Genomic DNA, 57,671 nt, shown 5'->3' with positions numbered 1-57,671 from the left:
GCATCGGAGTGCTCAAAAATATCTTATCAGGAAACTGCTCTTTCACAAGATCAATATAAACATTGTAACCAATCAAAACAGGGCAATGCTCCAATACTTTCTGTGCACACACTGTCATCTGCTCTTCTGCTCCCGGTCCGAGTCCTACTACATATACTGTACTCATCTGTTCTGTTCCTCTGCTTCCTGTCTTATCTCTGTGCTTTGTTCCTCTCCAGTTTGTCCTGAATCTTTCTTAGAACAGGAGGCCTGTCTGAATTCTGTTGTAAATGTCGGATCATAAAGTTTTGATCTCTCATAAGTCCCGTCAAGCACTTCTCCAACAACAATCAACGCTGTCTTTGTGACATCCGCCTCGCGTGCAGTCTGCTCCAGCGTTCCTACTGTGCAGCGAAGTACTTTCTGTTCCGGCCAGGTCGCTTTATAAACAATCGCTGCCGGTGTATCTTCGCTGTATCCGCCTTCGATCAATTCTGCTGAAAGTTCCTTTAACAGTCCTGTGCTCAAGAATAAAACCATCGTCGCCTGATGTGCCGCAAAGCTTCTGACTGACTCTTTCTCCGGCACTGGTGTCCTTCCCGCCATTCTCGTGATCACGACAGACTGAGAGATCCCCGGCAATGTATACTCTGCTTCCAGTGCTGCCGCAGCTCCGCAAAATGAACTGACACCCGGACAATCTTCATATGGTATCTCAAGTTTCTTCAGTTCATCCATCTGCTCTCGGATAGCACCATAAAGGCAAGGATCTCCTGTATGCAGACGTACGATTTCTTTTCCGTCCCCATAGCCCTTCACCATCACTTCTAACACTTCTTCCAATGTCATCTTTGCACTATTATATATCTCGCACTCTTCTTTACACAATTTAAGTAATCCCGGGTTCACAAGGGAACCCGCATAGATCACGATGTCTGCTTCTTTCAAAAGTCTTTGTCCGCGTACTGTGATCAGATCTTCTGCTCCCGGACCTGCTCCTACAAATGTAATCATAATTCTTCCTGCCTTTACTGTTTTTTCTTGTCTTTTACAATTAGAAGGGAATAGTACCCCATATCTTCTGAAACCTCTTCAACCGACCGGACAATACGTTCCCTGTCCATCCCACAGTTTTCTACAAGACAGATATCCTGACTGCTTTCCTGTAAAAACTCTTTTATCTGTCCCATCTTTTTCCCGGTCTTCATCAAAATCTTTGTTCCCGATAACTGCAGACCTTCTCCCGACTCATAAGAACCCGGTAAAATATGAATCTGCTCTTCTCGTTCTGCAAGTGGCTGATTCAGTCTTGCAGCCGCTGCACAAAAAGATGGGATTCCTGAAACTGTCTCAACCTGATAGCCATCCCGTTCAATCATCTGTTCCACATACATACAAGTAGAATAAACCGTTGGATCTCCTAACGTCAGGAATGCCAGATTCCATCCTTTCTCAAGAAACTGCTCTATCACTTCTGCTCCTCGTGCATGAATCTTTCTCAGCTTTTCCTTATCTTTGATCATTGGCATTGGGAGAAAGAGAATCTGCTTTTCCTTAAGTTCTGAAACTGTCTGCACTGCAATCTGGTAAGCTGTACAGCTTTCTAAATATCCTGCTGCTCTGTTTTCCATATCATTTTGTTCTAGCAGTAGCGGCTCTGTCAATTCTCTATTTGAAACCGGAAGTACTATTACATCACAGTCTTTGATTGTTCGAACTGCTTTTAATGTCATTAATTCAGGATCTCCCGGTCCCACTCCGATTCCATAAAATTTTCCTGCTTGTTTCATCTATTCTCCTGTATCTTCTTTAACAACTCATCCGCATTTTCTGACTTTCCAAGAATGCCATCCTCTGTTGAAAATAAAATCACACCGATTTCCAATTCTTCTCCTGCTCTGGTCTTTAAGAAGAATTCAATACGTTTCATCACACTTTCCATCACCGGCTCAATCAACTTCTCCCTGCGCAGTATTTCCATTGCTTCCGTTGTATTGATACAATCCATGATTTCCCGCACAACTGCTGCATCCGCGCCATTCATAGCCGCATGCACACCAAGTACTTCCATTCGGCAATCCGCCTGTCTGGAATGCGTATTCATCACTCCTGCGGCCAGCTTAATAAACTTTCCTATATGTCCGATCAACAAGATTCCTTTCATTCCAAGAAGCTTTGCATCCTCAATTGTCTCGCCGACATAATTACTGCATTTTACAGAAAGTGCTGTATCCACCTGCAGATTTTCCCGCAAAAAGTCCATCCCATAATTACCCGGAACAACATAACACCAATCTGTTCCATTTTCTTTGAGCATCTTCATTTCCAGATAAATCGTATCTGTCAGTGCCTTCTCACTCATTGGTTCCACGATACCTGTTGTTCCTAAGATTGAGATTCCTCCCTCGATTCCCAGTCTTGGATTAAATGTCTTCTTCGCAACCACTGCCCCTTCCGGCACGGATATAATCACTTTCAGATTTTCTGTATATTGATACTTTCCGCAAACCTCTTCTACTGCTTCGCAGATCATTCTCCGCGGTACTTTGTTGATTGCTGCCTGACCGATTTTTTGTTCCAGTCCAGGCTTCGTTACACGGCCGATTCCTATACCACCATCCAGATTGATTTTCTCGGAAAGATCCACACTATTCTCCGAATTTATTTTACTCTTCTTCTCTACCTTTTGAACTGTTGCATAAACAAGTATTCCATTCGTCACATCCGGATCGTCTCCACTGTATTTTCGCACTGCACATGAAACTTCTGACATCTTACGCATGATCTCTTCCAACTCAAGATACAGTTCAATGCCCTTCGGCGTCAGCAGTCTCACCTGGCGAATCTCTTCTCCCGACAATAACATCTCTGCTGCCGCTTTTGCCGCCGCTGCCGCACAGCTTCCGGTCGTATATCCCATCTGAAGTCCCGATCTTGTTCTTCCGATTTCCTTCATCAATATTCAATCCCTTTTCTCGCGTAGATTCCCTGATCAAACGGATGCTTCACTTTCTTGATTTCTGACACATAATCTGCAAGTTCAATAAGTTTTTCATCCGGATTTCGTCCAGTCAATACAATCTCCAGTTCTTTTGGTTTCTTCTCCAGGAACTCGATCGCTTCTTCCTTCGGGATGAGATCATACCTATAAGCCGCCATAAACTCATCGATCACAAGCACATCATATCTTCCGGTAAGAATCTCCAGTTCAATCGCTCTCCAAAGCTGCAAGTAAGTTTCCCTTACTTCCTGCTTTTTATCTTCGGAAAGATTTTTAAAAAAGCCATAAGACTTTTCAAGATGAAGTACTTTAATCTGAGAAATATCATCGAGAATCGCCAGTTCTCCGGAAGATTCATTTTTTAAAAACCGGGTAAATAAAACCTTAAGTCCACTTCCTGCAGCACGGACTGCAAGTCCGATTGCCGCTGATGTCTTTCCTTTTCCGTCTCCACAATAAATGTGTATCAATCCCTGTTCCATTTTCTCATCTCCTGTTCTGCTTCCTCTACCGACAAGCCTTCTTCTATCGGCCTTCCAATTACGAGAAGAACTGCACCTGCCTGCTCTGCTGCTTCAAGCTTTTCTGCAAATCCTCCATTCTTTCCGGATTCTTTTGTTACGAAATATTTTGCCTCTGTCTGATGAAGAAGTGCAAGATTCATTTCCCTGGAAAACGGGCCCTGCATTGCAATCAGATGCTTCCCTGAAAATCCGAGATCTATACTCTGCATCACTGAAGGGAGTACGGAAAGTACTCTTGCATAGCACCGCTCTTTATAATTTGTCAAACGAGTATATTTATCCAGTTCTTTACTGCCTGTTGTTATCAGTATATTTCCCTGCGTCTGCTCGAGATAGTCCACGGCCTCTTCCACGCTATTCACACAGACTACAGAACTGTCACTCTTAGTAATCGCATTTGTTCTTTCACAAGCAAACTTTTCTGACCTGACTGTCCTTTCTTCTGTCAAAAAATCTCTTAAACATCGTAAATACTCTATTCCGCTGTTTTTACATGCCCGCTGTATATTTTCCGTCACTATAACTGCAAACGGATGCGTCGCATCTATGACAAGCCCCACCTGCTCTTTTTCAAAGAATGCTTCCATCTCCTGCTGATCCATACGTCCTTGGATCACTCGAAGTTCTGATTTCTTATGCTTCTCTTTTTGCAACTGCAGATCATTTTCCAATAGTTCTTCCCCATATTCTGTCGCAGCACTTACGATACAGGGAATTCCTTTTTTAACGGCGTATTCTGCCAGCTGTCGTCCCTCTGTCGTACCGGCAAAAATAAGAATATTTTTCTTCATCAAATCACCCACATTTACATTTATTTAATAAACTTATCAATTGCCTCGTCAAGAGCACGGATTGTCTCCATATCATTCTGCTCAATAGCTTCCACAATACAATGATCCAGATGATTCTTCAAAATCACTTTTCCTGTATTATTGATTGCAGAACGAACTGCCGCAAGCTGGATCAGCACTTCACTGCAATCTTCATCGCGCTCCACCATTCGCTTCACTGCCTCAAGATGTCCGATTGCTCTGGATAAACGATTCATTACCTTCTTCTTTTCTTCTGCACTGTGTACATGACGGTGAACATGTCCTGTGCCGCCATGGTCGTGATGATGTACATGTGACTCTGCCACCCCATCTCCGTTATGATGCGCATGGATATATTCTGTTCCGTCCTCACGGAAATGCGTATGCTCTTTCATAATCATCCATCGAACCCTTTCTTTTTACTCTGTCACTGATTATAAAGCAAAAACACGTTTTCTTCAACTTGTTGGAACTTTCTTTCGTTTTAAAATTGAAGTGTTACTTCTGTCTCTGTCAATGCCACCGTCATCTGCTCTCTTATGCACTTGGGACACAGCAGTTCTCCGTCAGCATCTGCTGTCCGTGCAGCTCTCTCACACACATTGTCAACACCTGTCACCTGTTTCACAAACCGTGATGTGGCTGATACCTCTGTAATCTTCTCTAACTGTTCTGCCGGATAAGTTGCAAACGGTACTTTATATTTCTGCGCATAGGCCAAAATCGCAGGTTCTTCTTTCTTAAGATCAATCGATGCAAGCTGTTTTAACTGCGTAGGTTCAAGTCCATACCCTTCCAGAACATCGTTTAGCCCCTTTTCAAAAAGTTCTTTTGAAATCTGTTTTCTACAGCCTACTCCTGCCGTGATATTGATTGGATACAAAAGGAGAATGCATGGCTTACGCTCACATCCACATACGTTATTCCTGACATCTCCCCACAGAGAACCCGCTAGGGATTCCACGAACTGTCTCCCTTCTTCTGCGGTCTTTGTGATCACGATCACAGGATGTTCCTCTGCAAAGGAGTACAATTCTTCCTGTGAACCACATAGTATAAGTTCTTTTAAACAGCTTTTCTGAAAATCTTCCTGTTCAAATACCAGTCCTTCACCGATCCACAGACCGACCTGCTTTCCATCCAGCACTGCGGCTGATATCTGCTTCGCTGCTTCGCGCTCTGTAAGATACAGGTGATTCTTCTTTGCAAAAACATCTACTGCAAATTTCCCCTGAACATCAGTCGCTGTTGTCTGTACCGGAACTGCACCGGTCCATACTGCAAGCTGATTGGAAAGTTCCACCGCACCCCCGAGATGTCCTGACAGCAGTGGAATCACATATCCTGATTTTTCATCCATGACTACGACCGCTGAATCGGTGAATTTATCCTTTACATAAGGTGCAATATATCTCACTGCAATTCCAACTGCACCAATAAAAAGGAAGGATGTCTCTCCCCATCCTTCCCTGATCAGCTCTTTTGGATTGTCCGGAAACGGAAGAATGTCAGCGAAAGCATATCCGGCAGGTGCATAGTTCTGACACGTAATCCCTTCGTTCCGGAACTGACTTCCAATTCTCTCACCAAGTCTTGTTCCTGCCTGTGTAAAACTTAATATAACAACCTTCACGTTCCATTCTCCCTTAATTCCTTGAAACTATTCTTCTGTCTCTTCTTTCACAGACTCTTCTACTGCATCCACTGCTTCTTCTGCGGCCTCAGTAACCGCCTCAACTGTTGCTTCAGCAGCCTCTGCAACGATCTCTTCTGCTTCCTCTGCCTCTTCTCTTACTTCCTGAGCCAGATCATCCGCTTCAAAAATATCTTCTTCCTCTGCTACAGGTGATCCGCAGTATGGGCAGAAAGCCATATCTTTCGCAACCATCTTGCCACACCGTGTACACTCACACGCACCTTTGAGCCCTTCAATCTTATTCTCATACTCTTCTATGCTTTCCTTGCGGCTTGCAATTGCCTCGCACAGTCCCTTGGAAGCCTCATCCAGTTCTTCTCCATTCTCAAATCTGTCATAAATACTCTGACCAAGTTCCATCAGATCTTCTGCATTTCCTCTTGCAAGCTCTCTGATCTGCGCTTTTAATTTCTGTATCTCAATCGCATCTCCTGCCTTTGCTGTCACTGCCTCTGCTGTCTCGCTCAGACGTTTTCCTAAATCTTCAAAAAAATCTTTCATACTGAAATCTCCCTTCTTATCATTGCTGTATCATCTCAACCACCAGAAAGGTGATCTACAATTTCTCTTGGTCTTATTATATCGTATTCTTCCAGTTTTTGAAGTCATTTTCTATTATTTTTAGACTAATTTCATAAATAGAATCCTTCTTGCATATCCTTTCTACAACTCAACTCAGGAGTCATCTTATGAATGATCTTGAAACTTGCAGGGAACAGATACTCTCCGAAGATACACGCGACTTCATCAGTAATCCGCTGCGCACTCCACTGTTCAATGAACTTCTGAAAAAAGATCCATGTACCCAGGATGCCGGGCTTGGATATCAGTGCATTTACTTTTCCAAAGAACTTGTAGAGCCAATCTCTCTGGCGCGTTTTTCTTACAATTCCATTCCGAATTGTTTTGCTCCTGTCGCTATGGAGACATTGAACCAGACCGGCATCCTTCCCGTGCAGAACTATCCGGCACTTCAATTAAAAGGAAAAGGAGTTCTGATTGGATTTCTTGACAGCGGGATTGACTATCAAACAAAGTTTTCCGCAATCTGGACGGTACCACGCGAATTGCGGCAATTTGGGATCAGACTATCCAAAGCGGAACTCCACCCAGAGACTTCTTCTACGGAAGTGAATACCGTAAGGAAGAGATTGATCTGGCACTTTCTTCTGATTCCCCACTGTCACAGATCCCTTCTGTCGATATCGACGGACATGGAACTTATATTGCCAGTCTCGCTGCCGGAAATGCTGACGCTGACGAACAGTTTCTGGGAGCCGCTCCGGAATCTACTCTCGCTGTTGTCAAATTAAAACAAGCGAAGCAATATCTGCGGGATTATTACTGCATCCCGGAAACAGCCGTCTGCTATCAGGAAACAGATCTGATCCTTGGATTAAAATATCTGAATGATCTGGCAGATGAACTGGGGCTTCCACTTGTCATGTGTATCACTATAGGCTCTAATCTTGGCGGTCATGTCGGCACGCTTCCGCTTCCCGCATTACTTGGCAGCTACAGTCTGATGCCCGACCGGATTGCTGTGGTTGGCACGGGAAATGAAGCAGACAAACGTCATCATTATTTCAATACGATCCAGTCAGAAAATGACCGTAAAACTGTAGAAATCCGAGTTGGTGAAAATGTATCCGGATTCACTTTAGAACTTTGGGTACTGATTCCCAATCTCTTCTCAATTTCAATTATTTCACCGTCCGGGGAAAATACATCCAAAATTCCATTTCATGTAGGCACAAGCGCCGACATTGATTTTCTCTTTGAAAAGACTCGCGTCTCTGTTGACTATCGGCTTCTGGTCGAAAAAGCAAGCTCTGAACTCATCTTCTTCCGTTTCCGTACTCCGGCAGAAGGCATTTGGAAAATCATCGTAGAACCGACCCGCCTGATTAATGGTGATTTCCATATCTGGCTTCCTGTCACAGAATTTTTAGACGGAGAAGTCTATTTCCTTGAATCAGATCCTTACACGACTCTTACAAACCCGGCCAATGCCCCTAGTCCTCTGACGGTCTCTTATTACGACGGCAGCAATGGTGCAGTCGCCCAGGCATCCGGACGCGGCTATACAAGAACAAGCTTTGAAAATCCTTCCATCACTGCTCCCGGGATTAATATCAAAGGAGCTCTTCCAGGAGACCGTTTTGCCGTGCGCAGCGGCTCCTGCGCCGCAGCCGCTATCACCGCCGGGGCAGTCGCACTTATGTTAGAATGGCAGCTCTATGAACGCAAAATGCCCGGCATCGATGTATTCCAGATCAAAAGCCTTCTTGTTCTTGGAGCCATCCGACCAGACAGTATGGAATACCCTAACCGTGAATGGGGATACGGACAATTAAACCTCTATAACACATTTGAGGTCATGAGACAGCTTTAACTGTCCCATGACCTCAAAGTTTCTACAATATCTTTTATCGATTCTTTTCTCTTTTGTTCTATCTGTTATCTTCTCGATTCTCATAGTAGCTTGTAACCTTCTTTGCAGCTTCTACCTGTGTTGACGGTCCTGTTCCAGGAGCGAACACTACTTTCAGAAGAATCGGTGTGATGACTGTTGTAATAACAACCACCACGATAACCGGTCCTAAGATGGAAGAACTCATAAGTCCGAGTGCGGAACCTTTACTTGCTACGATCAAGGCAACCTCACCACGGGAGATCATTCCCACTCCGATTCGTTTTGCCTGATAGTTCTTGTAACCACAAAGCTTTGCACCAAGTCCACAGCCGACTATCTTAGTAAGAACTGCCACAACTGTAAGAACAACTGCGAACATAATGATGGATACTGACATCTGTGGAAGGTTTACCTTCAGACCGATACTTGCGAAAAATACCGGTGACAGAAGCAGGTAAGACAACGTATCAAACTTAGACTCCAGATAAGTAGATCTCTGTACGTTGGAAATAATTAATCCTGCGATATATGCACCTGTAATATCTGCAACACCGAAAACTTCTTCTGCGATAAATGCCATAAGCAAGCAGAATACAAACGCAATAATCGTATGACGATGCAGTTCCTTCTCAGCTCCGTCAACCCATTTCTTATACATCTTATAGAAAATGAATCCGACAACACCTGAAAATGCGAAGAATCCAATGATCTTGATCAGAACCATTCCAAGCTTTACAGAATCATCTGCAAGACTTGTAACGATTGTCAGTGCGATAATACCGAGAACGTCATCAATGATCGCAGCACCAAGGATTGCATTTCCTGAACGGCTCTTCAATGCTCCTAATTCTTTCAATGTCTCTACTGTAATACTTACAGACGTTGCTGTGAGTACAACTCCAATAAAGACATTCTGAAGAACGATAGGGGATGACAGGTTACTTCCTGCCATACTCGGCCGGTTAAAGAACCACGCCACTGCATAACCGCCGATCAGCGGAACAATAACACCGCAAAGCGCAATAACAAAAGAAGCTTTTCCACTTGCTTTCAGCTCTTTGATATCCGTCTCCATACCTGCAGTAAACATCAGAACAATAACTCCGATTTCTGCAACTTCATGGATAAATGAAGTCTCTGCCAGAATTCCAAATCCTGCCGGTCCGAGGATCAATCCCGCCAGAAGTGCGCCAACAACCTGCGGCATCTGTACTCGTCTTGTTAATAGTCCAAGTAATTTTGTAGATATAAGAATAATTGCTAAATCCAGTAAGTATCTGTATGTGTCCATTTTTCTCTCTTCCTTTTTGTGATTTTTTTAAACTAATTCCCCAATCAGTTTTCAGATTTTTGAACAAAACTTCTCTTTCTAAAATCTCACTTTATCCATCTAATCTCGGTACTGCCTGGCCTCTCAACTGAATAACCGGTCCGCCGGTACTTTCTATATAAGCTCTTGTAATTGTTACTTCTCCAATATTATCATCTTTCGGAATCTCATACATAATATCCAGCATAAATTCCTCAATGATCGCACGCAGTGCTCTGGCTCCGGTATCTTTTTCCATTGCCTTTTCTGCAATTGCTTCTAATGCGCTGTCATCAAACTCAAGCTTCACTTCGTCTAATGCCAGCAACTTCTGATACTGTTTTAAAATTGCATTTTTCGGCTCTTTTAAGATCTTGACAAGCATCTCTTTGTCGAGTCCCTTTAATGTAAATACAATCGGAAGACGTCCTAAGAACTCCGGGATCATACCGAATTTTCTTAAGTCCTCAATTGTCACCTTAGAGAGCAGCTCTTCATCATGCTCGACTGTATCTTTCAGTTCTGCATTGAATCCCATCGACGTTTTCTTCTGCAGACGCTCTTTGATAATGTCTTCAAGATCCGGGAATGCACCTCCACAGATAAACAGAATATTTTTTGTATTTACTGTTGTCAGTGGAACCATCGCATTCTTGCTGTTCGCGCCTACCGGAACTTCAACTTCACTTCCCTCTAAGAGTTTGAGCATTCCCTGCTGCACAGATTCACCACTCACATCTCTCTGACTGGAAGTTTTTTTCTTGGCAATCTTATCGATCTCATCGATAAAAATGATTCCCTGTTCCGCACGCTCGACATCATTGTCTGCTGCTGCAAGAAGCTTGGAAACAACACTTTCGATGTCATCACCGATATATCCTGCCTCTGTAAGAGATGTTGCATCTGTAATCGCCAACGGCACATCTAAAAGCTTCGCCAGTGTCTTAACCAGATATGTTTTACCACATCCTGTAGGCCCAATCATGAGCATATTTGATTTCTCTATCTCAATCTCATCCATTGTTCCTGTTGCTACACGTTTGTAATGATTATAAACTGCAACAGAGATTGCTTTCTTTGCATACTCTTGTCCAACGATATATTCATCCAGACGTGCTTTGATCTTATGTGGTGCCGGAATCTTTTTAATATCCAGCTGCTTAAATTCTTTCGGCTCTTTCTTCTTCTTTTTGATCTTCTGTGCCTTTGGCTGCATATTTTCAAGATCAGAAAGATTCATAAAATGTACTCCCGGAATCTTCATCATGCTGCTTAGATCCATAGAACTATTGTTCATCATATCAAAGCTTCTCTGCATACAATCCGGGCATACTGCGATATTATTCGGAAGCTCAACCATCTTCCCAGTCACACTCTCCGGGCGATGACAAATAAAACATATTCTCTCATATCCGTCATCATCTTTTTCAGAATGGTCAGAAGTTGTCACTTCTTTTTTTTCTTCTTCCCTGCCAGTGTCCTGTCTGTTGTCTTCCTTGTTTGTCTCTTCTTCATCTACAATGATAAAATCATTTTCTGACATAGGTTGTCCCTTTCTATCGTATGAACATCGCATCCCCAAAACTGAAGAAACGATATCTTTCTTTTACTGCCTCCTCATACGCTGCCATCACATGCTCTTTTCCGGCTAATGCAGAAACAAGCATGATCAGTGTAGATTCCGGCAGATGGAAGTTCGTGATCAACGCATCCAGAATCTTGAACTGATATCCCGGATAGATAAAGATTTCTGTCCAACCACTGCATTCTTTTAATCTTCCATTCTCATCGGCAGCGGATTCGATTGTTCTGCAGCTTGTTGTTCCGACACAGATGACACGATGTCCTGCTTCTTTTGCATGGTTGATCTTCTGTGCAGACTCTTCAGTAATCATATAAAATTCTGAATGCATATGGTGATGCTCCACATCATCTACCTTCACCGGACGGAACGTTCCAAGTCCGACATGAAGTGTAACCGGTGCGATCTCTACCCCTTTTGCACGAATCTCTTCCAGAAGCTCCGGCGTAAAATGAAGTCCGGCTGTCGGTGCTGCCGCTGAACCGGAATGCGCTGCATAGACTGTATTATATCTATCCTTGTCCTGAAGCTGATGTGTGATATACGGCGGAAGCGGCATCTGTCCTAACTGATCCAGAATCTCCTCGAAGATCCCTTCATACTCAAAATGGATCAGACGATTACCTTCATCCACTACATCCAGAACCTCTCCGACAAGCAAACCGTCACCAAAGCTGATTCTGGCCCCCGGTCTTGCCTTTTTTCCAGGCTTTACTAATGTCTCCCAGACATCATCTGCCCCACGTTTCAAAAGAAGTACTTCAATCTTCGCTCCAGTCTCTTCCTTCGCTCCGATCAATCTGGCCGGAATAACCTTTGTATCATTGATGACAAGGCAGTCACCCGGATTCAGTTCATCAATAATCTCACGGAATACATGATGCTCTGTCTTTCCTGTCTCTTTATCAAGCATCATCAGTCGGGAGGAAGATCGGTCCTCCAGAGGATCCTGCGCGATCAGTTCCTCTGGAAGATCATAATAAAAATCACTTGTTTTCAATCCTCTTACCCTCTCTTCTTACTTTCGCAGTTCAATACCAAGTTCTTCCAGACCGGAAAGAATGCGACCCATTGCTGCTGTAATCTCAGCCTCTTCCAGTGTCTTGTCTTTTGCACGGAATACGATAGAATATGCAACAGACTTAAATCCAGCTTTGATCTGAGTACCCTCGTAAATATCGAACAGGTTGTAGCTCTCTAAGTGAGCGCCACCCTTTTTCTCGATCACATCTTCGATCTGTCCAACAAGAATCTCTTTTGGAACAACCATACTGATATCTCTTGTTACTGCAGGATATTTAGCAATTCCTGTGTATTTTCTGTCAAATGTAGCATATGGAATGATCTCCGGCATATCCAGAACTGCAACGTATGCACGCTCACCGATTCCATAAATGTCAGCGACTTCCGGATGAACCTCTCCGAGATATCCAACTACTTTTCCGTCATAAATGATATTTGCCTGGCGTCCCGGGTGAAGGAATGACTTTCCTGCATTCGGATCGTATTTCTCTCTGCCCTTCATACCGATCTTCTCGAAGAATTCTTCGATCACACCCTTCATGTTAAAGAAGTCTCCCTCTCCATACATTCCAAGTGTAAACTGCATTCTCTCATCCGGAAGATCTGTCAGTGGAAGCTCCTTCGGAATATAAATATTTCCCATCTCGTACAGACGAACATTCTTATTTCTTCTGTTATAGTTTGTTGCAAGAGAAGTCAGCATACCGTTTAATGATGTTGTACGCATGATACTATAATCTTCTCCGAGTGGATTCATGATCGGAATTGCATTACGCAGTTCTGAGTCTTCCGGAAGAAGAAGCTTATCAAATACCTTCGGGCTTTCAAAGGAATAAGACATTCCCTGGCTGAATCCACAGAACTCAGCGATATTGCTTGCCACCTGCTCGATGCGAAGCTTAAACGGAAGCTTACCTGTTGTAGCTTCTCCAGATGGAAGTGTTGTCGGGATATTGTCATATCCGAAGAATCTTGCAACTTCCTCTGCAAGGTCAGCTAATCTGAACAGATCGTGACGGAATGTCGGTGCGATCACTTCTTTTGTCTCTGCATCATAATCAAGATCAATCTTCTTGAAGTATCCAAGCATCTCTTCCTCAGAAATATTTGTTCCAAGCATACGGTTGATCTTCTCTGCATCAAATGGAACACGTACAGGCTCTTTCTTCTTGCTGTATACGTCGATTGCTCCTCCGACAACTTCACCAGCTCCAAGCTCTTCTACAAGCTGACATGCACGGTTCAGTGCAGCCATTGCATTGTTCGGGTCAAGTCCCTTCTCGAATTTACCGGAAGCATCTGTACGAAGTCCGACACGCTTGCTGGATTTACGGATATTGACACCATCAAAGCATGCTGCCTCAAAAAGCATTGTCTTCGCGCCATCTGTGATCATAGAGTTCTCTCCACCCATGATTCCTGCGATTCCAACAGCCTTTTCCCCGTCACAGATCATAAGAACATCTTTATCCATTGTTCTTTCTTGTCCATCCAATGTGACGAATTTATCTCCATCCTGTGCATTCTTAACTACGATCTGATGTCCTGCAAGTGTGTCCAAATCGTAAGCATGCATCGGCTGCCCATACTCTTCCATTACATAATTTGTAATATCAACCAGGTTGTTGATCGGACGGATTCCAACAGATGAAAGTCTGCGCTGCAGCCACTTCGGTGATGGCTCGATCTTAATATTCTTAACAACTCTTGCACAGTATCTGGAACACAGATCTGTGTTCTCTACTGATACCTTCACATAGTCATTGACATCTTCATCATTTCCTGTCTCTGTCACAACCGGTGGTTTAAATTCTTTATTAAATGTAGCAGCTGCTTCACGTGCGATACCTACTACACTGTAGCAGTCTACACGGTTTGATGTGATCTCATATTCAAAAACAACATCATGAAGACCAAGAAGCTCTATCGCATCTGCTCCAACCTCTGTATCCTCCGGGAAAATGTAAATACCATTCTCCGGCTGTTCCGGATACATCTCCTTTGTAGAACCAAGTTCTTCGATGGAACACATCATTCCGTAACTTGCAACTCCACGAAGTTTTCCCTTCTTAATCTTGATTCCACCGGCAACTCTCTGTCCCGGCTCATGTCCGCCTGCAACACGTCCACCGTCTAATACGACCGGAAGCTTCGCTCCCTCAAACATATTTTTGGCACCTGTTACGATCTGAACTACCTCTGTACCGATATTTACCTGGCAAACTACCAGCTTATCCGCATCCGGGTGTTTCTCAATTTTCTCGATCTGACCAACAACGATCTTGTCAAGGTCTGCATCCAACTCCTTGAATCCTTCAACCTTTGTTCCTGTCAGAGTCATTGCATCTGTATATTCCTGCGCTGTCACGTCAAGATCCGGGACATACGCTTTGATCCATGATAATGAAGTATCCATTTTATATCTCCTTATTTCTATTTTTTGTTCTATTCAAAATGGAGGCTCTAAAATCCAACGGCTCTACGCCGTTGCCGCGCCGCATTCGCGCCGCTTGAAGATTTTATCGCACCGTTCGAACAGAAAAACAAATACTCACTTCGCTCGTGCTTGTTTTTCTGCTGTTCTCACTAGAACTGTTTCAGGAATCTGATGTCGTTCTCGTATAATAAACGCATATCGTCGATCTCGTATTTCAGAAGAGCGATACGCTCAAGTCCTACACCGAATGCAAATCCGTTATACTCTTCCGGATCAATTCCGCACATCTCGAGAACATGTGGATGAACCATACCACATCCAAGAATCTCGATCCAGCCTGATCCTTTACAGAAACGACATCCCTTGCCGCCACACTTAAAGCAGCTTACATCCACCTCTGCACTTGGCTCTGTAAATGGGAAATGATGTGGACGGAATTTTGTCTTTGTATCCGGTCCAAACAGCTCTTTTGCGAATACTTCAAGTGTTCCTTTCAAGTCAGCGAAGGAAATATTCTTGTCGATCACAAGACCTTCAATCTGATGGAAGGATGGTGAATGTGTTGCATCTACTTCGTCAGAACGGAATACACGTCCCGGTGCGATCATACGAATCGGAAGTTTTCCCTGTTCCATCACACGAGCCTGCACCGGAGATGTCTGTGTACGAAGTACAATATCCTTATTAATATAGAAAGTATCCTGCTCATCTTTTGCCGGGTGATCTGCCGGAATGTTCAGCTTCTCAAAGTTGTACAGATCATACTCAACTTCTGGTCCTTCTACAACTTCATATCCCATGCCTACGAAGATACGCTCTACTTCTTCCAGTGCGATTGTGTTCGGATGTCTATGTCCTACACTGTTCTTCTTAGATGGAAGTGTAACGTCTATTACTTCTGCTTTCAGCTTCTCCTCACGGATTGCTTTCTCCATTCTTGTCTTAGATTCCTCTAAGAGCTCCTCAATTGCTGCTCTCGTATCATTCACAAGCTGTCCAACCTTCGGACGTTCCTCCGGTGCAACATCTTTCATTCCTTTTAATACGGCTGTCAGTTCACCTTTTTTACCAAGAAACTTTACACGCACGTCATTGAGTTTCTCCGGAACGTCAGCCTCCTGAATTCTTGCGACTGCTTCCGCTTTAATCTGTTCCAGTCTTTCTTTCATCGTTTTCTCCTTTCTTAACTCACTTATCAGGGACGAACGTTTTCATAAAGAAAGACCTCATCCCAAAAGGGACGAGGTCTGAATCACTCGCGGTACCACCCTGATTCCTGCAGTCTGATCTACAGGCACTCTAAGTTGTGTAACGTACAACGTACGGCATTCTCTACTTATCACATCCGGACAAATCTGTTCTTCCAACTGTCTCTCAGATGCTTCCTTTCAAAAATGCAGCTCACGTGTGAATTTCGATCGCTATCTGAACTTAAGAGAACTTTCAGCCGACGATTCTCTCTCTCTGCAAGAAAACAGGTCTCTACTATGCACGATCTTTGCTTTTCAAATCTAATAAACTTTTCATATTCTAAGTGAATTTACCTTAATTATTTTAACACAGCATTTCTTTTTGTCAAGTCTAAATGAACTCCTATAATAGTTTGTGTTTTTCCTATTTTCTGCTTTTAACTCCTTCTAAAATTGCATTGATTTCTCCCCCAAGCAGAATAATATACATACACGCATATAACCACAACATAACAAGAATGATTGTTGTAAAGCTTCCATACATATTGGTAAATCCTTTAAAGATATCCAAATAAACAGAAAAGATAAAGGACAGTACCATCCAGCCACACGCTGTAAAGAATGCACCCGGCAATTGTTTCCGTAGAGTCGTCTTTCCTTCCGCGCCACGGTTTGGAAGATACTTGTACACCAAATCCCAGAAGAAAGTCAGAAGTGGAAGTGTGAAATAAATCCTCAACTGTATAATCTTATGAATTGCTTTACTTATAAGCGGTGCATGTTCATAAACTACAACACTAATACTGTTACCGAATACGGAAAGCACCAATGAGAGCATGATAGCCACAAGGAACAAAAAAGTATACATACATGCTCTTGCGCGAAGGTAAAAATAATTTCTCGTCTCTGTGTTTTGATAAATGCAGTTCAATCCATATGTTACAGAAAGTACTCCTTTTCCCGCTGACCACAAAGCCACAAGGATTGTCAAAGGAATGATCGTACCGGAAGTCATATATACCTGATTCACAATGCTTTCAATCATTGGGCTGACTGTGGATGGAAATACTGGAAGTACAGCCTCCATCACATCCGCTTTCGTCACTGGTGTAAATTGTACCATTGTTAAAAGCAACATAAAGATAGGAATCAATGAAAGCACAAAGAAATATGCCGCCTGTGCTGCGAAAGCTCCCGTATGATGCGAACTCACGGTAGCTGCAATTCGCAATCCGCGCTCTTTTATCTTATTAAATTTCTCCATTTTCTTTAACTCCCCAGGTTAAATACTCAGGACGGCTTATATTGTTACTGTTCACACGAAGTGCGACCAGCAACGCATCTCGCCATTTTAAATCGCCTTTGGCGATGGGGCGAGATGCATTCAGGTAAAACACGCATCCTCCGTGCAATCAGCGGAGTGATTGACACGGGAGTGAACAGTAACCTTATGTTTCTTCTCAGCCGTCACGAAATTGTTACTTCATGGATAATACCATAACTATTCTCAATATTCAAGCAAAAAAGAAAGACAGCCGAATCTCTTCAGCTGTCCCTTAACTTTATCTTTTGTCTAATCCCCAAAATGCCGTTCCCTGTATTTTGAGTCCTAGCCACAGCTAGGTGGGCAACCTCATCCTGCTTTTCTGCCGTCCACTGCAAAAACGGAGGCCTGGCATATTACTCAGTCTTATCGGAATCCCTTTTTAAATAATGTAGGTTCAAAATATCAGGGTTCTCGCACATTTCAGGTATTTCTTCTTTCTTAACCTATTGCTATTATACTCTATCCACATCATTTTTACAACTGTAAATATGTGGATTTTACATTTCTGTCAGCAAAAAGAAACGGAACTGACATTTTTAATAATATCTGTTTCTGAGATTTCTTGTATAAACACCGAACCAGATCAATACAATAAGGAAAATAATCATTGCAACTGTATCTATTATTGTCATTGTATGAACATAACAGTGAATCACATCAATCACTCCATAGATCACAGACACCAGTCCGAAGACCAAAAGTGCCGGTGCGGTCTTTGCAATATAAGCCTCTTTGTCCTTACATTTTTTATAAGTATAATCTTTTCCCAGAAGAATTGATGCATTGATCTCACCCTTTACCTTCATTATAACAAAGGAATACAATGCGTAAATTCCACAACATAGAACGAAAATACCTATAAATCCCCACATGCTGTTATCCATTTTTTACACCCCAAGAATATTTTTTACTGTCTCTTTCATCTGATCTGCGTCACACTCTGTTGTATGACGAACCTCTGCATCACGGATTTCTTTGATTGCATTTGGAATCGGGAAGCCTGATACTTTCTCAAGCTCATCGATCAGTGCGAAATCTTCCATCTCATCATACTTTGGATCAATTGCTGTCATAACGTTGCGTACGAACTTGTACGGACTTGCTGTTGAAGCAACCAGACACTTCTTCTCATCCTGTGTATCTTTACGATACTGTGCACATACATGTGCAGCAACTGCAGTATGAGTATCCATTACATATCCTGTCTTCTTATATGTGTCATGGATCGTCTCTTTTACTTCTTCTTCTGTCGCAAATCCTCCGACAAAGTCTTTCAGCCCTTCCTTCATCTCAGCTGTGATCTCATACACCCCTTTTTCCTTCAGCTGTGTCATGAGCTCTGCATCCTTCTGTGCATCCTGTCCTGCAATCGTGTAAATCAGACGCTCCAGGTTACTGGAGATCAGAATGTCCATAGATGGCGAAGATGTCAGGATGAACTCTCTGTTTCTATCATAAACACCTGTCTGGAAGAAATCAAAGAGAACCTTGTTATCATTGGAAGCACAGATCAGTTTTGCGATCGGCACACCCATCTGCTTTGCATAGTATGCAGCAAGGATATTTCCAAAGTTTCCTGTCGGAACTGTGACATTGATCTCCTCACCAGCCTGAATCTCTTCATTCTCAAGCAGTTTAGCATAAGCATATACATAATAAACAACCTGTGGTACAAGACGGCCGATATTGATGGAGTTTGCTGAAGAGAACTGATATCCCTTCGCATCTAATTCTGCTGCCAGCTCCTTGTCCTCGAAGATTGCCTTCACACCACTCTGTGCGTTATCAAAGTTACCGTGGATCGCTACAACAGAAGTATTCTCTCCCTTCTGTGTCACCATCTGTAATTCCTGAACGTGGCTTACGCCTCCCTTTGGATAGAACACGATGATCTTTGTTCCCGGAACATCTGCAAAACCTGCAAGTGCAGCCTTACCTGTATCTCCGGAGGTTGCTGTCAGGATCACAATATCATTCTTCACCTGGTTCTTTCTTGCGGAAGTGATCATCAGATGCGGCAGGATGGAAAGTGCCATATCCTTAAATGCGATCGTTGCTCCATGGAACAGTTCCAGATGATAAGTATCTCCCACCTTTACAAGCGGTGCGATCACTTCTGTATCAAATTTTGAATCGTAAGCACTGTTGATGCAATGTCTCAGCTCTTCTTCTGTAAAATCTGTGAAGAACTGTTTCATAACCGCATAAGCTGTCTCCTGATAAGACATGTCTTTAAGTTCATCCATTGTTACATCCAGCTTCGGAACGGATACAGGAACGAACAGTCCTCCGTCATCAGCCAGTCCCTTTAAGATGGCCTGTGAAGCTGTAACAGTCTTGTCTGAATTTCTGGTGCTTTTGTATAATAGATTCATCCTTACATCCCTCTTTTATTTTGATTTCTTACTTATAGTTTCCAGTGAAAATCACTCTTGTCTGCAAGTATAACACAACTTTTCTTATACCACAAGGAAATATGTTATTTTTGCTTTTTTAAGTTACCACTTTAATTTGTTGTAGTCTTTCTGCTCTGTGGAAGGAAAATAATTGCCAATATTCCACATACTCCCATCAGAAGTGGATAATACAGATTTGGAATGATCTGAAGTGGTGTCAGTCCAGTCAATGTTGCTGCTGACAGAAGCTGTGCTCCATATGGAATGATACCTTGTCCTACAGATGTAAACATATCCAAAAGTGAGGCTGATCTTCTCGGATCAACATCAAACTCTTCACTGATTTCTTTTGCGATTGGACCTGTCATAACAATGGCAACCGTATTATTCGCTGTACATGCATCAACAAAAAGCGCAAGAAGTGCGATTCCGAACTCTGCTCCTCTTCTTCCATTAATATTGCTCTTGATCAAATTCAGAATGAACTGAATTCCACCATGCTCTTTAACCAGTGATACGATACATGCTACAATAATAGAAATAACTGTGATATCATACATTGATGTTACACCACTTCCTACCACCTGGAACATCTCAGAAAGTGCAATATGTCCCATGCTTACGCCTACAATCAGGGAAATCACAATTCCACTGATCAATACAACAAATACATTAATTCCAATAAGTGCTCCAAGAAGAACTACCATATACGGAAGAACTTCCCAAAGGCTGTAATTAAGATTCTCTTCAAGCTGGAAGCTCATATTTCTTGTTGCCAGCCAGAAGATTAAAACTGTAATAATTGCTGCCGGAAGAACGATAAAGAAGTTCGCTTTGAACTTATCTTTCATCTCACAGCCCTGTGTCTTAACTGCTGCGATCGTTGTGTCAGAGATCATAGAAAGGTTGTCTCCAAACATAGCTCCACACACAACTGCTCCAATACAGATACTAAGTGCGAATCCGGTTTTTTCACTGATTCCGACTGCGATCGGTGCGAGTGCTGCGATTGTTCCCATGGAAGTTCCCATAGAAACCGAAATGAAACATCCGATCAGGAACAAACCTGCAACTGCAAAATGCGCCGGGATCAATGACAATCCTAAATTGACTGTACTGTCTACTCCGCCTGCTGCTGTAACCGCACCGGAAAATCCTCCTGCGCAGAGGAAGATCAAACTCATTGTGATGATATTTTCCTCACCAACGCCTTTCGCAATTACTTCAATCTTCTTGTTAAAACTCAATTCTTTATTCTGCAAAAATGCAACAAACAATGCGATCAAAAAAGCTACAATTGCCGGCATCGCATAAAAATCCTGGAACACAATTCCCGCGCCGAGAAAAATAATTAAAAATACTCCAATTGGAAGCAGCGCTATCGCTCTTCCCTTATTTTCCTTTTCCATAAGGCCCTCCTCTTACTACCATTTCATAAAATATTTGCGTGATCTATCCTCTCTCAATGCCTCAATTTCTGTCTCTGGTCTAGCACGCGTAAAAGGCAGTGACGATTTTGGTACTGCCACTGCCTTTTTCTATTTTCTTATTTTGCTGCGATATATCCTTTTGCTGTCAATGCCTCTGCACAGAGAACTGCTCCACCTGCTGCACCTCTTACTGTATTATGAGACAGTCCGATGAACTTGTAATCGAACATTGTATCTTCTCTCAGACGTCCGATAGATACGCCCATTCCGCGCTCGTAGTTCACATCCTCTGTTACCTGTGGACGGTTGTCCTCCTCAAGATACTGGATAAACTGCTTCGGAGCACTCGGAAGTTCTGCTTCCTGTGGGAATCCCTTGAATGTAACCAACTTCTCGATCAGCTGCTCTTTTGTAGGCTTCTTCTCAAAGTTGATGAATACTGCAGCTGTATGTCCATTCAGAACCGGTACACGCACGCACTGACATGTAATCTTCGGAAGTTCTGCTTTCACGATCTCTCCGTTCTCTACTTTACCAAGTACACGAAGCGGCTCCTGCTCACTCTTTTCTTCCTCTCCACCGATAAATGGGATGATGTTTCCAACCATTTCCGGCCAGTCTTTAAATGTCTTACCTGCTCCGGAGATTGCCTGGTATGTTGTAACAACCAGCTCTTTTGGTCCGAACTCTTTCCATGCTGCAAGGCAAGGTGCATAGCTCTGGATTGAGCAGTTTGGTTTTACTGCAATGAATCCGCGTGTTGTTCCAAGACGTTTCTTCTGATCTTTGATCACTTCAAAATGATCTGCATTGATCTCCGGTACTACCATCGGTACATCCGGTGTCCAGCGGTGTGCACTATTGTTAGATACAACCGGTGTCTCTGTCTTCGCATACGCTTCTTCAATTGCTTTGATCTCGTCTTTAGACATATCCACTGCACTGAATACAAAATCAACTGTAGATGCTACATGCTCTACATCATTTACATTCAGGACTACCAGCTTCTTAACTGCTTCTGGCATCGGTGTATCCATTTTCCAACGGTCACCTACTGCTTCTTCATATGTCTTACCTGCGGAACGCGGGCTTGCTGCTACTGTTACAACTTCAAACCATGGATGATTCTCAAGCAGAGAAATAAATCTCTGTCCTACCATACCTGTTGCTCCAAGGATACCTACTCTTAATTTCTGCTCCATTGTTTTCTTCTCCCTTTTCTTCTTATTTTCTATTTTTCTATCCAAACATTCTCTTTCAATTCTCTTTATATAATGAAAGAAAGCATTCCGTTATTTTTGTTCTCTGTAATGATTCATTACTCTGTCACAAGATAAGCTTCTTCGATAGCGATCACTTTCTCCATTGCCGCTTTTCCCGGTGCACCGATCGTATTTCTCATCTCCACACAGGTCTTCATGCTGATTGCGTCATAAATATCTTCTTCAAACACCGGTGAAATCGCTTTGAATTCTTCCATTGTCATATCATCCAGTGCTTTCTTATGCTCAATACAGTACAGTACGAGCTGTCCCACGATTCCATGTGCATCACGGAACGGAACTCCATGATTCACCAGATAATCTGCTGCGTCTGTCGCATTGGTAAATCCATGCTTCGCACTCTCTTCCATGCGTACATTATTAAACTTCATTGTCTTAAGCATTCCTGTAAAGAGTGCCAGACATCCTTTTGTTGTATCTATTGCGTCGAATACGAGTTCTTTGTCTTCCTGCATGTCTTTATTATAAGCAAGCGGAATTCCCTTCATCGTTGTCAGAAGAGAAGTCAATGCTCCGTAAACTCTTCCAGTCTTACCACGGACAAGCTCCGCAATATCCGGATTCTTCTTCTGTGGCATGATACTGCTTCCTGTACTGTAAGCATCATCAATATCCACAAACTGATATTCGTTGGAATTCCAGATGATCACTTCCTCTGAGAATCTGCTCAGATGCATCATCACAGTTGACATTGCTGACAAAAGCTCGATCAGGTAATCTCTGTCAGATACAGAATCCATACTGTTCAGTGTCGGCCCAGCAAAGTCCAAAAGCTCTGCTGTGTACTCTCTGTCAAGCGGATAAGTTGTTCCGGCAAGTGCTCCGGCTCCCAGCGGACAGTAATTCATTCTCTTATAAATATCTTTCATTCTGGATCTGTCACGCTTGAACATCTCGAAATAAGCCCCCATATGGTGTGCAAGTGTGATCGGCTGTGCCTTCTGAAGATGTGTGAATCCCGGCATGTAAGTTTCGACATTCTCTTTCATCAGTTTCAGAAGAACTTCCAAAATCTCTTTAAGAAGTGCATCTAACTCAATAATCTCATCTCTTGTATAAAGTCTCATATCCAGTGCAACCTGGTCGTTTCTGCTTCTTCCTGTATGCAGCTTCTTTCCTGCATCCCCGATCCGGTCGATCAGGTTTGCCTCAACAAAGCTGTGAATATCTTCATATTTATCTGTAATCTCAAGTGTTCCGTTTTCCACATCCTCACGGATCCCGTTCAGTCCATCAATGATCTGTTTCTTCTCATCCTCCGTCAGAATCCCCTGCTTTGCAAGCATTGTCACATGTGCAATACTTCCGCGGATATCCTGCTCATAGAATCTCTTGTCGAAAGAGATGGATGCGTTAAAATTATAAACCAGCTGATCTGTCTCTTTTGTAAAACGACCGCCCCATAACTGTGCCATCTGCCTTTCCCCTTTTCTATTATATCGTATTTGCCCATTAGTTTATCACACTAAAGTGTCAAATGTCTACTACAAACTTGCAAAATATACCTGATTTCGACGAATTCTGTAGATTTTTTCTTATTTTCTGCTATTTTAATCACTTCTTCCGTCATTTCACACACATTTTTCTGCCTGACGTGCTTTATAGGAGAACTCACATCCACAATAATCCTGACGGTAAAGACCATAGATCCCGGACAGTTCGATGGATCTCTTATATCCGTTCTTCTTCTTGAAATCAGAAAGCAGATATTGTACACCATATTCTTCACCAACACGTTGTCCGATCTCATTCAACTTCTGCGCATTCTTCATCGGACTTATACTAAGTGTTGTTGTAAAATAGTCAAATTCTCCGGCTACTGCAACTTCTGCGGATTCCTTCAGACGAAGTTCATAGCATCCCATGCATCTCGAACCGCCCTCTCTCACTTCTTCCAGCCCTTTTGCCATCTCATAAAACCGGTCGCGATCATATTTACCAGCTAAAAATGATACCGGATAGCGGAAATGCATCTCTTCAATCAATTTCTGCTGTTCCAGGATGCGCTTTGTGTATTCACTTTCCGGATAAATATTCGGATTGTAATAAAACACGGTGATTTTAAAATACTTTGATAAATACTCTAATACATAACTACTGCACGGTGCGCAGCAACTATGCAGTAAAAGAGTTGGTACTCTTTCTTCCTTTTCCAGTCTTGTCAGAAGCTTCTCCAGCTCTTTCTGATAATTGATTTTCTGTAAATTCATTTTCATCATTCTCCTATATCTTTGTTCCAGATCAATCATTCCTTTTTTCTAAAACGCCTGACATGTTCATTGATTCACTCTCAGGATTATTTTTACATATCATAACATTAACTACTACTGAAATGGAGTCTTCAATGAATTCTCTTCTGGAACTTCATAACATATATTATTCTTATCACACATTGGACGCAGAAACAAGGGCTTTATCTGATCTTTCCTTTTCCGTGCAACCTGGAACCTTCACAGCAGTTGTCGGTCCTTCCGGATGCGGCAAATCTACACTTCTTTCCCTGATCTGTGGATTGATGAAGCCAGATGCAGGAGAAATCCTGTTAAATGGTATCCCTCTCAAGGAAAATTCCCCCCTGATTGGCTATATGCTCCAACACGATCATTTACTGGACTGGCGCAGTATTTACCGGAATGTCACCCTCGGTCCGGAAATCTGCGGCACACTAAATACTGCAACCAAAAAACGTGCGTATGAGCTTCTCGAACAATATGGTTTAAAACAATTTGCTTCTGCACGTCCCTCCCAGCTTTCCGGAGGAATGCGCCAGCGTGCCGCCCTGATTCGGACTCTGCTGCCTGATCCGCAACTCTTACTGCTTGATGAGCCCTTTTCCGCTCTGGATTATCAGACCAGGCTGACCGTCAGCGACGACATCGGCCAGATTATCCGACAGAGTGGAAAGACCGCACTTCTTGTCACTCATGATCTATCGGAAGCAGTCAGCCTTTCCGACCGGGTCATTGTCCTCACCAACCGTCCTGCCAAAGTCCGTTGCGAAATTCCGATTTTCTTTAAATTAGAACAAGACACACCTTTAAATCGGCGGAATGCACCTGAATTCAAACACTACTTTAATCAAATCTGGAAGGAGCTAAACCATGACAACTGAGCATCTTCGTTTTCTCAAAAAATTCCGCAGACGCCGACGGATGGTCGTCTTTCTGCGGATTCTGATTCTTTTCTTATTCCTGTTACAATGGGAAATCTGTGCCGATACCGGAGTTGTTGATTCCTTTATCTTCAGCAGCCCTTCCCGTATCATAACCTGTTTTCTGAAAATGACAGAGGATGGTTCTGTCTTTCACCATATTGGAATCACCCTGTATGAGACACTTGTCAGCTTTCTTCTGGTCACACTTACCAGCATTCTGATTGCAATCCTCCTCTGGTGTTTCCATGGACTTTCCGAAATTCTTGACCCTTACATGGTTGTCCTAAATAGCCTGCCAAAATCTGCCTTGGCGCCCTTACTTATTGTCTGGCTGGGTGCCAATACCACAACCATTGTTGTTGCCGGAATGTCCGTTGCAATTTTCGGAAGTATCCTGAACCTCTACACCAGTTTTTCTACGATCGACCAGGAAAAAATTCGTCTGATCTACACACTACATGGAAAACGCAGGCATGCGCTGACCAAGGTGGTTCTTCCTGGTTCCATTCCGGCAATCATCAGTAATATGAAAGTCAATATTGGACTTTGTCTTGTCGGAGTTATCATCGGTGAATTTCTAGCCGCAAGAAGCGGACTTGGATACCTGATCATCTATTCCAGCCAGGTATTTAAACTTGACTGGCTTCTGATGAGTATCTGCATTCTATGTATCATTGCAGTGCTGTTGTATGCGATAATTGGTCTGATAGAAAAGTGGTATCTGAAAAAGACGGGGTGACAGTATTGATCTGTCATCCCGTCTTTTTCATTATTCAAAACTTCCTGTCGGTCCAGTAACAAGAATCAATAAATGCTGTATCACTGTACTTCTTTTATTATCTTCCGAATCACATTGACATCTTCTTCTAATTCATCCGCAATCTGCTCAAGTGATTTTTGCTTCTGCAGTTTTCTCTTTACTTTTTCCTTTAACAGATCATCCCTTCCCTGCTGGATTCCTCGCTTCATTCCATCTCTTACGCCATCGTCATACATTTCTTGAATTGCTTCACACATATTGATTATCTCCTCCTCATTCTCGGTCTCACCTGGTATCTGTTTCATATTTAAAAATGCCTTCATCGCCTGACTTGTCTCATGGTCAACCTTTTGAAAGAATTTCTTATTTTCATTAACATAGTTTCTTAATCCATCCTTATCTTTTCTATATTTTAGCATAGTTAGTATCACTTGTAAATCCTCAGAGAACCGCTCTATTTCCTCTAAGCGTTCTGCATCTACCAGATTAATCCTATAATTTGGAAGATATTTTTCAAGAATTGCTTTTTCTTTTTCCGTTCCTTCTAATCGAAACATGTCATATAAGTCCACCGGCCCGTCCCACGGCTCTGATCCATAATAAAATACGAGCGAAATAATCGGCGTTAATCGATCTGTCTTCGAAAACGAGATAAGTATTCTCCAGCTGTAAGATGTTCTAACGGCTGTCCTGTTTTTTTAGCCTGCCTTCGGCCCTCTGTAAAACGTTCCCAGTTATTTCGAATCTGTGTTTCATAATCCATTCCGTCATAAAGCATCACTTTATGCGGCATAGCATAATGAATCTTATCTTGTGCTTCATTCGCAAGAAGTACAAGCGTCGCCTGGTTCTTCCATCGCATAATAATGTCTCGGTATTTCTTCATACTTTTCGTTTTTCCTACTCTGTTTTTCACATTAACAGATGAGACTGGATTTACCTCTTCTAAATCTTCAGCCAATATCACATTCTCTCCACCATAAATCACACCATTAAATAAATTTGCGAATCGATTTTTTTCACTTAGCCAGATATTGACATTAACATCTGCTTTTCCCATAGACAGTTCCTCCCTGGTTTTTATTCTTTTGTTTTTAAATCATCAAAAATGGAATCTCTTGCTGATATAGCCTTGAAAATGAGATATTGTTATCTCTTCGATAACATGTTCAGACAAATGAAATATAGAAATATATGTCTGAGATTTTGATGTGGATTAACTATAGCAAAATAAACTGCTGCTGTCAATGATAAAAATCGACCTGGATCCATAGGAATCAAAACAACAATTCAAAAATCCAGGCCATTCACTATTTATTCATTTTTCAGAAACATTCTCCCTGAAAATGCTATGTGCGCTCTCTCATAAAACTCGCACTCAACCGGGCAGATTGGGTGATACAATGGATCAGCTACTACGATCTGAGCGTTTTTCAGGGCGTTTTCCATCTCTTCTTCACCAGACACTTTTAAATCCTGACTTCCAATCAGTCCATCCGTTTCCTCTAATGGACAAAGAACCTTTGTTTTATAGTGATATTCTTTTTCAATTAAAGCTGCAAGAGATGTTGTTGTAACCGGCTCACCGATCAGAGTAACTATTTGTGATTTCCAATCTTCTATAGCTGTATTCTTTTCCCATTCTTTTCGATCTTCCAATGCCGGCATAGGTATTTTCTTTTCCAAAGCTTCACTGATTCTCTCTGCATATTCTTTATAAGGGGTTCCGATCACATAAGGGGTTCCAAACTTTTCTTTTAACGCTTTTGCTGCCCGCAGCCCAACTGATGACATGACAAGGTTGATCTCTGCATTTCCTGCTTTTACAAGATCTTCCAAACTGTCTCCCATCGCCCAGGTTGAAAGGATCTCCCATCCACATTTCTCCAGATTATTTTTTAATTCTTCTACTCTGGGAAATGGACCAAAATCTAGTGGTGTTGCTCCAAGCAGGTTTACTGTCCGTTTTGCATAGTTTCCTCTTGCTTCCTTTTCTGTAACAAATCTTTTTGCAATTTCTTCGAATGCGATTCCTGCTCCATATACATAATCATGCATTCCATTTGTCGGCACTGCAAAGGATGGTATTCCTGTTTCAATTTCCAGCACTTTCGCCAGTGCCGGAAAATCGGTTCCATTCATAAATGGAATCGGTGAACTGACAAGTGCGATAAATTTCGGATGAAATTCACGTGCTGCTTCTTTGATATCTGATAAAAATTTTTCGTCATTTCCCATGACCGCATCAATCTCTGTCAGACCTGAAATAAAAATCAGGCTATCCTGATCGTACCAGCGAATTTCATCATGTGTATTATAGGTAGAATTGCAGCCGGATGGATCGTGCATCACGACCATGCCTCCCAACTCATAAAGCGCAGAACAGACACCTGATACATCTGAAGTATAAATCGGTATGATTCGATATGATTGTCTCATATGTAGCTTGTGCACCCCCATCCTTTTCTTACGATCATTGTTTTCGGATCTTTTTCATTCAAAAATGCTTCTTCCATAAGTTCCGCTGTCCTTCGGATTCCGTCAAATCCTTGCAGGCTGGCTCCCTGAACCAGATTTACAAAGTAATGACTTCCTGTAGACCACGCTGCTTTCTGACCGATTGCAAGTGTCTTTTCCGAAGGATACGCTTCATGCAGTACACGCATCTTTGCATGAACTGTCGCACGAAGTTCCAGTTTTGGTGCATTTACTTTCAGCCATTCAAATACTTCTTTTTCTTCCGAACTTATACTGTCCAGAAAAACAGTCTTTACGTTAAATCCATGTATCAGCAAAAGCCTGGCCAGTCCAAGTGGACGCGGATGGAAAGTATAATCAATCGTAATTGGAGCATTTCCAATAATTTGTTTTGCATGATTTAACGCTTCTTCGCAAAGTGCGATTTTCTTTTCCATCCATTCACTTAGAATCTGCTTTCTTTCCACTCCCAAAGAATTCCACAGAGTCTCTTCTTCGCTTCTGATTTCTTCATAATCAAAACTAAGTGGCAGATAAAGAAATGCTCTTCTTAATCTTTCTGCCAGTGTTTCAATCCCGTACTTTCCAGATGGATAACAACAGAGAAATGTTCCCGCATTTCCCAATTCTTCATACTCTTCCCATGTGCTGCAATCTTGCAATTCTCTGACTTTATATCCTGCTATAGCTAGCAATTCCTTTAAATCACAGCTTAGATCTAACGCAAAGTCACTCCCCAATATGGAAATCTGTTTTGTATCCATTTTATTCCGATCGGGATTCAGTGGTTCATACATTGCTTTTCGAAGCTTTTGATCCGGTGTTGGTCCATGTTTTTGCATAATTGGATCCATATAGCATCTCAAAAATCTGATTTCTGGAAATCGTTGCTCCAGTTCCCTGTAAATCCGCTCTAGATCGCATCCGAGAAAATGATGAAGGCATACTGTAAACAGAAGAACTGCCTTCGGCATTTTCTGTCCCGTCTTTTCCTCGCGTTCTTTTAGTTTTCTTAAAATATCTGCCGTTCCTTCAATCGTCACATCTTCCAGATTTCCGCTTAACAGATTCTGCTCCTCTACGATCACAAAGGAAAATCTATCTTCTTCACACATCTCTGCTGCAGTAAGCACAACGCCCCGCATACAGTTGTCCGCACAGACATAAATCTGATGTGCTTCCGGAATCAGCATTCCAGTATGAACGATATTCCAACAGCCATGTGCCGGTGAATTAAATTCCAGCCCTTGTGGGAACGGAATTGGATAGGATGCGTCTTTTATGCTGACAACCGCATCTTTCTCACTGATCGGCCAGGCTGATTCTCCAACTTTTCTAAGCATTTGACACCTCTTGTTTTTCTCTCACTTTCATCAGGATCGCTTTGGCAAGTATACGATATTCTTCTGCCATTTCACTTTCCGGAAATGCTTCAAGAACGGTCTTTTTCTGTTCTTCTGCCTGCTGAACAAGATCACTTCTTGTCAAAGTTCCTACAATACTTGTATGAAAATCTTCCGCCAGTTCTTCTACTTTCTCCTCCTCACGCAGGACATTTCTTCGATTCAGAATCAGCCCTCCCAGTGTGGCATATCCGCGATTCTTAAAGTTTTCTACCGCCATAGCAATATTCGCACCTGCATGAATCGCCATATTTTCTCCAGATGTAACAATAAAGATCTTGTCTGCATACCCATTTCGCATCGGCATAGAAAATCCACCACAGACAACGTCTCCGAGCACATCATAAAGCACTACATCCGGCTGGTATTTCTCATAAGCACCTGTCTCTTTGAGTTTTTCCAATGCAGTTATGATTCCGCGTCCTGCGCACCCAAGTCCCGGTGTCGGGCCTCCTGCTTCTACACAGACAATTCCTTTGTATCCAATTTTCACAATATCTTCCAGTTTCAGGTTCTGTTTCTTTTCCTGATACATATGAAGTACGGTCGGAACTTCTTCTCCATGTCGGAGCAGAATCGTAGAATCCGCCTTCGGATCGCATCCAATCTGAAGAACCTTTAATCCCTGCTCAGCCAGTGCTGCCGCTACATTGGAGACTGTCGTTGACTTTCCAATCCCACCCTTTCCATATACTGCAATTTTAATCATTGTGTGCCTCCGCTTTTGTAATAATGTTTGAATAGGCAGTCTTCGCTGACACACCTTTGAGTCTTCCGATCTTTCCGGAAAGGCTGCTAATCATATCCTGCGGTGCATCAATTGCAATACTGATGATATTAATTCCTTTTTCCCTATATGGAATCCCCATACGCCCGATAATATAATTTCCGGCTTCATGAAGAAGATCATTCAGTGTAACGATCGCTTCCGAATTTTCCACAATTATGGAGATTACTGCTACTCTTGTATCCATTTCGATTCCTTTCCGCATTTTGTTTACGCTTCATTTCTCCGTATTTCGGAACTGGTTTAACATATACGTGGAAGTAGTTCTCCACCTGGCTGTGGGAGGAGGGACTGGGTTCCGATTTCTGTCATACGGATAACTTTGCCTGGGTTTTCTTCTGTGATTGTTCCGATGATTGCTGCATTTTGAGAGTATGGACACTTGTGAAGTGTCTCTACAATCTTTTCTGCCTGTTCTGCCGGAGCAATGATCACCATTGTTCCTTCGCAGGCAAGATAAAGTGGTTCAAGTCCAAGCATTCCACAGACTCCCTGCACCTCGTAGCTACCGGGATTTTTGCTGCATCAATCTGTACTCCAATCTGGCTCTGTCCTGCAATCTCGTATAATACAGTTCCGACACCGCCTCTTGTCGCATCACGGATCACATGAAGTTCATGTGTCGTGTCCATAACAGCCTCCACCGTCTTCCAAAGTGGGGCGCAATCACTCTTCACATCTGCCTCGATTCCGAAATCTTCTCTCGCAAGAAGGATCGTGCATCCATGTCGGCCGATATCTCCGGTTACGATAACTGCATCTCCTGGCTTCGCAAGTTCTCCGCCAACCTGTACGCCATCTTCAATTTGTCCCATTCCGGTTGTTGTGATAAAGACTCCGTCTACCTGTCCTTTTCCGGCGACCTTGGTGTCTCCTGATACGATGCGAACACCTGCTTCTTTCGCTGTTTTAGCCATTGCCTCCGCAATCTGCTCCAGTTTCTCCATTGGGAATCCTTCTTCGATCACAAATGCGCAAGTCAGATATAATGGTTTTGCCCCCATACAGGCCAGGTCATTTACTGTTCCGCAGATAGACAGTTTTCCAATATTTCCTCCCGGGAAAAATGCCGGAGATACGATAAATCCATCTGTTGACACTGCCATTTTCCCAACCGGCGGATTTAATACGGCTGCATCATCTGCTGTCAGATCCGGATTTGCAAAATGTGCTGCAAATACTTTGTCGATCAGTTCTGAAGTCTGTTTTCCGCCTGCTCCGTGTGCCATTGTAACTGTCTGGCTTTCTATTTTTTCGCTCATATTATTTCCTCTTTTTCCGTCACTGTTCACAGTAACCATTTCTATTTTCTTCTATACTCCGTACATGAAATAAGCGGAACACGCACCTTCATTTGAAACCATGCATGCTCCTACCGGATGCTGCGGTGTACAGACTTTTCCAAATACTTTGCAATCTGATGGCTTACATTTTCCCTGTAAAACATCTCCGCAACGACAAGCCGGATTTGCTCTTCCTTCCATTTCCGGAATCTGATATTTCACTCTTGCATCAAACATTCCCCACTCTTTACGAAGCTTCATTCCGGAATCTGGAATCACTCCAAGACCACGCCATTCACTGTCGCAGGATTCCATCAGTTCATCTACAAGACGCTGTGCCTCTTTGCTTCCTTCTGCTGTTACTACTCTTGGATAGCAGTTTACAAAAAATGGTTTTCCTTCCTGGTAGCGTTTCAATGAAACAGCCAATGCTGTCAGCAGTTCTTTCGCAGTAAATCCTGCTACAACTCCACTGACTCCCTCCTTTGTCAGAGATTCACACAATGCCGTTCCGGTAATTGCATTTACATGTCCCGGATAAAGAAACACATCTGCACTTCCTTTTAATGCTTCATAAGCTCCCGGCATCGTCTTATTTGCCGTCAGGATAGAATAATTCTCTAGTTGTTCTTCTTTCGCTTTCTTTACTGATAAGCAAGAAGAAGGTGTTGTTGTCTCAAAACCAACGGACAGGAACACGACTTGTTCCTCCGGATGTAACCTCGCATATTTTTCTGCATCTGCCGGTGAATAAACAATCTGGATCTTTGCGCCCTTTTCTCTCGCTCCCGCAAGACTCATCTTTGTTCCAGGTACACGGACAAGATCGCCAAAAGTACAGACTGTCACACCTGCTTGAAGTGCAAGCCACACTGCCTCATCAATAAACCTAACCGGTGTCACACAGACCGGACATCCCGGTCCTGAGATCAGTTCCACCTGCTTTGGAAGTAATTTGCGGATTCCAAGGCGAAAGATCTCATGTGTATGTGTTCCGCACACTTCCATAATGCGAACCGGGGGGCCATCATACTGCTCGATGATTTCCCTCGCTGTTTTTCTTTGTTTCTCATTTCTTTCAGATGTTTGATTTTTTGTTATATCCTGCATCATCATTTATTCTTTTCACCCCACTGTTCACTGCTCTATAGCAGTTCTTCCATAAGCTGATCGGTCTCTTCATCATCTTCTTCTGTGATCTTTGCAATTGCGACTCCGGCGTGCACCATCACGTAATCGCCCGGCTCCAGATCTTCTAATAACTCTGAAGACACTTCCCTTTTCGCACCACCTGCATCTACCACTGCAGTTCCGTCACTGATGCGAACCACTTTAGCTGATAATCCTACACACATTTTTCTTATTCCTTTCTTTTTTAACTCTATAAAATCAGAGCTTCCTCTACACACTCATGATTCATTCCATAAAATGCCTGACCAAGCGCAATTCCTCCGTCATTCGGCGGAATCATCTGATGTGTCAGCACATGAAAACCATTTGCAATTAATCCGTCTTCCGTCAGACGAAGCAGTAATCCATTCTGAAATACACCGCCACTAAGCGCTGCTGTCTGACATCCGGTTTTCTCTTTAGCATGGATACATGCTGTGACAATCTGCTCTGCAAGTCCTTTGTGGAATCCATATGCCGCTTTTTCTATTACTTCGCGTTCTGATGTATCTTCTGCTATATTTACATCCGTGCTTGTAACTATTTCTACTGCTGTTTTCACTAATCTGCCCGTCTGAAGAAGTTCTCTTCCGTCGTCTGCTGATTCAGTTAAACACTTCTGCCCGTCTAAGACATTTATTTTCTTCTCACCAGATCTTTTTTCATAAGCTTCTGCTGCGAATTCCAATGCCATGGAGGCTTCTCCTTCAAAAGAAGATTTCTTTCGAATTCCAAGTATCGCACTGATTCCATCAAATAATCTTCCTGCACTGGTTGACTCTACCGCATTGATCTTTCTCTCAAGCATTGCAAGCTGAACTTTCGCTTCTTTTTCCTCGCAAAGACCAAGTTTCTGAATGATCTGCATCGCCTCATCTTTTGATTCAGATATTTGCCAGATTAAAGAAACTGCGATACGCCATCCTTCTTTTGCTGATAGGTCGCCTCCAGCCTGTAAAAATGGTTCAACACTTCCGATTCTCCGGAATCCGTCAAGATCTGCCAGAAGTATTTCTCCGCCCCATATGGTTCCGTCCGTTCCATAGCCGGTTCCGTCAAAAGATACTCCGATCACCTGTTCCATCCAGTCATTCTCTGCCATACAGGATAGGATATGTGCATAATGGTGCTGCACTTTCAAAACAGGAAGTCCCAGTTCTTCTGCAACCACCGTCGAATTATATTTTGGATGCATATCGCAGACGACAACGCCTGGTTCCACTTCTAACAATGTTTCCATTCGCTGTACTGTCTCTTTCAATGCATTTACCGTTCTTAAATCTTCTAAGTCTCCCACATACGCAGAAGGATAAAATCTGCTATCCACACCGATACAGAATGTATTTTTCAATTCTCCGCCGACAGCCAGTACCTGTCCTTTCCATTTTCCTGATGTCTGGACCGGAAGTGGCGCATATCCCCTTGATCTGCGAATCATATATGGTCTGTTTTTATAGAAATCCATCACAGAATCATCTGCTCTCACACGAATCTTCCGATCATGAGACAAGATACAGTCACAAAATTCTGAAAGCTCTTCGAGCGCCTCCTCATCCGATCTGCAGATTGGCGCACCGGATACATTTCCACTGGTCATTACAAGAAAGTCCGGCATCTTGATTCCATCTGGATATTGAAATAGAAGTAACTGCACCGGCGCATATGGAAGCATCACTCCTACTTTTGGATTGCCCGGTGCGACAGATGAACACAGCTGCTTCGTTTCTATCTCTTTCCTCACCAAAAGAAGAATCGGCTTCTGATGTCCAGTGAGAATTTCTTCCTGCTCCTTACTCAACTCACAGACACTTTGCACTACCTCAAGATTTCTTGCCATCACTGCAAATGGTTTCGCCGGGCGGCGTTTTCTCTTTCTTAACAGTTCCACTGCTGCCTCATTTGATGCATCGCAGCAAAGATGAAATCCTCCGATTCCTTTCACTGCTACGATTCCGCCTTCGGAAATCACTCTTCTTGCTTCCGTAATTGCATCAGAACCTTTCATGTCTATCGTTCTATCAGAAGTTTTGATCAAATAAACTTCCGGTCCGCACGCATTACAACAAACCGGCTGCGCATCGTATCTTCTGCTTTCCGGATTGTAATATTCTGCCTCACATTCCGGACACATCGGAAATTCTTTCATACTCGTACGCTCTCTGTCATATGGAAGAGCATCCAGAATCGTAAGCCGCGGACCACAACACGTACAATTAATAAACGGATGTAAGTATCTGCGATCCTTGGGATCATACAATTCTTCCTTGCATTCCTCACAGATTGCAATATCCGGAGAAATAAAGATTTCTCCTTTTGTCTTCTCGCTTTCTATGATAGAAAAGTCCGGATATTTTTCCTTTGTATCCAGTATTTCTTCTGAAACCTTAAGAATCGCTGCACGTTTTGGCGGACAGGTACGAACTTTCTCAATAAACAGATTCACTGCCGTCTCGCTTCCCTGTGCGAAGATTTCAACATAAGGTCCACGATTACTGACACTTCCTCTGATCTTACAGGAATCTGCATGTCGACTGACGGTCGGACGGAATCCTACGCCCTGTACAATTCCATAGACACGGATTTTCTTCGTTATCTCCTTCTCCATAGACTTTTTCCTCCCGTTATGACTCCTGCAGTTTTCCTGAGACTGCAAAATGCCGTACATTAACAAATGTTCCTTTGAATCCCGGTACCAGGCCTCTCATATTTTCATCTGCAAAGACAATGTCATAGTTCCCATTTTGAACAAGCTTACAATAATCCATCTCTTCTTTCAGTGAAAGATCTCCTTCTTCTGAAAGCTCGGATTTCATCATAAACCAGCTTGCCACCGTAACTTCTGTATTCTGTTCATCACTTCTTGTACGAATTTCCTGTCTGATGGCATTTGCAATCACCTGCTGATGAATGATCAGTATCTTTTTCCTTTCATAACCAAGTTCAGGTATCAATTCATCTACGAATGGATATCCCACTTCATACGGTGTGCCAAACTCTTTTTCCAGATATTTTGCTGTCTCAAGTGCCGCCGGTGCTACAACCAGATTCTTGTCCGCAGAGCCTGCTGTCTTCACTTTATCAATACCTGCTCCCATTCCATAGCAAACATAATGCGTATTCTCATTTTCTAATTTTCGGAACTTTTCTTCTACATGCAGGTCACTGACATCATGTGGCGTCAGACCGAGAACTCCGATTTTCATCTTTTTAGAAGAATCGTCTTCTTCTGAAACTTCCTTTTGTGATGCTACGCCTTTTCCTGCAAATGTCTTGAATAAAGTCAGCCACGCCTTCTCTTCTCCCACATCATACAGTTCCATTCCATTCGTATCTACAGTCAGAATCGGAAGATTTGTCTTCTTCTCGCACATTCTCTGTAACGCTCTATAATCCGTTGCGATCACAGCCGGAACCGGAGTACCGATCACCGCTGCAAAATTTGCATCAATCTTCTCTGCTGCATCCGTAAGTTTCGCAACAAGCCTGTCATCTCTTCCAAGGATTGCATCCATGTCACGCAAGCCAGCACTGAAAATCGCACTACGTTCCCCGAACCAGCGCGGTTCATCGAATCCGCATACATTTCCTGTACAGCCTCCCGCATCACATATGACAAGGATTCCTCCCAGTTCATAGAAAACGGACGCTGCACCTGACTGATCCGGTGCAAATGGAGTCAATCCTTTCCAAAGACCACGCACATGAACATCTTCATCCTTTGCAGCCACTTCTTCTTTGAACAACGTTTCTTGACTCTTATCTTCAATTACTTCTTGTGATTTCGAACCAATCACTTCCACCTGTTTCTGCAAAACATTCCCTTCTGCCTGTTCTGTCACAGCCTGCTTAAGCGCCTCAAACAGTCTTCTTACGCCTGCATATCCGAAAGGCTGGCGCTCTTCATTCCAATGGATTCCTTTTGTGTTCGGATGATAATAACAGGCATCCTTTCCGATCGTCAGTGTCACGCCACTTTCGGATGGATCATAATAGAGCATCGTCGGTTCCATATTGGAGAAAATCTTTGTCTGCTGACTTAACTTTTTCAACTGTCTGATATAAATAAAGTTCTCTCCTGTGATCGTTCCGTAGATTTCTGCTACTTTGAATCCGTATTTCACCAATGCTAATGATAATTCAAATGGATCTGCGTTTGCACATTCCCCAACAGCAAATACCGGGTCCGGACAGACTTCACGGAACCTCTCAATTGCTTCCTGTGCCTGTTTTTTCTGTTCCTCTGCATGGAATTCTATTCCAAGTGCTGCGCCAAATGCCTGGTATTGGCTTCCAATCTTATCAATCTGATAAAGTCTGCGCAGTTCGATAAATGGAATCTTTAATCTGTCATGAAAATCCTCTGCTGCAAATCGTGCCTCCGGGTGAAGCACAAGATTAAAATTCGCCTCAGACATTTTCTTATATTCTTCAAAATCTTCACATCTCGAAATCTCATGAATCGTTTTCACTCCTGCCTCTTGAAGCAGTGTATATAATTCACAGTCATCTACGAGTGGTGAAAAGTATCCGAGCAGATTTACTACATTTCCTTTTTTACGTCCCGGTTCAAGAAGTGAATACAGAGACTGTCTCACATGAACCATCGGAGGTTTTCTTCCCTCTCGTGTCAATGCATACATATAACATGGGCGCACCGGAAGTCCGGCTTTTTCTTCCGCTTTTCTACAGACACGTTCCATATCTGTTCCAAGAAGGGCATCCACACAGGTAATACAGATCATCACAACGGATGGTTTCTTCTCAAGACTTTCACAGATTGATGCAACTGCTTTCGGGATCTTCTTTAGATGACGCCCTGTCACAATATCAGTCTCATCCATGCAAAGGTAAAAAAAACGGTTATTATATTCTTTCATTGAACTGATCATGGACGTATTTCTTCCACAGCACCCCGGTGCCACGATCAGCATGATCGATCCCGGCACTGCAAGTCCTGCTCTTTTCACTCCGAACCCTTCTGCCCCCGGAGAGTTAAAGGCAAGCGTAGCCGGCGAACTATAGATTAAATGTTCCCCTGACTGAAACGGTTTCGGAAGATTATCCTTTCCTCTTTGTTCCAGTTCTTCCGCTGTACAAAAATATGCTTTCTTCATATATTTTCCCTCAACTTATATTTTATCTCACACTTTCTGCTTCTTCCTCTAACAGTTTTTCTGCCAGTTCAAAGAATCTCTTACTGATCTCAGAATCTGCGTCGCCTTCGATCACAGTCTTCCCCTGATCTTCCCAGCGTATAATCTCATCACTTCTTGGAATCTCACCAACAATAGGAATCTTTTTTTCTTCTGCAAATGCCTGTACCTTCTCCGTTTCATTTTCCACATTTCTATGATTCAGGATCAATCCAAAGATTCTTGCATAACTGCGATCTTCAAAATTACGCACTGCGCTGGAAATATTGTTAGCCGCATACAATGCCATCTTTTCTCCAGATGTAACAATCACAACCTTCTCTGCATATCCTTCTCGGATCGGTGCTGCGAATCCGCCACAGACAACATCCCCAAGTACATCATACAGAACAACATCCGGTTTGTATGTCTCAAACAACCGCAAGTCTTCTAATAACTGAAATGTCGCTATGATCCCGCGTCCTGCACATCCTAGTCCCGGTGTCGGTCCGCCTGTCTCGATACAGAGCACACCACCGAATCCTTCCTTTGCGATCTGATCTAATTCTTCCGGCTCCTCATCCTCTTCTCTCATATAATTCATTACCGGACGCAATGGCTCGCCGCCTAACAGATTAATCGTTGAATCTGCTTTCGGATCACATCCGATCTGGATTACGCGCTTCCCCATAGCGGCAAATGCTGCTGCCAGATTCGATGTGATCGTGGACTTTCCAATCCCACCTTTTCCGTAAATTGCTACCTTTAACATATTTCTGATCCTCCCATTTTATTTTCCGGGTATAAAAGAAAGACTCTTCTCCACAACGGAAAAAGAGTCTGTTAAAACCACAAAATATTTTTTTGTCTAAACGCTTCTTTACAACTATTCCCGCTCGGTATCTCTCACTTCCTTGCCGTCAGAGTCTATATTCTATTCAAAATCCATGTCTTTATTGCTATGAGATATCTCTCTGCTGCATTCAGATTGAAACGTATTCTTTCCGTTTGGAACAGTTGTAAATCTCTTGCAAAACCATTAGTTAAATTATAACTTATCACTAATAGAATGGCAATGAATTTCTGATTGTTTCAGCGTTTTTTATTTCACAATATTGTTATTGTTTTATCCAACAAATTTACTCCAATATCCCTGCACAAAGATAAATAATACGATCAATGGCAGAATATAGGATACATAGAATCTTGCCCAACCCGGGAACTTGATTCCACTTCCTGCATTCGCTTCTTTCTGGAACTTATCCCAGCCCCAACCATAGCGGCTTGTACAGAACAGAAGATAGATCAGGCTTCCGATCGGAAGCAGGTTATTACTTACAATAAAGTCCTCAAGGTCCTGAATACTGCTTCCTGCTCCCAGAGGCATGAAGCCGCTCCATATGTTGAATCCAAAAATACATGGAAGGGAAAGTACAATAATCGCGATCAGATTTCCCACAACCGCCTTTGTTCTTGAACAATTCGTTAAATCCATCACAAATGCGATCAGATTTTCAAACACGGCAATGATCGTAGAGCATGCTGCGAAAAACATACAAAGGAAGAAAATTGTTCCCCAGATTCTCCCTGCACTCATTGCATTGAAAATGTTCGGAAGTGTGATAAAGATCAGACTCGGACCGCTGTCCGGCTGGACATTAAATGCAAAGCAGGCCGGAAAAATAATAAATCCAGCGATCAATGCAACTAATGTATCCAGAACTGTTACGCAGACTGCTTCTCCTGTCAGAGTTCTTTCTTTTCCGATATAACTTCCAAAGATCGCAATCGCACCGATTCCAAGACTTAATGTAAAGAATGCCTGTCCCATCGCTGCGAAAATAACTTCTTTCAATCCTGCTTCTGCTGCTTTCTTAAAATCAGGAAGAAGATAGAACTCCAGTCCTTTCTCTGCTCCCGGCAATGTCACGGAACGCACTGCAAGAATGATCATCAACACGAAAAGGAGAATCATCATTTTCTTTGTGATCTGCTCCACACCTTTCTGAAGTCCCATACAGACGATTCCAAAGCACAGCACAACAACAAGGATCATACAGATTGTCATTGTAACAGGCTGTCCAAGAAGTGATGTAAATACTCCGGTCACACCATCCGCATCAAGTCCTTTAAACTCTCCGATTGCCATCTTTCCTGTATATAGAAGAAGCCATCCGCCGATTGTTGTATAGAACATCATTAAAAGATAGTTTCCACCGATTCCAAACCATTTATACCAGTGCCACTTTGTTCCCAGTGGTTCCAGACGGTCAAAGGATAGTGCAATACTTGCCTGACTTCCACGACCCACTGCGAATTCCATTACCATGATTGGCAATCCCAACAGAACAAGAAACAGCAGATAGATCAGAACAAATGCTGCTCCTCCATACTTTCCTGTAATATACGGAAAACGCCAAACATTTCCCAAGCCAATGGCACATCCCGCTGAGATCAGGATAAATCCCAGACGTGAGCCAAATTTCTCTCGTTTCATTTCTTAGTTGTCCTCTCTTCCTTCTTTAGTGTCATAAAATGCTGTAACTGAACTTACAACCATTCGATAAGCCATCTCTGCTGCGTACTCTGGTGTTTCATTTTCGCCTGTTTCTAACCATGTTTTCACAAAACCAAGACATCCGTTCAGGCAATAGGAATAAAAATATTTCATTTCACCTGATTTCTCCGGTACAAGAGCCGCAAGTGACTCCCGGCTCTTCTCCTCTAAAAGCTGCTCTAACTTATGCACAAAACCAATATCCCCATGTGTCCTACAAGTGCGCTTGCAATTTGACGATTTTCATCAAGCACATGAAACAAATCCTGAATAAAATAGTAAACGGTATCTTTTCCCGGATCAATTGGATGTTCACGGATTGCGCGCTGCATCTCTTCCATCATTTCATTTTCAATTTCTGCAAGCAGCCCTGGTATATCAGAATAATGCAGATAAAAGGTAGAACGATTGATATCCACCGCATCCACCAATTCTTTTACCGTAATCTCTCTGATACTCTTCTCCCTCATCAATTGAGCAAGACCTGTTTTAAGCTGACTTTTTGTCTTTCTGACTCTGCGATCTGTCTTCTTCTGCATCTTCTCTTCCCCCTTTATAACTTACAGTACTCCTGACCAACAACTCTCTACCCTGTTTCTATGTTACTGTTCGCACGATGTGCGACCAGCAACGCATCTCGCCATTTTAAATCGCCTTTGGCGATGGGGCGAGATGCATTCAAGTCAAAACACGCATCCTCCGTGTCAATCAGCGGAGTGATTGACACGGGAGTGAACAGTAACGTTTCTATGGCTTAAATGAATGATTTTGTTCACCTGCTAGACATTTTTCAATCTTTCGTCTATTATTAGACATATCCAGTATTGATTAATGGTTGTAAATTAGTTTCTACATTAATATAATACTTTTTGACATGAAAATCAACATTGTATCTATTACTAGAAATATTTTTAAGAAAAGGAGTTTTATCCATGAGAAACGCATTTCGGATTTTTCGCCGCGATATGAAACGCTTGCTCCGTAATCCGGCAGCAATACTTGTTTTGATCGGAGTATCTATTCTCCCCTCACTCTACGCATGGTTTAATATTGCAGCAAATATCGATCCTTATGCCAATACTTCCGGCATCAAGGTAGCAGTAGCAAATCTGGACACCGATGCCACACATGATGATCTGACGATCAATGCCGGCAGCCAGATCATTGACCAACTAAAGGAAAACGACCAATTAGGATGGACGTTTGTTTCCAAAGATGCTGCTATTAAAGGAGTTAAATCCGGTGAATATTATGCAGCAATCATTATTCCGCAAGATTTTAGCGAATCCCTGCTAAGTGTCCTGTCCGGAAAGATCGAAACTCCGGAACTTGAATACTATATCAATGAAAAACTCAATGCAATTGCGCCAAAGATCACCAGTTCAGGTGCAAGCACGATCCAGACACAGGTTAATAACACCTTTTCCTCTGTTGCATCTGAGACAATTGCCGAGATTTTAAAGGATTCTGTATTCAACATTTCCGACTCTGTTGATTCAACAAATGCAGAGATTAATGATCTGCTTACAAAAGCAAATAATAATATCAAAGAATACGAACAGCTTCTAGAAAAATTCAGTAAAGACTCATCCAATACCTCAAAGCTGATAGAAAATGCAAAAGATGCATCTACATCTTTAGGAGATGTAGCAACATCCGGAGCAAATGCATTGTCCAGTGCTGACTCTGTCATGAATACGACACGTTCTTCTGCCGGAGATTTTTCTTCCGCACTTTCTAAGTCCCTCTCTGACGGAGAACTTTTACTTGGTCAGGCAAGCAGCTTTGCATCCACAGGACTGACAGAACTTGCTACCGCAGCCGGAAAGATCAACACTTCTGTCAGTGATGCGCTTGGTTATGCAAACTCAGTCAATGAACTGAATGCAGATATTCTTAAAAAAATGCAGGAACTTGCCAATAAGTTTCCGGGAACGATCGGAGATCAGATCAATGCACAGATTTCTGCCCTGCAAACTCAGAACCAGTCAAATCAGGAATTGATCAATAGTCTTCAGACTGGAAATAATGGAATCAAAGATGCGATTGATACAACAACTGCAACACAGGAACAGCTTACTTCTCTGACAAAAGAAAGTATCAATAACTTACATACTTTCCGTTCTACATTTGACCAGAATATTCTTCCACTGCTTGGACAGACACTGGATACATTTTCCACATTGACCGGTCAGGTAGAAGGACTGCTAAACGGAGTACCAGCTACTTCTAAGCAGATCAATGATATGCTCGACCAGTTAGAGAGTGGATTGTCAAATACAACTGCCCTCCTTGACAGTACGAAGGAATCTTTAAGTGCCGTAAGCGACAAACTAAGTACAATTCAGACGGATCTGAATGCACTGACAGGCTCTGCTACATACCAAAAACTGCTCTCTCTTGAAGGCATTGATGCAGAATCTATCTCATCATTTATGTCCTCTCCTGTGGAGATTAAAACGGAGACTTATTATGCCGTAGATAATTACGGTTCTTCTATGACACCGTTCTACTCTAATCTTGCAATCTGGGTCGGCGGTATCGTACTGATCGCAATCTTTAAGATGGAAGTGGACAAAGACGAATCCATGCGCGGTTACGGACAGACAACATTATACTTTGGACGCTGGCTCTTATACATGGCAGTTGGTCTTGTTCAGGGATTTATCGTCTGCCTTGGTGATACACTCCTTCCAGGAGTCCAATGCAATCATCCGGCACAATTCATCCTGACAGGAATGGTTTGCTCTTTCGTCTATGTAAATATTATTTATGCACTGTCACTTACATTTAAGCATATTGGTAAAGCGCTCTGTGTTATTCTCGTAATCCTGCAGATTCCTGGTTCTTCCGGAACCTACCCGATTGAGATGACACCAGCCTTTTTCCAGAAACTGCATCCACTCCTTCCATTTACATATGGTGTGAATGCTATGCGTGAAGCAATTGCCGGTTTCTACGGTTCTAACTTCCGCAACGATCTTCTGATCCTGCTCCTGTGCTACGTGCCGATCTCTCTGCTTATTGGACTTGGACTGCGCCCGGCTCTTTCCGGACTGAACCATCTGTTCGACAAGAAACTGGCAGAAACAGAATTTATGATGTGCGAACCTCACGAAGCAGAACTTAGCAGAAGTACACAGCTCTCCATGCTCTTACAGGCATCTCTTTCCATCGAAGACCTTCGCCTTGTAACAGCTGAACGGGCACAGAAATTTGAAAACAATTACCGTAAGATGATTCGCATCGGCTTCCTTGCCATTGCGATCATCCCTCTGATCTTCCTGATCCTGATGTTCAGTCTCGAATCAAAGATTGTATTCCTGACTTTATGGATCATTTCCATCATTGCGATTTCAGTATGGTTGATCGTTGTAGAATACATTCATACAAAATTAGAAGAACAGAAAAAGCTTGCCGGTATGTCTTACGAAGAAATGCTTGAAAACTTCCGTGGAAAGGAGGCGGAATAATTTGAAAAATATTTTTTTAATCCTGAAAAATGATCTGATGAAGATCCAGAAAAATGTCATTGCAATGATCGTTATTATGGGAATCACTGTAATTCCGACTCTTTATGCATGGTTTAACATTTCCGCAAGCTGGGATCCTTACGGAAATACAGGTGCGCTGAAACTTGCAGTTGCAAGTGATGATAAAGGGTATGAAAGTGATCTTATTGCCGTAAAGATCAACATGGGAGAGCAGATCCTCTCTTCTCTGCATAAAAATTCTCAGTTCAACTGGGTTTTTACTAATTCAAAAGATGCTCAAAAAGGTGTAAAATCCGGAGAATATTATGCTGCGATCGTAATCCCTGAAGACTTTAGCCAGAAAATGATGAGTGTCTTCTCTTCTGAAGCTGAACATCCGGATCTGACTTATTATGAAAATGAAAAAGAAAATGCAATTGCTCCGATCATTACCGGAAAAGGCGCAACGGCTGTCCAGAAACAGATTAATCAGACATTCATTGAGACAATTGCCCAGACCGCACTTGATGCATTTCAGACGGTAGATTCAATCGCAAAGAAGACAGGTGATGATTCTCTGATCAACAATATGAGTAGTAATTTGAATCAGATGGGATCTGATCTTGGAACTGTTGCTGCAACTGTTCAGTCCTTCTCAGACATGACAAACTCTGCAGTTACAATGCTGAACACAACAACAGAATTTCTTCAGGAAACCGGTTCCGGCACAAAAACCAGCCTCAATTCCTTAAAGAATTCTGATTCCGGAATTGATTCATTAACTGCTGCCCTGTCCGGAACTACAAGCACGATTTCTGACGCATTAGCACAGAATGCAAGCTTCTACACCGCTGTCTCTGATACTATTGACAAGGCTTTAAGTTCCTACAACTCAGATGCACAGGCGGCAGCAAATGCATTGTCTTCCGTAAGTAGCCGCGTACAAAATGTCATTGACGGGTATAATCAGCTTTCTGCTGCATTATCTGCTATTGCAGACGCCTCCTCAGATTATCCTGAGATTCAAAATGCGGTCAATGGAATCAATCAGCAGATTCAGCTGGCAATTGAACGACAGACTGCACTCCGTGATAAAATTAACGGTGCTGCAACTTCGATCACTACAGCAACTGCAAATGCCACTACATTAAAGAGTGAACTTGATAGTCTGATCAGCGAAGCAACCTCTTCTGTCAAAGCAGTCGAGACAACTTACGAACAAAATGTAAAAGGAAATCTTGATAATCTTTCCAATTCATTGAGTTCTACAACAGGTTCTGTCTCCTCTATGCTTGGAAGCCTTGACAGCAGCATTGAAAATATTGCTAACGTTACTGGCTCTGCTTCCAGCGGACTTACAGGACTTCAGACAGCACTTACTAATTCTGCTGCTCTGCTAAAAGAATCTTCTGAAAAGCTGACGGCTGTAGCTACAAAACTTTCCACTGATGATTCAGAAGGTATGGCTGCCGTAACAAACCTGTTATCCGAAGACTCTGAAACGATTTCATCTTTCCTCTCCTCTCCGGTCAAACTGGATGAGAAAAAGATTTATCCAATTGAAAATTACGGATCTGCAATGGCTCCATTCTACTCCACTCTTGCGATCTGGGTAGGTGCTGTTGTTATGGCTGCCATGCTAAAAGTCACTGTAGCTGATTCTACAAAGAAGATACTATTCCATCCGAAAGAATATCAGCTCTATATCGGACGTATCCTACTTCTGATCATTATCGGTTTCATGCAAAGTGCACTCATCTGTCTTGGAGATCTTTTCTTCCTTGGTATTCAGTGTAAGCATCCGGTAATGTTTGTACTAACCGGTATGTTTACAAGCTTTGTCTATGTGAATCTGATCTATGCACTGACTGTCTCCTTTGGAGATATCGGTAAAGCCATTGCCGTTGTCCTGATGGTAATGCAGGTCGCAGGAAGTGGTGGAACATTCCCGATCCAGTGTGCACCGAAGTTTTTCCAGGTTGTTTATCCACTTCTGCCGTTCACACACAGCATGAATGCGATGCGTGAATGTATTGCAGGGTTCTACGGAACAACTTATGCAGCAGAAATTGGAAAACTGGCAATCTACCTCGTTCCTTCACTGTTGCTTGGACTACTTCTTAGAAAACCGATCATAAAGATGAACGACGCATTTATGGAGAAGCTTGAAAGTACACATCTGATCTAATGTAATGGTCTAAAATATATAACTACAAAAAGCCCCCTAAAACATTACCGTTAACAGTTCTGTTTTAGGGGTTCTCTTATTATTTCATATTATTTTCTACCGTCTGCTGTACCTCCTTTGGTACTTCATCTGTAAAAATCGGAATAAAAATTTCTTCTTCGATACCTACTCCATAAACTTCATTACCATTGAGTTTTCCATCCATATAATGATCCAAAATCCAGGAATATATTTTCCCGAAATCAAACTTAATCGACGCTGCAACCGTTCCCGGAGCAAGATCATTTTGATTCTCTGAAAATCCAATCACCTTTACTCCATTTTCCTTTGCAGCCTCAATGCAGCCATTTCCAACTTTATTTGCGTAAATAAATAAACATCTGCACCTTTTCCGATCATTTGGTTTGCAATCTCTTTTCCAAGTTCCTCATCTTCCCAACTATTCGCATAGGCCCTGAGTACTGTTGCATTCGGAAGCTTTCTATCCGCAGCCAGCTGACGAACATCCTTTTCATACTGATCCAGCAAGGTCTCCATTGCCTCATTCGGATAACCGGCAATAACGCCAAATGCTCCTGTCTTCGTCAGATTTCCACCAATGATTCCCGCCAAATGGCTTGCCTCCTCTTCTTTTGGATAAACAGAGAATGTATTTTTACCTGATGCCGATCGGCCATTTAAAATACAAAAATCAACTTTCGGATAATCTCCTGACACGGAAGAAACAACCTCCTCGAACTGTGATCCTGCAAGTATGATCAGATTATAATTATCTTCTGCATATCTGCGAATCACTGCGTCAAAGTCTTTCTCTTCGACATTACTCTGATACTCCAGATCAATTTTCTTATCTTTGTTCTGATTTGCAAGAATCCCTTCGTAATTTCCCTTATTCCAACTTTGATCATTTATATCTCCCGGAAGAATTACAACAACTTTCGGCTGATTGGCCGGAATAATTTTTCGGTAAGTAGTTCCTTCGATTACTGCAACAATGATAAGTAATACTGCAACAATGAAGACTGTCTCAGCTTTTATTTTCTTTTTTTTCCTGGTATCTTCCATGCCTTGTTATCCTTTATTTTTGAGTTCTGTATCTTTCAGATTCTCTGACTTTCGATTATAAATCTCCTAAAAAAGGTTTTCTATAGAGATACTTTCCATCTCCTCGATTACCTTTAAATTCGTTATTTTCAGCGATGATATTTCCTCTCTGCATTACGAGATCAATCTTTCCGTGCAGATCTGTTCCTTCATAAGAAGTATAATCAACAGCTCCGTGCATCATCTTGTGAGTCAATGTCTGTTTTGCATCAGCATCAATAATCACAAGGTCTCCATCTGCTCCCGGTTCAATAATTCCCTTCTTAGGATACATCCCGTACACCTTTGCCGGATTTGTACAAGCAACTTCTACCAGCTTGTTGATGCTGATTTTGTTTTTCATTACACCTTCTGAGAAAAGAAGAATCATTCTTTCTTCAACTCCCGGAGCTCCATTCGGACATTTTCTAAAATCATCCTTGCCGTCCTGTTTCTCTTTTGCATAATTGAATGGACAATGATCTGTCGCAACGATCTGAATCTCCCCTGCCTCTAATCCTTTCCACAGCGCATCAAGATCCTGCTGTGTACGAAGCGGTGGAGACATAATATATTTCAATCCATCCGGATCTTTATATCTGTCTTCTGTAAGTGTCAGATACTGTGTACATGTCTCAACAAAAATGTTTTTCTGTCCGTTTCTTCTTGCTTCTTCAACTGCTTCAAGACTTTCCTTACAAGAAAGATGTACAATATACACCGGTGCATCACCTGCAAGCTTCGCAAGATAAAGGACTCTTCTTACAGCCTCTGCTTCTGCAAGATTCGGCCTGCTCTTTGCATGATAGATCGGCGCAGTCTTTCCGGCATCACCATATTCTTTCTTCAGATGCTCTACCACATAATGATTCTCGCAATGGAATGCTGTGATTCCATGCAGTTCTTTCATCTTCTTAAGAACTTCTAAAATACCATCATCATCAATCTTATAGCCATAAGTCATATAAACCTTTGTGCTCTGGACTCCGTCATCCATCATTGTCTCAAGTTCATTTAAAATAGACTCGTCTACATGCTGGACTACTCCATGGAATCCATAATCGATAACAGCTTTATCGTCTGCCAGTCCATGATATACATCCAGTTGATGATGTAGTGGGCATCCTGCCGGTCCGAATCCCATATGGTCTACGATTGTTGTAGTTCCGCCGCATGCGGCTGCAACAGTACCTGTATAAAAATCATCTACTGCTCTCGCGATTCCGACATCAATATCCATATGCGTATGAACATCAATACCTCCCGGGAGAACATATTTTCCTTTCGCATCGATCACCTTATCTGCATCCCCAAATTTTGCTTCCAGGTTTTTTCCGATACATTCGATCACACCATCCTCAATCAGGACATCTGCTTCATAAGTGTCCTCCGGTGATACGATCATTCCATTTTTTACAAGTGTTTTCATGATACTTCCACTCCTCTCTTAGTTTCAGTTATACTTCTACCGCAGTCTATGCTTTCCATAGCTGCGGTGATTTTTGTGCCTGATGAGTGCTGTTTCTAACCTCTTTTTGCTGCTTTAATATAGATAAAGTATGCAAGACCTGCACCGATACTTCCTACTACATATGCATTGTCAAAGATAAATTTCAGTGGTGCAATATATTTTCCGGCAAAGATAATGATCATTGCTGCCACAAAAATAATGATGATCGGTACATTAAAGCCTTTTGAATAATAATATTTTCCGCCGTCTTCCTTGTACATATCAACCATATCAACCTCTGTCTTATGCTCAAACAGATAGGATACCAGATATAATCCTGAGATAGGTCCCAGCAACGCTCCAAGCATTCCACATACATTATAAATCAAATCGTACGCACTTGCCAGTGCATTCCACGGTTGAGCAAATAAAGCAAGTACTGCTGCAATCAAAGCAGCCTTTTTGTAGCTTACTTTCTTTGCAAATAAAGTTGCGATAACATTTGTCGGTGGAACCAGATTTGCTGCAACATTTGTTGTCAGTACTGCCATAATAATGAACAATGAGAAAATAATTACAATAATCGGATTGTCAAATTTACTTACAAGAACTGCCGGCTCCCAGATTGCTTCTTTAAATACAATTGCTGCTCCTGCTGTTCCGCAAATTCCTACAAAGGAAATGAATGCTGTCATTACAGGTGCCCCGACAAGCTGTCCTACTGCCTGTGCCTTCTGTGTTTTACAGTTCTTTGTGAAATCTGCCATAGACAGTGCAATACCACCGTCAAATGCAATCATTGAAGACAATGCCGGGAAAAACAGTGTCCAGAAATTCTTGGACGGATCTCCCTGAAGAGATGGGTCAGAAAGAAGTTTCGACACACTCCAATCTGCACTTCTAATTCCCCAGATGATTACGATAAAGCTCAACACAATCAATACCGGTGCTGCAAACTTTTCCAGTTTCTGTAATGCACTGGATCCTGATCCTGCAATATATACGTTCATTGCCCAGAATAATAAGAATGAAATAAATAAACCTTTAAATCCAAGTCCATGCCATGCTGGAATGATTGCTCCGATAATTGCATTAAGTGCCTGACCGCCAATCCATGCCTGAACACCGAACCAGAAACACCCAAGTACTCCACGGACAATTGACGGGACTACAGTTCCTTTTGATCCAAACACCATTTTACTGAGCATCGGATAACCAAGTCCATACTTTGTACCGAAATGTCCAAGAACAACTGCAAAAATCATAACTAGTGTATGTCCTAATACAATCGTTAACAATGCCTGTGCCCATGACATACCAGATACGATCAGTCCACTTGCCACCTGATATACTGCGATAGATACAATCATACCAATCCACAGATTTCCCATGTCCCATGCTGACCAGTTACGCTCTTTTGAACTCAATGGTTTTGTCGCATCTGCATAATTATTTTTGTATTTATGGATTTCCTTTTCACCTTCCGGTGTCAATTCTACCATATCGCCTATCTGTCTTTGAAAAGCCCCCATAATGTACCTCCATTATTTTTTATTTTTGTTTCGATATATCATTTGCGCATTGATATCTTATACTTCAATTTTAGTACATTTTGTTGTATTTTCAATGTGATAACTTTCTATTTTTGTTTAATATTTACGGTTTTTATGTTAGATTTTCTACATTTCCATGAGAGAATTATTTAAAATATATTTTTTATCTTTTATTGTTTGTTTCTGTATTCTGTCGGCGTAAGATTATATTTTTTCTTAAACATACTGCTAAAATAACGAACATCGTTAATTCCCACTTTTTCTGAAACTTCTCCTATTCTAAGCTGCGGATTCTTAAGAAATTGACAAGCTTTCTCCAGCCGGTAATCTATAATATATTCAGATACATTCTGACCTGTATGTTTTTTAAACAACTCACTCAAATAGTTGGGCGTGATACAAAGTTGTTCTGAAATCTTTGTCAAGGTCAGCTTTTGTGAATAATTCATAGAAATGTAGTCCATCGCTTTCTGAACAAAAAGATTTGTCACTTTCATTTCTTGTTTTTCTTCCCTCCGAGGTTTCTGAATATTTTTCTCAATTTCTTCCAGAATTCCAATCAATTCTCTGGCATTTGTAGGCTTTGTCAGATATCTGGTCACACCAAGCTCTATTGCTCTCTGTGCAAAAGAAAAATCACTATAACCACTTAATATAATAATTTTTGTATTCTCATCCTTTTCACGGATTCGATTGATCAGATCCAGACCATTAATCTCCGGCATCTTAATATCAGTAATAATCACATCCGCATAAGAAACAGACAACTGTTCCAGCGCTTCCATGGCATTTTCGAATACACCTGTAATATCAAATCCAGGTCTGGATGACAATAATTTTGATAGACCATTCCTGATCTTCGGTTCATCATCTACAATTACGATTTTCATCTTCTGTAACCTCCTTTGCCTGATCCACTTCTTCTACCGGGAGAAGAATAGTAACGGTTGTCCCTTTCTGCCATTCACTGTCAATTTTTAATCCATATGCCTCTCCAAAATGCAACTGAATTCTACGATGTACATTTCGCATTCCAATATGCTTTCCACTAATTTCATCTGACATAATACTCTCCCTAAACCTCATCAAACGATCTGGCTGCATACCGATTCCATCATCTGTTACATGTATCTCAAGAGTTCCTTCTCTGACAATCGCTTGAATCTGGATTCTGCCCATCTCCTTCTTCTTCTCAATTCCATGCAGAATCGCATTCTCCACAATCGGCTGAAGAATCAGCTTCGGAACAAAACACAGCTTTGCTTCTTCATCTATTTCTATCTGAACTGTCAGACGATCTTCTAATCGGTTCTTCTGAATACAAAGATAACTTTCAATATATTTTAATTCTTCCTCAAAAAGTACAAGAATCTCTTCTCCATGAAGTGAATATTTCAAAATATCTCCTAAAGATACTACAACATCACTTATCTCCCATTCTCCCTTTTCAATTAACATCCAATTGATAGAATCTAATGTATTGTAAAGGAAATGTGGATTGATCTGAGCCTGAAGTGCTGTAAGCTCTGCATTCTTCTGTGCCAGTTTTTGTTGGTATACTTCCATAATCAATTGGCGTAATCTACTGACCATATAATTAAAAGACTGAATCAGCATTCCTATTTCATCATGTGCTTTTGATTCTACCTGTATTTCAAAATCTCCTGCTTCGACCTGTTTCATAGCATTTTTCAATCTCCCGATTGGCCTTGTAAATGTATAGGACAAAATAAAAATTCCAACTCCTGCCGCCAGCATTGCCAGCAAAACAAGGCCCATAATTGCTTCTCGAAGTCTCTTTGCCTGTGGAAAGAAATCATCTGTCGAAACCACTGAATAAGTCTCCCATCCGGTCAGTCCATTATACTGCCTACAGGCAAAATAATCCTTATTATCCCAGTTGAATTCATATCTTCTAACTCCTTTTTCCATCCCTTTTGTTACGACATCTCCCCAATCATAAATATTTGTCTTATTCGAGCACAGAACATTTCCGGCGCAATCCACCAGATAAGTGTACTGATTTTGAAAGGTACTATAATTATTCAACATCAAAAGTCCAAACGTCTCCGGATTCAATTCTATCGCAAGAATTACCTTATTGATAGAACTTATAAATGTTACTACTTCTTCTGCATTTTTCTGACAAAGCGAACTTCCTTTTTCCGTCCAGGTACCATCTCCAACAAGGTTACTTGCTGCATTCTCATATACTTCCATCCGCCTTTTATCATTCACTGCCTGACAGCCTGAATAGCTGTAATACACGGTTCCATCTTCATTCATCAGTATCAAATCTGAGCAGCTTGATATAAGATTTAAAAGCCCTTCCATCCAATCATTTAATTCTTCTGTTTCTTCCTGCGTATGTATCTCTTTTTTCAAATATGCCCTCACGATTTGACTGGATTTTACATTTTCAGCCAGACGATTGATCTGCTGAACCTGACTATTAATAGAGATATCAATTCTGTTAATTGTATCAGCCATTTCTTGTTCTTTGTTTTCCAATACAAGATTTTTTGCATTTTGATAAGAAAAATATCCAATCATTGATCCCATCAAAAGCACCAGTATCAAAAAAGAGAGCATTAACTTCTTTCGCAAAGTCATTTTATCTTTCTCCCTCCATACTTTTCTCCATGTCATTCCACTTGTGTTATCATCTTTGCAACATATTCCATTTTTTCACAATCAACAAATGAATAATTCATAACATAAATATTTTCATACTTTTTCTTCTTCTCACTTGAATGATAATAGGATGACAATGCAGCCAGCTTAATTCCTTTGCTCTTCATTTTATCCAGAAATTCTTCTTCACTCAAGTTTGTATCTACTTTCATTAAAAAATGTACTCCTGCATCTTCTTCCAGAATCTTAATTTTAGTTTTCAATGCTCCTTGTAAAAATGCTTCCAAGATCCTGTCTCTCTTCTGCTGATAATAATTACGCAGCCGGTTAATATGTTTCTCAAATGCCCCTGAATTCATAAACTGCGCTAACGTATATTGTTCAAAATTTGATACCGTACAGGAATAAAAAGAAAGTTCTCTGTAAAATCGTTCTGCCAATTCATCCGGCAGCACCATATAACTGATTCGCACTGTTGAACACAAAGTCTTGGAAAATGTATTCATATAAATCACTTTTCCCGATACATCAATGCTCTGAAGTGATGGAATTGGCTTACCATTCAATCTAAGTTCACTGTCATATTCATCTTCTATAATATATCTATCTTTCGTTTTTGTCACCCAGCCAAGTAACTCATAACGTTTACTGATTGGCATTACCCTTCCGGTTGGATAATGATGCGATGGAGAACAATGTATCACATTGATTTCTTTTTCTTCCAGTTCTTCTACCTTCGGTCCGTCCTCTTCTATTTCTATATACTCATAACAAGCTCCCATACTGCGATAAATTTTTGCGATTTTATGATATCCCGGATTTTCAACTGAATATTTCAATTCCTTTCCCAAAAGCTGAATCAAAAGACTGGACAAATATTCTGTTCCAGCACCAATAATGATCTGTTCCGGCCGCACCGTCATGTTTCGGAATGCTTTCAGATAATCCGCAATGCTTTGTCTTAATTCCATTACTCCGCCACACGGTGGATTAAGCATCAATTCAGTCTGATAGTCATTCATTACTGCCCGCATCGTCTTTGTCCAAATAGAAAATGGAAATGCACTCTGTTCCGTCTGATTACTCGTAAAATCTGCGATATAAGCATTCTTTCCACCGGTAAGGTTTAACTTATTGCTGTAAATCCTATTTTCTGATAAACCACTCTCGCTTTTCATTCTGTCATCCCGCAGGTCTGCTACATAAAATCCACTCTTTGGAACAGAATAAATATATCCCTCTGCTGCAAGCTGCCCATAAGCATTTTCTACTGTAATTACACTTATAGCCAGATTTTTTGCAAGTGCACGCTTTGATGGAAGTTTTTCTCCACTCTTAATTTTCCCTTGAATAATGTCATTTTTGATACATTTATACAAATATTGATAAAGCGTATCTGACCCTATATTTTCAAAATTATACGTCAACATATTTACTTTTTTCTCCACTCTGACCTTTTTGAATATATTAAAACTGAGTATTTTTATATAGTCACTTTGTCATTATACTATTACCTATCGAATTAGTAAAGAAAAGGAGATTTAAAAATGAGTACAAATAATGAACGTTATGAATTGAATAAAAATCTGGCACAGATGTTAAAAGGTGGAGTGATCATGGATGTTACAACTCCGGAACAGGCAAAGATTGCAGAAGCTGCCGGTGCATGTGCTGTTATGGCGCTGGAAAGAATTCCGGCTGACATCCGCGCTGCTGGTGGAGTTTCCCGTATGAGTGACCCGAAGATGATCAAAGGAATCCAGGAAGCTGTTTCAATCCCTGTTATGGCCAAATGCAGAATCGGACATTTTGCAGAAGCTCAGGTACTTCAGGCAATTGAAATCGACTATATTGATGAAAGCGAAGTCCTTTCACCTGCAGATGATGTCTACCATATTAACAAAAGAGAGTTTGATGTTCCATTTGTCTGCGGTGCAAAAGATCTTGGCGAAGCACTCAGACGTATCAATGAAGGAGCTTCTATGATCCGTACAAAAGGTGAACCGGGAACCGGTGATATTGTTCAGGCAGTTCGCCATATGCGCAAAATGAACAGTGAAATTTCCAAACTTGTAAGTATGCGTGAAGATGAACTTTTCGAGGCAGCCAAACAGTTGCAGGTTCCTTATGATCTTGTCCTTTACGTACATGAAACGGAAAACTTCCTGTTGTAAACTTTGCTGCCGGCGGTGTTGCAACTCCTGCTGATGCTGCTCTTATGATGCAGTTAGGCGCAGAGGGAGTCTTTGTCGGTTCCGGTATCTTCAAATCCGGAAATCCGGCGAAACGTGCTGCTGCTATCGTACAGGCCGTTACAAACTATACAGATGCAAAACTGATCGCTGAACTTTCATCTGACCTTGGCGAAGCTATGGTCGGCATCAACGAACAGGAAATTGAACTTCTCATGGCAGAAAGAGGAAAATAAAATGACAATCGCAGTACTTGCCCTTCAAGGAGCATTCATAGAGCACGAACAGATGCTTCAAAAGCTTGGAGTTCATACCATTGAACTCCGACAGGCTTCTGATCTGCAAAAAGATTTTGATGGGATTATCCTTCCCGGCGGTGAAAGCACCGTTCAGGGAAAACTCTTACACGATCTTAACATGTTCGAACCTTTAAAAGAAAAGATTCAATCAGGAATGCCTGTTCTGGCCACTTGTGCCGGAATGATTCTCCTGGCTTCTGACATTGCTGAACAAGACGAAACCTATTTTGAAACCATTCCTATGACAGTCAAACGAAACGCCTACGGTCGCCAGCTTGGAAGCTTCCATACAAATGCTGAAGCAGCCGGTATCGGTGAAATTCCTATGACTTTCATCCGAGCACCTTATGTAGAATCTGTTCATACAGACACGTCCGGAAATACACCTGAGATTCTCAGTATTGTAGAGGATCGTATTGTCGGAGTGAAATATAAGAATCAGATGGCATTTGCATTTCATCCGGAATTAGATCAGGACACACGGATTCATGAAGCATTTCTAGGGATGATCAGATAGTTATCTTGGAAAGTTTGACAAAGTAAACTTGAAATAGAACAAACTTAATAAAAGAAACCAACAGGATGATTTGCAAATAAATAAAATATTCTTATCCTGTCGGTTTCTTTCTTTTTACTAGTACTATTAAATTGTTTTTTTACATTGGTGTTCCAACCTCTATCAAATTCCCATCCAAATCATAAAAACGAACAATCTTCTGTCCCCAGCTATGCATCATCAAACGATTCACAAACTTTATATCCGGATAAAGTTTGTCCAGTTTTTCGACAAAGGCTTCGATATTCTTCTCCTCAAAATATAGCTCACAGGAATTGCTCTCTGAAATGATATCTCTTTCCAGAAAGTTCTTCCAAATTGTTTTCTCCTGAAGAACAAGTCCCTCTGTCAGAATGACATTTTCTTCATTATCAAGTATTACATCAAGTCCAAATAAATCATGATAAAATTTCTTCGATTTCTCGATATCTTCTACAACAATCAAAATATTTCTTAATCTCATACTTCATAATCTCCTTGTGAGGTTTTATGCATCTACTTTCCACTCTGCCAGCGGTTTTAGCTCAATCTTTGTTCCGTTTGGAAGCGAAAACCAATGGTCATTGATTGCTTTTACCGGATACGCTTTGATTTTCTCCATAATCTCTGCTTCTGAATCTACTGCAATGGAAATATGATCATATCCATTTTCTGATGCTGCATCCAGCTCCTCTACTTCGCAAAGCTGGATACCTTCTTTGTACCAGCATTTTCTTCCCGGTTTTTCACCGATTTCTCTCCACATATGCATCTCAAATACATCTTCAAAAAAATGTTGTGCTTCTTCATATAATTTTGTACGGATTGCCGCGTGATCGATTCTTGCCATCCTGACACACTCCTTTTTGCTTATTCTACTACCTATATTACGTTATTTCTTTTTATTTTTCATTATAAACTCAAATTGTTTAACAAAAAAAACAGCGCTTTCGCACTGCTTCTCATTCCTATCCATATTTCATGTACCTTCAAAACTACATACAGTCAAAACCAACATCATCATCCAACCTATCACTGCTTTGGTTATGCCCTCGACCTATTAGTAACAGTCAGCTCCATGTGTTACCACACTTCCACCTCTGCCCTATCTACCTCGTCGTCTTCAAGGGGTCTT

At 41.9% G+C, this 57,671-nt stretch carries 51 protein-coding genes, 1 rRNA gene, 1 other RNA gene, 2 pseudogenes and 1 other annotated feature (1 of these 56 running past the window's edge); of the genes and pseudogenes, 8 read left to right on the top strand and 47 right to left on the bottom strand.

The window, feature by feature from the left end; genetic code table 11:
- The 9 genes from cobJ to DXB52_RS06560 all read right to left on the bottom strand — a co-directional run.
- Positions 1-166, bottom strand: partial view of a precorrin-3B C(17)-methyltransferase gene (gene cobJ, locus DXB52_RS06600; RefSeq protein WP_118106801.1) — the start only. The gene continues 563 nt to the left of window position 1, outside the view; only the first 166 of its 729 coding nucleotides appear in the window; its start codon is at positions 164-166; its stop codon lies off the left edge, out of view.
- Positions 163-993 (bottom strand): precorrin-4 C(11)-methyltransferase, encoded by an 831-nt coding sequence (cobM, locus tag DXB52_RS06595; protein WP_118106800.1) that lies wholly within the window; start codon positions 991-993, stop codon positions 163-165. Before cobM ends, cobJ begins: the two co-directional genes overlap by 4 nt.
- Before the next feature lie 14 nt (positions 994-1,007).
- Positions 1,008-1,769, bottom strand: coding sequence for a precorrin-2 C(20)-methyltransferase (gene cobI / locus DXB52_RS06590; RefSeq protein ID WP_118106799.1), 762 nt, complete (start codon positions 1,767-1,769; stop codon positions 1,008-1,010).
- Positions 1,766-2,935: a cobalt-precorrin-5B (C(1))-methyltransferase CbiD gene (gene cbiD / locus DXB52_RS06585; protein WP_181989172.1), complete on the bottom strand. Its 1,170-nt coding sequence runs from the start codon at positions 2,933-2,935 to the stop codon at positions 1,766-1,768. The genes cobI and cbiD overlap by 4 nt, the downstream gene beginning before the upstream one ends.
- A complete protein-coding gene (locus DXB52_RS06580; protein ID WP_118106797.1) occupies positions 2,935-3,462 on the bottom strand; it encodes a cob(I)yrinic acid a,c-diamide adenosyltransferase in 528 nt (175 codons plus the stop codon). Before DXB52_RS06580 ends, cbiD begins: the two co-directional genes overlap by 1 nt.
- Positions 3,447-4,295 carry a precorrin-6A reductase gene (cobK, locus tag DXB52_RS06575; RefSeq protein ID WP_118106806.1) on the bottom strand — a complete coding sequence of 283 codons (849 nt, stop codon included), beginning with the start codon at positions 4,293-4,295 and terminating at the stop codon, positions 3,447-3,449. Before cobK ends, DXB52_RS06580 begins: the two co-directional genes overlap by 16 nt.
- A gap of 20 nt (positions 4,296-4,315) precedes the next feature.
- On the bottom strand, positions 4,316-4,717 hold the full coding sequence (locus DXB52_RS06570) for a metal-sensing transcriptional repressor (protein ID WP_118106796.1): 402 nt from the start codon (positions 4,715-4,717) through the stop codon (positions 4,316-4,318).
- Positions 4,718-4,800: 83 nt separating this feature from the next.
- Positions 4,801-5,949 carry a cobalt-precorrin 5A hydrolase gene (locus DXB52_RS06565; RefSeq protein WP_118106795.1) on the bottom strand — a complete coding sequence of 383 codons (1,149 nt, stop codon included), beginning with the start codon at positions 5,947-5,949 and terminating at the stop codon, positions 4,801-4,803.
- A gap of 27 nt (positions 5,950-5,976) precedes the next feature.
- Positions 5,977-6,513 (bottom strand): zinc ribbon domain-containing protein, encoded by a 537-nt coding sequence (locus DXB52_RS06560; RefSeq protein WP_118106794.1) that lies wholly within the window; start codon positions 6,511-6,513, stop codon positions 5,977-5,979.
- A gap of 188 nt (positions 6,514-6,701) precedes the next feature.
- On the opposite strand from DXB52_RS06560, the gene DXB52_RS16850 reads away from it, so the two are divergent.
- Together DXB52_RS16850 and DXB52_RS06555 are read left to right on the top strand one after the other, a co-directional pair.
- Complete coding sequence (locus tag DXB52_RS16850; RefSeq protein WP_472519999.1) at positions 6,702-7,325, top strand: hypothetical protein; 624 nt, start codon at positions 6,702-6,704, stop codon at positions 7,323-7,325.
- Entirely contained in the window at positions 7,217-8,407 is a 1,191-nt protein-coding gene (locus DXB52_RS06555; protein ID WP_472520001.1) for a S8 family peptidase, read from the top strand. The genes DXB52_RS16850 and DXB52_RS06555 overlap by 109 nt, the downstream gene beginning before the upstream one ends.
- 58 nt (positions 8,408-8,465) lie before the next feature.
- On the opposite strand, the gene DXB52_RS06550 is transcribed toward DXB52_RS06555, so the two are convergent.
- The 13 genes from DXB52_RS06550 to DXB52_RS06490 form a co-directional block, all read right to left on the bottom strand.
- Entirely contained in the window at positions 8,466-9,719 is a 1,254-nt protein-coding gene (locus DXB52_RS06550; protein WP_117569669.1) for a cation:proton antiporter, read from the bottom strand.
- 91 nt (positions 9,720-9,810) lie between these two features.
- The gene (gene clpX / locus DXB52_RS06545; protein WP_118106793.1) at positions 9,811-11,280 is read right to left on the bottom strand and encodes an ATP-dependent Clp protease ATP-binding subunit ClpX; all 1,470 of its coding nucleotides are present in this window, start codon (positions 11,278-11,280) and stop codon (positions 9,811-9,813) included.
- 13 nt (positions 11,281-11,293) lie between these two features.
- A complete protein-coding gene (gene queA / locus DXB52_RS06540) occupies positions 11,294-12,319 on the bottom strand; it encodes a tRNA preQ1(34) S-adenosylmethionine ribosyltransferase-isomerase QueA (RefSeq protein WP_118106792.1) in 1,026 nt (341 codons plus the stop codon).
- 18 nt (positions 12,320-12,337) lie between these two features.
- The gene (gene pheT, locus DXB52_RS06535) at positions 12,338-14,758 is read right to left on the bottom strand and encodes a phenylalanine--tRNA ligase subunit beta (protein WP_118106791.1); all 2,421 of its coding nucleotides are present in this window, start codon (positions 14,756-14,758) and stop codon (positions 12,338-12,340) included.
- A 170-nt stretch (positions 14,759-14,928) separates the two neighbouring features.
- Positions 14,929-15,948, bottom strand: coding sequence for a phenylalanine--tRNA ligase subunit alpha (pheS, locus tag DXB52_RS06530; RefSeq protein ID WP_015527792.1), 1,020 nt, complete (start codon positions 15,946-15,948; stop codon positions 14,929-14,931).
- Positions 15,949-16,012: 64 nt separating this feature from the next.
- Positions 16,013-16,287, bottom strand: a binding site (T-box leader).
- A gap of 106 nt (positions 16,288-16,393) precedes the next feature.
- Positions 16,394-17,233, bottom strand: coding sequence for a YihY/virulence factor BrkB family protein (locus tag DXB52_RS06525; RefSeq protein ID WP_117539542.1), 840 nt, complete (start codon positions 17,231-17,233; stop codon positions 16,394-16,396).
- Positions 17,234-17,542: 309 nt separating this feature from the next.
- Positions 17,543-17,726, bottom strand: a non-coding RNA gene (ssrS, locus tag DXB52_RS06520) — 6S RNA.
- A 106-nt stretch (positions 17,727-17,832) separates the two neighbouring features.
- A complete protein-coding gene (locus DXB52_RS06515; RefSeq protein ID WP_117861498.1) occupies positions 17,833-18,180 on the bottom strand; it encodes a hypothetical protein in 348 nt (115 codons plus the stop codon).
- A 3-nt stretch (positions 18,181-18,183) separates the two neighbouring features.
- The gene (gene thrC, locus DXB52_RS06510) at positions 18,184-19,671 is read right to left on the bottom strand and encodes a threonine synthase (RefSeq protein ID WP_118106790.1); all 1,488 of its coding nucleotides are present in this window, start codon (positions 19,669-19,671) and stop codon (positions 18,184-18,186) included.
- 131 nt (positions 19,672-19,802) lie between these two features.
- On the bottom strand, positions 19,803-21,101 hold the full coding sequence (locus DXB52_RS06505) for a Na+/H+ antiporter NhaC family protein (RefSeq protein WP_118106789.1): 1,299 nt from the start codon (positions 21,099-21,101) through the stop codon (positions 19,803-19,805).
- 137 nt (positions 21,102-21,238) lie between these two features.
- Positions 21,239-22,324 carry an aspartate-semialdehyde dehydrogenase gene (asd, locus tag DXB52_RS06500; protein ID WP_118106788.1) on the bottom strand — a complete coding sequence of 362 codons (1,086 nt, stop codon included), beginning with the start codon at positions 22,322-22,324 and terminating at the stop codon, positions 21,239-21,241.
- A gap of 116 nt (positions 22,325-22,440) precedes the next feature.
- Positions 22,441-23,820: an argininosuccinate lyase gene (argH, locus tag DXB52_RS06495; protein ID WP_118106787.1), complete on the bottom strand. Its 1,380-nt coding sequence runs from the start codon at positions 23,818-23,820 to the stop codon at positions 22,441-22,443.
- A gap of 156 nt (positions 23,821-23,976) precedes the next feature.
- On the bottom strand, positions 23,977-24,615 hold the full coding sequence (locus tag DXB52_RS06490; protein WP_118106786.1) for an epoxyqueuosine reductase QueH: 639 nt from the start codon (positions 24,613-24,615) through the stop codon (positions 23,977-23,979).
- Between the two features lie 134 nt (positions 24,616-24,749).
- On the opposite strand from DXB52_RS06490, the gene DXB52_RS06485 reads away from it, so the two are divergent.
- Together DXB52_RS06485 and DXB52_RS06480 are read left to right on the top strand one after the other, a co-directional pair.
- Positions 24,750-25,517 carry an ABC transporter ATP-binding protein gene (locus DXB52_RS06485; protein WP_117539553.1) on the top strand — a complete coding sequence of 256 codons (768 nt, stop codon included), beginning with the start codon at positions 24,750-24,752 and terminating at the stop codon, positions 25,515-25,517.
- Positions 25,507-26,298, top strand: a complete 792-nt coding sequence (locus DXB52_RS06480; protein WP_118106785.1) for an ABC transporter permease — start codon at positions 25,507-25,509, stop codon at positions 26,296-26,298. Before DXB52_RS06485 ends, DXB52_RS06480 begins: the two co-directional genes overlap by 11 nt.
- A gap of 80 nt (positions 26,299-26,378) precedes the next feature.
- Here DXB52_RS06480 and DXB52_RS16845 read toward each other — a convergent pair whose 3' ends face one another.
- The 16 genes from DXB52_RS16845 to DXB52_RS16820 form a co-directional block, all read right to left on the bottom strand.
- Positions 26,379-26,936 (bottom strand): Rpn family recombination-promoting nuclease/putative transposase, encoded by a 558-nt coding sequence (locus DXB52_RS16845; RefSeq protein ID WP_472520000.1) that lies wholly within the window; start codon positions 26,934-26,936, stop codon positions 26,379-26,381.
- Positions 26,937-26,944: 8 nt separating this feature from the next.
- Positions 26,945-27,379 carry a hypothetical protein gene (locus tag DXB52_RS16840; RefSeq protein ID WP_472519998.1) on the bottom strand — a complete coding sequence of 145 codons (435 nt, stop codon included), beginning with the start codon at positions 27,377-27,379 and terminating at the stop codon, positions 26,945-26,947.
- A 254-nt stretch (positions 27,380-27,633) separates the two neighbouring features.
- Positions 27,634-28,758, bottom strand: coding sequence for a nitrogenase component 1 (locus tag DXB52_RS06470; protein ID WP_118106784.1), 1,125 nt, complete (start codon positions 28,756-28,758; stop codon positions 27,634-27,636).
- Positions 28,755-30,140: a nitrogenase component 1 gene (locus tag DXB52_RS06465; RefSeq protein WP_118106783.1), complete on the bottom strand. Its 1,386-nt coding sequence runs from the start codon at positions 30,138-30,140 to the stop codon at positions 28,755-28,757. The genes DXB52_RS06470 and DXB52_RS06465 overlap by 4 nt, the downstream gene beginning before the upstream one ends.
- Positions 30,133-30,909 (bottom strand): nitrogenase iron protein NifH, encoded by a 777-nt coding sequence (locus DXB52_RS06460; protein ID WP_118106782.1) that lies wholly within the window; start codon positions 30,907-30,909, stop codon positions 30,133-30,135. Before DXB52_RS06460 ends, DXB52_RS06465 begins: the two co-directional genes overlap by 8 nt.
- Positions 30,902-31,174 carry a TM1266 family iron-only hydrogenase system putative regulator gene (locus DXB52_RS06455; RefSeq protein ID WP_118106805.1) on the bottom strand — a complete coding sequence of 91 codons (273 nt, stop codon included), beginning with the start codon at positions 31,172-31,174 and terminating at the stop codon, positions 30,902-30,904. Before DXB52_RS06455 ends, DXB52_RS06460 begins: the two co-directional genes overlap by 8 nt.
- 56 nt (positions 31,175-31,230) lie before the next feature.
- The gene (locus tag DXB52_RS16835) at positions 31,231-31,467 is read right to left on the bottom strand and encodes an AIR synthase-related protein (RefSeq protein ID WP_472519997.1); all 237 of its coding nucleotides are present in this window, start codon (positions 31,465-31,467) and stop codon (positions 31,231-31,233) included.
- On the bottom strand, positions 31,419-32,249 hold the full coding sequence (gene hypE, locus DXB52_RS06450; protein WP_472519996.1) for a hydrogenase expression/formation protein HypE: 831 nt from the start codon (positions 32,247-32,249) through the stop codon (positions 31,419-31,421). Before hypE ends, DXB52_RS16835 begins: the two co-directional genes overlap by 49 nt.
- Before the next feature lie 51 nt (positions 32,250-32,300).
- A complete protein-coding gene (hypD, locus tag DXB52_RS06445) occupies positions 32,301-33,386 on the bottom strand; it encodes a hydrogenase formation protein HypD (protein WP_118106781.1) in 1,086 nt (361 codons plus the stop codon).
- 29 nt (positions 33,387-33,415) lie between these two features.
- On the bottom strand, positions 33,416-33,625 hold the full coding sequence (locus DXB52_RS06440) for a HypC/HybG/HupF family hydrogenase formation chaperone (RefSeq protein WP_015527775.1): 210 nt from the start codon (positions 33,623-33,625) through the stop codon (positions 33,416-33,418).
- 26 nt (positions 33,626-33,651) lie between these two features.
- Complete coding sequence (gene hypF / locus DXB52_RS06435) at positions 33,652-36,045, bottom strand: carbamoyltransferase HypF (RefSeq protein WP_118106780.1); 2,394 nt, start codon at positions 36,043-36,045, stop codon at positions 33,652-33,654.
- Between the two features lie 16 nt (positions 36,046-36,061).
- Positions 36,062-38,554 (bottom strand): nitrogenase component 1, encoded by a 2,493-nt coding sequence (locus DXB52_RS16830; protein WP_330638488.1) that lies wholly within the window; start codon positions 38,552-38,554, stop codon positions 36,062-36,064.
- A 22-nt stretch (positions 38,555-38,576) separates the two neighbouring features.
- Positions 38,577-39,344 carry a nucleotide-binding protein gene (locus DXB52_RS06420; protein WP_118106779.1) on the bottom strand — a complete coding sequence of 256 codons (768 nt, stop codon included), beginning with the start codon at positions 39,342-39,344 and terminating at the stop codon, positions 38,577-38,579.
- 354 nt (positions 39,345-39,698) lie between these two features.
- Complete coding sequence (locus tag DXB52_RS06415) at positions 39,699-41,069, bottom strand: sodium-dependent transporter (protein WP_055156816.1); 1,371 nt, start codon at positions 41,067-41,069, stop codon at positions 39,699-39,701.
- Positions 41,070-41,072: 3 nt separating this feature from the next.
- Entirely contained in the window at positions 41,073-41,321 is a 249-nt protein-coding gene (locus DXB52_RS16825) for a TetR-like C-terminal domain-containing protein (protein ID WP_472519995.1), read from the bottom strand.
- Positions 41,309-41,668: a TetR/AcrR family transcriptional regulator gene (locus DXB52_RS16820; RefSeq protein WP_472519994.1), complete on the bottom strand. Its 360-nt coding sequence runs from the start codon at positions 41,666-41,668 to the stop codon at positions 41,309-41,311. The genes DXB52_RS16825 and DXB52_RS16820 overlap by 13 nt, the downstream gene beginning before the upstream one ends.
- A 393-nt stretch (positions 41,669-42,061) precedes the next feature.
- Here DXB52_RS16820 and DXB52_RS06405 point away from each other — a divergent pair, with 393 nt between their 5' ends.
- Positions 42,062-44,602, top strand: coding sequence for a YhgE/Pip domain-containing protein (locus tag DXB52_RS06405; protein ID WP_118106778.1), 2,541 nt, complete (start codon positions 42,062-42,064; stop codon positions 44,600-44,602).
- A 1-nt stretch (position 44,603) separates the two neighbouring features.
- Positions 44,604-46,790 (top strand): YhgE/Pip domain-containing protein, encoded by a 2,187-nt coding sequence (locus DXB52_RS06400; protein ID WP_117961739.1) that lies wholly within the window; start codon positions 44,604-44,606, stop codon positions 46,788-46,790.
- Between the two features lie 79 nt (positions 46,791-46,869).
- Here DXB52_RS06400 and DXB52_RS06390 read toward each other — a convergent pair.
- The 6 genes and pseudogenes from DXB52_RS06390 to pdxR all read right to left on the bottom strand — a co-directional run bounded on the left by DXB52_RS06390 (position 46,870) and on the right by pdxR (position 54,940).
- Positions 46,870-47,855, bottom strand: a pseudogene (locus DXB52_RS06390) (BMP family protein).
- Positions 47,856-47,910: 55 nt separating this feature from the next.
- Complete coding sequence (hydA, locus tag DXB52_RS06385) at positions 47,911-49,302, bottom strand: dihydropyrimidinase (protein WP_055156823.1); 1,392 nt, start codon at positions 49,300-49,302, stop codon at positions 47,911-47,913.
- Positions 49,303-49,397: 95 nt separating this feature from the next.
- Entirely contained in the window at positions 49,398-50,855 is a 1,458-nt protein-coding gene (locus DXB52_RS06380) for an NCS1 family nucleobase:cation symporter-1 (protein ID WP_117579628.1), read from the bottom strand.
- Between the two features lie 191 nt (positions 50,856-51,046).
- Positions 51,047-51,766 carry a response regulator transcription factor gene (locus DXB52_RS06375; protein WP_015527765.1) on the bottom strand — a complete coding sequence of 240 codons (720 nt, stop codon included), beginning with the start codon at positions 51,764-51,766 and terminating at the stop codon, positions 51,047-51,049.
- On the bottom strand, positions 51,744-53,489 hold the full coding sequence (locus tag DXB52_RS06370; RefSeq protein ID WP_015527764.1) for a cache domain-containing sensor histidine kinase: 1,746 nt from the start codon (positions 53,487-53,489) through the stop codon (positions 51,744-51,746). Before DXB52_RS06370 ends, DXB52_RS06375 begins: the two co-directional genes overlap by 23 nt.
- Before the next feature lie 32 nt (positions 53,490-53,521).
- Positions 53,522-54,940 carry a MocR-like pyridoxine biosynthesis transcription factor PdxR gene (gene pdxR, locus DXB52_RS06365; RefSeq protein WP_181989171.1) on the bottom strand — a complete coding sequence of 473 codons (1,419 nt, stop codon included), beginning with the start codon at positions 54,938-54,940 and terminating at the stop codon, positions 53,522-53,524.
- A 117-nt stretch (positions 54,941-55,057) separates the two neighbouring features.
- On the opposite strand from pdxR, the pseudogene pdxS reads away from it, so the two are divergent.
- A pseudogene (pdxS, locus tag DXB52_RS06360) lies at positions 55,058-55,938 on the top strand (pyridoxal 5'-phosphate synthase lyase subunit PdxS).
- Position 55,939: 1 nt separating this feature from the next.
- A complete protein-coding gene (gene pdxT, locus DXB52_RS06355) occupies positions 55,940-56,518 on the top strand; it encodes a pyridoxal 5'-phosphate synthase glutaminase subunit PdxT (RefSeq protein ID WP_117961730.1) in 579 nt (192 codons plus the stop codon).
- A gap of 139 nt (positions 56,519-56,657) precedes the next feature.
- Here the strand turns inward: pdxT and DXB52_RS06350 are convergent, their stop codons facing one another.
- The 3 genes from DXB52_RS06350 to DXB52_RS06340 all read right to left on the bottom strand — a co-directional run.
- Positions 56,658-57,020, bottom strand: a complete 363-nt coding sequence (locus tag DXB52_RS06350; protein ID WP_117961728.1) for a VOC family protein — start codon at positions 57,018-57,020, stop codon at positions 56,658-56,660.
- A 24-nt stretch (positions 57,021-57,044) separates the two neighbouring features.
- Positions 57,045-57,386, bottom strand: coding sequence for a VOC family protein (locus DXB52_RS06345; protein WP_117961726.1), 342 nt, complete (start codon positions 57,384-57,386; stop codon positions 57,045-57,047).
- A 190-nt stretch (positions 57,387-57,576) separates the two neighbouring features.
- Positions 57,577-57,671 (bottom strand): 23S ribosomal RNA (locus tag DXB52_RS06340); the annotation flags it as partial.

Source organism: Ruminococcus sp. OM04-4AA, from assembly GCF_003462585.1.
Classification (GTDB): domain Bacteria; phylum Bacillota; class Clostridia; order Lachnospirales; family Lachnospiraceae; genus Mediterraneibacter; species Mediterraneibacter faecis.
This window is presented reverse-complemented; position numbering and strand designations above follow the sequence as displayed.

What these genes read in the sequence shown, in the direction of transcription:
- cobM (WP_118106800.1), bottom strand. Translation starts at nt 993, where the DNA reads ATGATTACATTTGTAGGAGCAGGTCCGGGAGCAGAAGATCTGATCACA.
- cobI (WP_118106799.1), bottom strand. Translation starts at nt 1,769, where the DNA reads ATGAAACAAGCAGGAAAATTTTATGGAATCGGAGTGGGACCGGGAGAT.
- cbiD (WP_181989172.1), bottom strand. Translation starts at nt 2,935, where the DNA reads ATGAAGGAAATCGGAAGAACAAGATCGGGACTTCAGATGGGATATACG.
- DXB52_RS06580 (WP_118106797.1), bottom strand. Translation starts at nt 3,462, where the DNA reads ATGGAACAGGGATTGATACACATTTATTGTGGAGACGGAAAAGGAAAG.
- cobK (WP_118106806.1), bottom strand. Translation starts at nt 4,295, where the DNA reads ATGAAGAAAAATATTCTTATTTTTGCCGGTACGACAGAGGGACGACAG.
- DXB52_RS06570 (WP_118106796.1), bottom strand. Translation starts at nt 4,717, where the DNA reads ATGATTATGAAAGAGCATACGCATTTCCGTGAGGACGGAACAGAATAT.
- DXB52_RS06560 (WP_118106794.1), bottom strand. Translation starts at nt 6,513, where the DNA reads ATGAAAGATTTTTTTGAAGATTTAGGAAAACGTCTGAGCGAGACAGCA.
- DXB52_RS16850 (WP_472519999.1), top strand. Translation starts at nt 6,702, where the DNA reads ATGAATGATCTTGAAACTTGCAGGGAACAGATACTCTCCGAAGATACA.
- DXB52_RS06550 (WP_117569669.1), bottom strand. Translation starts at nt 9,719, where the DNA reads ATGGACACATACAGATACTTACTGGATTTAGCAATTATTCTTATATCT.
- clpX (WP_118106793.1), bottom strand. Translation starts at nt 11,280, where the DNA reads ATGTCAGAAAATGATTTTATCATTGTAGATGAAGAAGAGACAAACAAG.
- pheT (WP_118106791.1), bottom strand. Translation starts at nt 14,758, where the DNA reads ATGGATACTTCATTATCATGGATCAAAGCGTATGTCCCGGATCTTGAC.
- pheS (WP_015527792.1), bottom strand. Translation starts at nt 15,948, where the DNA reads ATGAAAGAAAGACTGGAACAGATTAAAGCGGAAGCAGTCGCAAGAATT.
- DXB52_RS06525 (WP_117539542.1), bottom strand. Translation starts at nt 17,233, where the DNA reads ATGGAGAAATTTAATAAGATAAAAGAGCGCGGATTGCGAATTGCAGCT.
- DXB52_RS06515 (WP_117861498.1), bottom strand. Translation starts at nt 18,180, where the DNA reads ATGGATAACAGCATGTGGGGATTTATAGGTATTTTCGTTCTATGTTGT.
- thrC (WP_118106790.1), bottom strand. Translation starts at nt 19,671, where the DNA reads ATGAATCTATTATACAAAAGCACCAGAAATTCAGACAAGACTGTTACA.
- DXB52_RS06505 (WP_118106789.1), bottom strand. Translation starts at nt 21,101, where the DNA reads ATGGAAAAGGAAAATAAGGGAAGAGCGATAGCGCTGCTTCCAATTGGA.
- asd (WP_118106788.1), bottom strand. Translation starts at nt 22,324, where the DNA reads ATGGAGCAGAAATTAAGAGTAGGTATCCTTGGAGCAACAGGTATGGTA.
- argH (WP_118106787.1), bottom strand. Translation starts at nt 23,820, where the DNA reads ATGGCACAGTTATGGGGCGGTCGTTTTACAAAAGAGACAGATCAGCTG.
- DXB52_RS06490 (WP_118106786.1), bottom strand. Translation starts at nt 24,615, where the DNA reads ATGAATTTACAGAAAATCAATTATCAGAAAGAGCTGGAGAAGCTTCTG.
- DXB52_RS06485 (WP_117539553.1), top strand. Translation starts at nt 24,750, where the DNA reads ATGAATTCTCTTCTGGAACTTCATAACATATATTATTCTTATCACACA.
- DXB52_RS06480 (WP_118106785.1), top strand. Translation starts at nt 25,507, where the DNA reads ATGACAACTGAGCATCTTCGTTTTCTCAAAAAATTCCGCAGACGCCGA.
- DXB52_RS16840 (WP_472519998.1), bottom strand. Translation starts at nt 27,379, where the DNA reads ATGGGAAAAGCAGATGTTAATGTCAATATCTGGCTAAGTGAAAAAAAT.
- DXB52_RS06470 (WP_118106784.1), bottom strand. Translation starts at nt 28,758, where the DNA reads ATGAGACAATCATATCGAATCATACCGATTTATACTTCAGATGTATCA.
- DXB52_RS06465 (WP_118106783.1), bottom strand. Translation starts at nt 30,140, where the DNA reads ATGCTTAGAAAAGTTGGAGAATCAGCCTGGCCGATCAGTGAGAAAGAT.
- DXB52_RS06460 (WP_118106782.1), bottom strand. Translation starts at nt 30,909, where the DNA reads ATGATTAAAATTGCAGTATATGGAAAGGGTGGGATTGGAAAGTCAACG.
- DXB52_RS06455 (WP_118106805.1), bottom strand. Translation starts at nt 31,174, where the DNA reads ATGGATACAAGAGTAGCAGTAATCTCCATAATTGTGGAAAATTCGGAA.
- DXB52_RS16835 (WP_472519997.1), bottom strand. Translation starts at nt 31,467, where the DNA reads ATGCTTGGACTTGAACCACTTTATCTTGCCTGCGAAGGAACAATGGTG.
- hypE (WP_472519996.1), bottom strand. Translation starts at nt 32,249, where the DNA reads ATGAGCGAAAAAATAGAAAGCCAGACAGTTACAATGGCACACGGAGCA.
- hypD (WP_118106781.1), bottom strand. Translation starts at nt 33,386, where the DNA reads ATGATGATGCAGGATATAACAAAAAATCAAACATCTGAAAGAAATGAG.
- DXB52_RS06440 (WP_015527775.1), bottom strand. Translation starts at nt 33,625, where the DNA reads ATGTGTGTAGGATTATCAGCTAAAGTGGTTCGCATCAGTGACGGAACT.
- hypF (WP_118106780.1), bottom strand. Translation starts at nt 36,045, where the DNA reads ATGGAGAAGGAGATAACGAAGAAAATCCGTGTCTATGGAATTGTACAG.
- DXB52_RS16830 (WP_330638488.1), bottom strand. Translation starts at nt 38,554, where the DNA reads ATGAAGAAAGCATATTTTTGTACAGCGGAAGAACTGGAACAAAGAGGA.
- DXB52_RS06420 (WP_118106779.1), bottom strand. Translation starts at nt 39,344, where the DNA reads ATGTTAAAGGTAGCAATTTACGGAAAAGGTGGGATTGGAAAGTCCACG.
- DXB52_RS06415 (WP_055156816.1), bottom strand. Translation starts at nt 41,069, where the DNA reads ATGAAACGAGAGAAATTTGGCTCACGTCTGGGATTTATCCTGATCTCA.
- DXB52_RS16820 (WP_472519994.1), bottom strand. Translation starts at nt 41,668, where the DNA reads ATGCAGAAGAAGACAGATCGCAGAGTCAGAAAGACAAAAAGTCAGCTT.
- DXB52_RS06405 (WP_118106778.1), top strand. Translation starts at nt 42,062, where the DNA reads ATGAGAAACGCATTTCGGATTTTTCGCCGCGATATGAAACGCTTGCTC.
- hydA (WP_055156823.1), bottom strand. Translation starts at nt 49,302, where the DNA reads ATGAAAACACTTGTAAAAAATGGAATGATCGTATCACCGGAGGACACT.
- DXB52_RS06380 (WP_117579628.1), bottom strand. Translation starts at nt 50,855, where the DNA reads ATGGGGGCTTTTCAAAGACAGATAGGCGATATGGTAGAATTGACACCG.
- DXB52_RS06375 (WP_015527765.1), bottom strand. Translation starts at nt 51,766, where the DNA reads ATGAAAATCGTAATTGTAGATGATGAACCGAAGATCAGGAATGGTCTA.
- DXB52_RS06370 (WP_015527764.1), bottom strand. Translation starts at nt 53,489, where the DNA reads ATGACTTTGCGAAAGAAGTTAATGCTCTCTTTTTTGATACTGGTGCTT.
- pdxR (WP_181989171.1), bottom strand. Translation starts at nt 54,940, where the DNA reads ATGTTGACGTATAATTTTGAAAATATAGGGTCAGATACGCTTTATCAA.
- pdxT (WP_117961730.1), top strand. Translation starts at nt 55,940, where the DNA reads ATGACAATCGCAGTACTTGCCCTTCAAGGAGCATTCATAGAGCACGAA.
- DXB52_RS06350 (WP_117961728.1), bottom strand. Translation starts at nt 57,020, where the DNA reads ATGAGATTAAGAAATATTTTGATTGTTGTAGAAGATATCGAGAAATCG.
- DXB52_RS06345 (WP_117961726.1), bottom strand. Translation starts at nt 57,386, where the DNA reads ATGGCAAGAATCGATCACGCGGCAATCCGTACAAAATTATATGAAGAA.